This window comes from Streptococcus sp. k-628, assembly GCF_013277475.1.
GTDB lineage: Bacteria > Bacillota > Bacilli > Lactobacillales > Streptococcaceae > Streptococcus.
This window is the reverse complement of record NZ_VMMZ01000039.1, coordinates 1-56,531: the sequence shown is the minus strand read 5'-3', so window position 1 is coordinate 56,531 and position 56,531 is coordinate 1. Positions and strand designations below refer to the sequence as shown.

The window sequence follows — 56,531 nt, the reverse complement described above, 5'->3', positions numbered from 1 at the left end:
TGAACCACAAATTCCACAAAATACAGGCAATATCGCGCGTACTTGTGCTGCGACCAATTCTCCCCTCCACATCATCAAGCCAATGGGCTTTCCTATTGACGACCGCAAGATGAAGCGAGCTGGGTTGGATTATTGGGATAAGCTAGAGATTTATTTTTACGAGAGTTTGGAGGATTTCATGTCTCAGATGAAGGGCAAACTCTATCTGATTTCGAAATTCGCGGAAAAAGTCTATTCTGAGGTGGATTTATCGACTGATGAAGACCATTATTTTCTATTTGGACGTGAAGACAAGGGCTTGCCGGAGGACTTTATGCGCGAACATCCTGAGAAAGCTCTCCGTATTCCTATGAATGATGAACATGTCCGCAGTCTCAATGTGTCTAATACCGTCTGTATGATTGTCTATGAGGCTCTTCGCCAGCAGAACTTTGCAGGTCTTGAGCTTGTTCATACCTATGAAGTGGATAAATTGAAATAAAAAATGAAAATGAAAATGAACAAAATGCTTGCGCTTGCAAGCGTTTTTTGTTATGATAAAAGAGTCTTCAGGGCAGGGTGAAATTCCCGACCGGCGGTGACTTTAACTAGGAAATGATCTTTTCCTTTTATACTTTGTTGACAAGCTTTGCCTAACCAGAAGTTATGCCTACAGCTTGTCGCCTAGTCTAAAAGAAAAATCTCTATTTCCTTCTCTTTAAATAAGTCCGCGAGCGCAAGCTGATGTGGTGAGATTCCACAACCGACAGTATAGTCTGGATGGGAGAAGACGAAAGAATAGCTTTGTCTGTTCTGATAGATTTATAGCTGAACTGTAACCGCTTGCTTGAATTTCCTTAATAGAGTGAGAGGGAACTTTTGGGATATAAAAAGTGAGAATAGATAGAGGAATCCTTTCTAACTTCTTCTGATTTTATAGAAAATTGGAGGAACCTGTTATGACAAACACACGTCGACTTTCGACCATTGCGATTCTATCAGCAATCTCATTTGTGCTGATGTACTTTGATTTTCCGCTTTTACCAGCGGCGTCCTTCCTCAAGATCGAATTTAGTATCTTGCCAGTCCTTGTGGGCTTGGTGGTCATGGATTTGCCTGCTGCTCTAGGAATTCTCTTGCTTCGCTCACTCTTGAAATTGCTTCTTAATAGTCAAGGAGTGAATACTTACATTGGTTTGCCGATGAATATCGTAGCTTTGGGAGTTTTTGTCATCGTCTTTGCATTGATTTGGAAAAAGGAACGGACAACCCTTCGTTTCCTACTAGGCTCTCTAGCTGGAACTATTGGTTTAACCGTGGCTATGTTGGTTCTCAACTATGTTTACGCTGTTCCTTTGTACGCTAAGTTTGCTAACTTTGATATTGGAAAAATTTTGGGACTTTCCAACTACCTAATGACCATGGTATTACCTTTTAACTTGATTGAGGGTGTAATCTTTTCCGTTTCATTCTGGTTGTTGTATGTCCTTTTGAAACCAACCTTAAAACATTATGAAAGATAAACAAATATTTTTAATGAAGGGCAGTTTTGCCCTTTTACTTTTCGTTATTCTTGGCTACATGGTCAAATTTTACCCTAAAACGCTGCTCGGTTTTGACCAACCGATACAGACTGCCGTTCGAGGAGACTTACCAGATTATTTGACTATTCTTTTCCGAGCCATTACACGCTTGATTGATATTCCAGTGATTATCACTTGGGTTGTCATTACAGCTTTTGTCTTTTATCGTAAGCGGTGGAAGATAGAAAGTTTCTTCATGCTGGGAAATCTGGCTTTAGCAGGTCTTTTAATCGTGATCTTTAAAAATATTTACCAGCGCCCACGACCAGCTATTTTACACTTGGTTGAGGAGAAGGGATTTTCCTTTCCAAGTGGCCATTCTCTGGCTGTAACCTTGATGGTCGGTTCTCTGATTGTCATTCTCAGTCAACGAATTAAAGATCCAGTCTGGAGAAGAATCGTGCAAATCGTGCTAGGTCTCTACCTAGTCAGTGTGTTGGTATCAAGGGTCTATCTGGGAGTTCATTACCCGTCAGATGTCCTTGCCAGTCTCTGTGTGGGCTTGGGAGTCTTGTTTATCGAATTTCCCTTCTATGACAAGCTACGCTTCCAATGGCGATTTAAAGGCAAGCAGAAGTGATGAAAAAGATAAAAGATTATATAAATACAAACAGAAGGACATAAAATATATACTTGAAACATGTTTTGGAACTTGATATACTTTAATACATAAAGCAAGGAGGAAGAAAGTGTGGATATGTTGTTAGCGACACGCTTAAAAAATAAGAGAAAGGAATTAAAATTATCTCAAAAGGAATTGGCTGAGGGGATTTGTGAGCAAGGACAGATTAGCCGTATGGAGCAAGGTAAATACTCACCCGGGTCAGAATTACTCTTTCAGCTATCTAAGCGATTGAAGGTGAGTATGAATTATTTCTTTGAAGAGACTGAGGTTTCTAGTTTAGAAAATATTGACAAGTTTAAAGAACTATCTAAGAAGTTTTTGGATGAGAGGGAATATGAATCTCTCAAATACATTTATGAACTTGAAAAATCTAAACGTGCTCGTTTATCTGCTAAAGACCAGATTTATTTAGACTGGATTGATACGTTAGTTCAATTCCGTTATCTAAATCATCAAACAGAGGCAGTTGCGAAATTGGAAAAAATACTGTTATCTCTGAAAAAATCTGATTTTTACTATCTACAACTGGGAAATACCTTGGCTAATTTTTATTTTGATATGGGGCAGGAAGACACATATCAGGAGCTCTATCAACTTTTAAAAGAGAACATCCAGTCATTATCTGTCCATCATTTGGAACAATTAGAACTGATGATTAAATTCCGATATAACTATTGTAGATATTTGTGGTTGAATGAACGAACATCTGAAGCTATAGAAGAGATTACAGCAACAATAGCTATTTGTAAAAGATATAATAGCAGTTATCGATTAGCAGATTTGTATTGTTTATTGGGAAATATAAGCGTGGGCTTTGCTGAAAAGGATAGGATACTAGGTTTTTATCAAGTATCTTACCAGCTTTACAAGCATGAAGACAACCAGAGAATGATGCTGGAAATTGAGAAGGAAATGAAATTATTGGAAAGTGAAGATTAAGAAAAAGATTTGTATTTTTAGATAACTTTAATCCATATTTCTCAAAAAATAAGAAAATTATATAAAACTATTGACAAACTAAAATTGATGTGTTAGAATACCATCAATAGTTAAGGAGGTTTAGAAGATGAAAAGATCCCAAGTTGTCAAGCGATGTATATTAATTGCTTTATTGCTTCTATTTCTATTTAATGTGTTAAGTGGTTCTTTATCTGTAACAACTAGAGGAGTTGATCCAGGACCAGCATATGGAATTTCACTTTAAAGATATCCAATATATCGCTTCATAAACAGGATTGAGTTTTACTTTCAAAAATAAATCAGATTCTGATGGAGGATTTAGCCCTTAAGTGTTGTATTAGTGTATTGAGACTTCATTTATCTGGATGTTGAAGTTTTGCTTGTGAGATTTATCTAAAAAACTTTTTAACTATATTTATAAAGGCTTTATAGAATTTTCCTTTCCGGAAAAAGAATTCTAAATAAAATTAGGAGAATTACCATGGAAACATTGTCAAATCTTGAGATGTTACCAGTTGCACCTCTTCCTACGCAAGTAGAAAGATTATGTGACTTTACATGCTCGGTTACAGTCGGTTAGTCTTAAATGCTTTTAGAACCTCTTCTTATTGAAATGTTGATGTCTGCATATAAAATATTTCATAATTCTTTATAGTTTGACAGTTCATTTTTAAGAAGTTCACGTTTAACAGGTGCTTTCATGTATTTAATCAATTGTAGATTATTTACGAAAGTTTAAGATAGTTTAAGATAGTTTAATTATATAGGAGAGGTGGGTTAGTCTACTTCTCCTTCTTTATATACGAGGAGTAATTAATGGATGTTCTTGAGAATTCAATACAACAATTTGATTCTAAAGTTAAGTATGTTTCTTCTGACTGGGTTTATTTTAGCTATAATAAGAATTTATCAGATTCGGGATGGAAAATTCACATAAGTTCACAAATGAAAGATGCGGTTAGTATCTTTACACTAGTAGCATCTTTTTTACGCGAAATTGAATGTTCATTTAAAGTTGTTAAGGATATTGAAAGTTTAAAAAAGATTAACTCTCCACGAGAAACGTCACCTATAGCCAATAAATTTATGGCAATTTATCCTGCAAATGACAAGCAAGCTCGTGAAATAATATTAGCGTTACGTGAGAAACTTGCTATATATTTTTCTCCAAGAATATTGTCTGATTTTCAATGTGGAAAATATTCACCACTGCACTATAGATTTGGTTCATTTAAAAAAATACAAGAATATGATGAAAAAAATCACAAAATTATTTATTTGTTGAAAAACGAGGAGGGGAATTGGGTAGAAGATGTTCGTAAAAATTTTCCTGTGATACCTGATTGGAAGGAGGATCTTTTTACTCCAGAAGAGAAGCAGGAGTTATTTGGAGAGATAGGGAAAATACCTGAGAATCATTTAATAAATAACTATAAATTTGAAATAATATTAAAAAAATCTAACAGAGGGAATGTATATAGAGCTAAAAAGAAAGATACTGGGGAAAAAGTTATTGTGAAACAAGTGCGCCCTTTTGTCAGCAACGATGTTGAGGGGAAGCATTTTGCTATCGATGAGATAAAAAATGAAGTTAATATGTTGAAGACATTAGATTCTCAGCTTTATACGGCAAACTTTATAGATGAGTTTGAAGTTGATGGAGACTATTTTGTTGTTCAAAGTTTTATTGAAGGATATAGTTATTTTGATTTAATTGGGGAAGAAAGGTTTTCTTATAGAACAAAATTAAAATTAATAGATAATTTAATATCAATTGTTAATTCTATTCATAGTTTAGGATATAAGATTGTAGACTTATCGCCTACAAATTTTATTTATAGAGAAGATGGTTCTATATTTTTAATAGATTTAGAGAATGTATCTCTGATAAAAGATGTACGACGATATGTAAAAACCCCTTTTATGGTAAATCCAGATAATGACCTATCTGAGAGTTCGATTAATCAAGATTATTTTGCTGTAGCCATGACTAGTTTTGCTATTTTGGTTGGTAGAACATTAGTTTTTTCGTCGGGAGACAATCTATACGATATTAGTTGTATTGATAAAATAAAACAAGCGTTACGAATCGCTAAAAATATGGAATATATATCAGAGAGTGTGTATTACTGGTTGATTTATCTGTTGAATTTAAGTGAAGCGAAAGAATCTACTAATATAATAAAGAAAATTAATGAAATTGAAATTTTGAATATTGATATGTCAGAGGTGGATTTTAATGTTAGTTGTTATGATTTTAAAAAGGAATCTGAGAAAGTAGCACATTTTATTTTATCACAAAATATTGATAGCACAGGTCGTCTTTTACCTTCAAATGAATTTGGAGAATTTGTTAACCCGATATCTTTTCAGCACGGACTGTCTGGTTATATAATATTTGTTACTCAATGTTTATCGTCTTCTGAACTGAAGTTAGTTAAGCAATGGGTTCAAAAGATAGAAATAACAAGAGGTAGCAAGAGTTATCTGTATCAAAATTCATTGTATTTTGGTGTGTCAGGATTTTTATGGGCTTTAATATTATTGTTTGAAAGAACAGGTGATATTTTTTATAAAAATAAAGCTACTAGTCTAGTAAATGAGATATTGTTAGATTATGACAACATTGGTAAGCAGGATTTTGTTTTAGGAAAGGCAGGTGTTTTGCTATCTCTTATGAGGTATTATGAGTTGGAAGAAACCGCCTATCTCGAAGAATTTATCCATACTGCAATTTCTGAACTTGAAGAGGAAATCGGTAAGGATTTTTCACAATATAATTCCTTGTTTGATTATAGTTTTGCTCATGGAAAAGCAGGAATAGCATATGTTTTGAATGAATATAAAATTTTATTTGATAGTAAGAAATATGATTCCATAATAAGTATTTTTACAGAAGAAATTGCAAAAATATTGTCACAAGAAATTTTGAAAAATAAAAATAGCTATAATAATTTAGAGCTATCTTGGTGTGATGGACTATCAGGATTGATTCTATATCTTTGTTTGGTCGAACCTCTAAAATACTCCAAGTTAATTTCGGAGGCTAGAGTGGTGATTCTTAACCACCACCTGAGTATGGAAACATGTTATTGCCATGGCATTGCTAGTCTGTTACAAACTTATGCGTATGTATTTGGATATAAAGATAAGAATGATATAGTTCAGTTGCTTCTTACTAAGTCTTTTAGAAAGTATGATGAACTTCTTGTTTTTCAAAGTGAGAATCGAAATTACGATTATTTTGATTTTGGTATTGGAACTTTGGGAATATATTGGGCACTGTTAGGATTTCAATTTCCTTTTGAACTGAAGAAGGAGGCAAACCAATGAATACTTTTTTGACCAATAAAAGTTATCGAATGTTGCTGATTAATCAATGGGTTTCGTCATTTGGTGATACGCTGTTTTATATTTCCTTTATTTCGTATGTATCGGAATATAAATTTGCTTCATTAGCTGTTCTTTGTATAACAGTTTCGGAGACTTTGCCACAGATTTCTCAGTTGTTCACAGGTGTTATTGCCGATTTTCAAAAAAATCGTGTTGCAAAATATATTGCTATATTGGCAAGTAAGTTTCTGCTTTATACTCTATTGACACTGTTTGTAGCGGATAAGAACTTCTCTATGGGGATGGTTCTCCTTATTTGCGGAATCAATCTTTTATCAGATACCATGAGTTATTTTGCAGGTGCTATGATTTCTCCTTTGTATGTGAGGATTATCGGAGATGATATGACAGATGCTATGGGGTTTAGACAGGCAACTGCTGGCGTAGTTAATATTCTCAGCAACCTTATAGGTGGAGTTTTGATTGGGGTTATCAGTCTTAAGATGTTTGTAGGTTTGAATGCTTTGACCTTTCTTTTTGCACTGTTGGGTGTGGTGTTTATTCGTACTTCTTTGAGAGATATTGAGGGACAGATGGAGGTTGGTAAAAGATTAACCGCAAAATCTTTTGGAGAGCATTTCCTCCATTCAATGAAGATATTGTCAAGTTTTCCAGCAATTATCAAATTAATATTCATTGCAGCTATGAACCAAGTGATTTTAAGCATTATTACCCCTTTAACGACCTTGATGTTAATCCATCATCCATTTATCTTCTTTGACACTGGGAAATCCATTGCAGCATTGTCAGTGGTTATTTTTTCAGGAACGATTGTGGGAAGTTTTTTGAGTGGAGGTATCCTAAAAAATATTCCCATAAAAATGATTGTCTACTTTGAAGAAATTATGCATCTCTGTATTCTCTTTTCTTGGTTGACCAATCATTTCCTCCTTTTATTGGTAGTTGTCTTCTTATGCGCAGTTGCAGTAGGAATGATGGGGCCTCGGATTTTCAACCTTGTATTCTCGATGGTTCCAGAAGAAGTCATGGGAACCATCCAGTCAGTGCTTGGAGTATTCAATGTTGTTGTACCAGGAATTCTTAGCATGATCATCGTTGCCTTAGCGAGTGCTACAAACCTAAAAATCACAGTGCTTCCACTTTTTATTTTTGTATTGACTGCCTTAGCGATTGTGAGAGCAATGAAAATAGAGTAAAAATAGAGTAATAGTAGTATGAACTATTGTCTCTTTTTGGGTGGGAGTTCACTACCCATCAGATGTCCTTGCCAGTCTCTGTGTGGGCTTGGGAGTCTTGTTTATCGAATTTCCCTTCTATGACAAGCTACGCTTCCAATGGCGATTTAAAGGCAAGCAGAAGTGAGTATCAAATTCCTTTGAGGAGAAAGAAATGAAAGTCAATATAGCAGATCTTCATCCGACTCAACTATACTTATCAGAAAAGAAACTAGCAGGCATCCAGACACTTTATCAGTCTGTAGAATTAAACAATGTTGATCCAATTAGTATTCTTGCGTTCGGAGATTGCTTGTTGATTACAGATGGACATCACAGGGCTTATCAGGCTTTATTGGCAGGTCAGGATACGATTTCTGCTGAGTGGGATAGAGATGGTGGTGATGAACTATATCATCTCTATGCGCAAGCCTGCGAAGAAAGAAAAATCTACTCTGTTCTGGATTTAAAAAATCATATCTTAGCTCAAGATGAGTATGAAGCAAAATGGTATAACTGGTGTGATGGTTTTAATCAAGCAGCAACTCTTTTGTTGAAAAGGAAAGCAGATGAAACGGATTTTACAAATAGATAATGCACTGCGTCTTGTTCCTTATTATAAGGTCAATCATTGTGAAGAAGCTTTTGCTTGGTATCAGGATGTGAACTTGGTTCACCTCGTAGATGGTGTGAAGAGACCTTATAGTCAAGAAACTTTGGAAGCTATGTATTCCCATTTGGATCAGCATGGTGAACTTTTTTGGATTGAAGTCAAGGAGAAGGGAGAATGGTTTCCAATTGGGGATGTTACACTATCTCAGGATAATCTCCCCATTGTGATTGGGAATTCCGCTTACCAACATCGAGGACTTGGAAAAAAGATTCTAAGTGCTTTGATTGAATTGGCTCGAGTAAAAGGATGGAAAGAATTGAGAGTCAAGGAAATCTACACCTACAATCATGCTTCTAGGAGGTGTTTCAAGTTGCTTGGATTTGTGGAATATGGAACAACAGAAAAAGGAATGAGTTTTGTACTGAAATTAGTCTAATCCTGTCACTTTCTCCCCCTTAACCTTTGACTATTCTGCAAAATTATCGTAAAATAAAGAGTAAATGATAAAATGAGGTCAGAGTCTGTTTGCTCTGGCGATAGTAGTATAAATGAGGAGAAACGCTTTGGAATTAGAAGTATTTGCTGGGCAAGAAAAAAGTGAACTATCTATGATTGAGGTAGCGCGTGCTATCTTGGAACTTCGTGGTCGCGATCATGAGATGCATTTTAGCGATCTTGTAAACGAAATTCAAAACTACCTTGGAACATCAAACAGCGATATCCGTGAAGCTTTGCCTTTGTTCTACACAGAGTTGAACTTTGACGGTAGCTTCATCTCACTTGGGGACAACAAATGGGGTCTTCGTTCATGGTATGGTGTGGACGAAATTGACGAAGAAATCATCGCTCTTGAAGAAAATGACGATGATGAAGTAGCACCAAAAACTAAGAAAAAACGTGTCAATGCCTTCATGGATGGCGATTCAGATGCTATTGACTACAATGCAGATGATCCAGAGGATGAAGACGCATATGAAGCAGATCCAGCTCTTTCATACGATGATGAAAATCCAGATGATGAGAAAAACGAAGTGGAAGCTTATGATGCAGAAATCAACGAAATCGCTCCTGATGACTTGGGTGAAGACGTGGATCTCAACGAAGAAGATGACGAGTTCTCAGAAGATGATGCTGAAACCAGCGAGGAATAAAAGTTAGCTATTGACAATTATCCTATTTTTAGGTATCATATTGTTCGGGCACCTCTTTTAGAGGTCGGGGCTCCCTAGTTCTTAGGGAGCTATTTTTGTTTTTTCAAGAAGTTATCTTCTTGTATTTTAGTTGTGAATCTGGTGCAGTAGTCCCAGTTTATTCTTATTAGTAGGGTCTTGTTTTCTATGTCCCCTCGTAGTTAACAAGACCTTGAGCATTTTAGAAAGAGGAATCTATGTCTACGAAATATATTTTTGTAACTGGTGGTGTCGTATCGTCTATTGGGAAAGGGATTGTGGCAGCGAGTCTGGGCCGTCTCTTGAAAAATCGTGGTCTCAAAGTAACCATTCAAAAGTTTGACCCTTATATCAATATTGATCCGGGAACTATGAGTCCTTACCAGCACGGGGAAGTTTTTGTGACAGATGACGGAGCTGAGACAGATTTGGACTTGGGTCACTATGAACGTTTCATCGATATCAATCTTAACAAATATTCCAACGTGACAACTGGTAAAATTTACAGTGAAGTGCTTCGTAAGGAACGCCGTGGAGAATACCTTGGTGCAACTGTTCAGGTTATTCCTCATATCACAGATGCTTTGAAAGAAAAAATTAAGCGTGCCGCTCTAACGACCGACTCTGATGTCATTATCACAGAGGTTGGTGGAACAGTAGGAGATATCGAGTCCTTGCCATTCCTAGAGGCCCTTCGTCAGATGAAGGCAGATGTGGGGGCGGATAATGTTATGTACATCCATACAACCTTGCTTCCTTACCTCAAGGCTGCTGGTGAAATGAAAACCAAACCAACTCAGCATTCTGTCAAGGAATTACGCGGTTTGGGAATTCAACCAAATATGTTGGTTATTCGTACAGAAGAGCCAGCTGGTCAAGGAATTAAAAACAAACTGGCCCAGTTCTGTGATGTGGCACCAGAAGCCGTTATCGAATCGTTGGATGTCGAACATCTTTACCAAATTCCACTGAACTTGCAGGCTCAAGGTATGGATCAAATTGTCTGTGACCATTTGAAATTAGACGCACCGGTAGCTGATATGACAGAGTGGTCAGCAATGGTGGACAAGGTCATGAATCTCAAGAAACAAGTTAAAATTTCCCTTGTCGGTAAGTATGTTGAGTTGCAAGATGCCTACATCTCTGTGGTTGAAGCTTTGAAACACTCTGGTTATGCCAATGACGCAGAAGTTAAAATCAATTGGATCAATGCCAATGATGTGACAGCAGAGAATGTGGTAGAGCTTTTGTCTGATGCGGACGGAATCATCGTGCCAGGTGGTTTCGGTCAACGTGGTACGGAAGGGAAAATCCAAGCTATCCGCTATGCGCGTGAGAATGATGTTCCAATGTTGGGAGTCTGCTTGGGAATGCAGTTGACTTGTATCGAGTTTGCTCGTCACGTTTTGGGTCTTGAAGGTGCCAATTCTGCAGAGCTTGCACCAGAAACAAAATACCCTATCATTGATATCATGCGTGATCAGATTGATGTTGAGGATATGGGGGGAACCCTTCGTTTGGGACTTTATCCGTCTAAACTAAAACGTGGCTCTAAGGCAGCAGCTGCTTATCACAATCAAGAAGTGGTGCAACGCCGTCACCGTCACCGCTATGAGTTTAACAACGCTTTCCGTGAGCAGTTTGAGGCAGCAGGTTTTGTCTTCTCAGGAGTTTCTCCAGACAATCGTTTGGTAGAAATCGTGGAAATTCCAGAAAATAAATTCTTTGTGGCTTGTCAGTATCACCCTGAACTGTCAAGCCGTCCAAATCGCCCAGAAGAGCTCTACACTGCCTTTGTCACTGCAGCAGTTGAGAACAGCAATTAGCAAAATCAGAACCTTTGAGAAGAATCTCAGAGGTTTTTTGCATACGATGGATATTGCAGTATATCTGAGGTAGGAGTCCTTTGTATGTGCCTGCTACCCTTGAAATCAATAGCGACTCCCTCTTGCCCTGTGCTAGTGAATGGATTTATCAGTATATTGAAATAAGATGTGAACATCTCTATCAGGAAAGCCAAATCAATTTCTAGAAATATTTTAGCAGTCAAGGTGTACTGTTATAGATTCAATACACTATACTTTTTTAATTTAATCCACTATATCTGCAGAATACTCTCTCAGTTTCATTCAGCCTAGTCTTGCTTAGGAAAAAAGTAAAAAGCCATCCCATTCAGGATAGCTTTTTGGTTCTTAGATTTGTTCTGCAAAAACCTTTTCGGCAAGGTTCATAGCGTGGTCTGATACACGAGTGTAGTGTGAGATGATGTCGATAAAGTTGACCCCAGCTTGTGTTGAACATTCGCCCTTGTTGAGGCGTTTGATGTGGGTTTTTCTGAGAACACGCTCTATCTTATTGATTGCTTCATGACGTTCTACAAGACTGCGTGCTTTTTCAATATCATTGTTTTCCACACTATACAGAGCATCTTTGATAAAGTCACTAGTTTGACGATAAACTTCCTCTAATTCTTTCAAGGCGGCATCAGAAAATTCAACATTTTTACGTTGAAGATAGTCAGTCAGATTGAGTAGAGCCTCCGCGTGGTCTCCAATCCGTTCCAAATCACGGGAGGAATCAAGAATATTGGTGAGCACTTCGCTTTCTTTTTGACTGAGAGCTTCGCTTGAAAGGGCAATGAGATAACGTGTTAATTGCTCATCGATGGTGTTAATGGCTTCTTCGGTTTTATGCCCTTTTTCAGCAACTTTTTCATCCAAGTCAATGATATACTTATAGGAAAGGTCAAAGGCTTTAGCAGCGTAGTTTCCTAAATGCAAGAGCTCTTTCTTAGCATTTCCGAGAGCGATAGATGGGGCTTGTTTGATGAAATGTTCATCAAGATATAAGGGTTCGTATTTGACAACCTCGTCCTCTCCAGGAATAATCTTGGTTACAAAGTAAGCCAGAGCTCCGATAAATGGAAATTGGACAATGGTATTGGTAATATTAAAGGTTCCGTGAGCAAAGGCGATGGTCATTTCCGGTGCTAGATTTAGCGTAGATTCAAACCAATGAATCAGGGCTGTAAAAGGAACTAGAAAAATAACGCAGACGACTGTTCCTATAACGTTGAAGGCAACATGAGCTCCTGCTACCCGTTTAGCTGCAATATTAGCACCTAAAGAGGCAATGATGGCTGTAATGGTTGTCCCGATATTGTCACCAAATAGAACTGGCAAAGCTCCTTGCAGATCAATGAGATTGCTGGCGTAGAGGTTTTGTAAAATCCCGATGGTAGCCGAGGAAGCTTGAATCAGTAAGGTCAAGCCGGTACCGACAAAGACACCCAAAACAGGATTTTTACTTAGCTCAATCATATAGTCTTTAAAGACCTGTAAATCTTTGAGTGGAGCCATTGCACCGCTCATGAGATTGAGGGCAAAAAAGATACCACCGACACCAAAGAGGATGCGTCCGATATTATTGACTGTCCGATTTTTCGTAAAAAAGAGACAGACAGCACCGATAAAGAGCATAGGCAGGGCATAGTCACCTAGTTTAAATCCAATAAGAAAGGATGTGACTGTTGTCCCAATATTAGCCCCCATGACAATTCCGATAGCCTGACGTAAGGTTAGGAGACCGGCACTGACCAGGCCGACTGTGATAACTGTTACACCAGAACTAGACTGAATTAGAGCAGTCATCCCAATACCAACCAGAACTCCAAAGAAAGGATTACTAGTATATTTGTCAATGTAAAAACGAAGGCGATCTCCAGCAGCTTGTTGTAAACCGTCTCCCATGGTCTTGATACTATATAAGAATAGTCCCAGACCACCTAAAAAGTGAAATAAAATTTCCTGCCAATTAATGGACATTTCTTTTTCCTCCGAAAAATAATCGCGGAATATCTCCTATTCTATTTTAAAGGATAAAAGTAAATCTAACAAGTGTTAAGCTAAGATTTTAGAAAGAAAATTCGTTAGAAAAAGCAAAAATAATAGACTCTAGCATGTTACAAAGATTAAATATCGAAAAATCTTGTGAAATCTTTCCTTATATTTCCAAAGTGTGATATAATAGTTTCGAATAAAATAAATAAAGGGGTTTTTGTAACATGGCAAAACTTACTGTTAAAGACGTTGACTTGAAAGGTAAAAAAGTCCTCGTTCGTGTTGACTTCAACGTACCATTGAAAGATGGTGTAATCACTAACGACAACCGTATCACAGCAGCTCTTCCAACTATTAAGTACATCATCGAACAAGGTGGACGTGCAATTCTTTTCTCTCACCTTGGACGTGTGAAAGAAGAAGCTGATAAAGCTGGTAAATCACTTGCTCCTGTAGCAGCAGACTTGGCAGCAAAACTTGGTCAAGATGTTGTGTTCCCTGGTGTCACTCGTGGTGCTGAATTGGAAGCGGCAATCAACGCTCTTGAAGATGGACAAGTTCTATTGGTTGAAAACACTCGTTACGAAGATGTTGACGGCAAAAAAGAATCTAAAAACGATCCTGAACTTGGTAAATACTGGGCATCGCTTGGAGATGGTATCTTCGTAAACGATGCATTCGGTACAGCTCACCGTGCACACGCATCTAACGTTGGTATCTCAGCAAACGTTGAAAAAGCAGTTGCTGGTTTCCTTCTTGAAAACGAAATTGCCTACATCCAAGAAGCAGTTGAAACTCCAGAACGTCCATTCGTGGCTATCCTTGGTGGTTCAAAAGTTTCAGACAAGATCGGTGTTATCGAAAACTTGCTTGAAAAAGCTGATAAAGTCCTTATCGGTGGTGGTATGACTTACACATTCTACAAAGCACAAGGTATCGAAATCGGTAACTCACTTGTAGAAGAAGACAAATTGGATGTTGCGAAAGCTCTTCTTGAAAAAGCAAACGGTAAATTGATCTTGCCAGTTGACTCAAAAGAAGCAAACGCATTTGCTGGTTACACTGAAGTGCGTGACACTGAAGGTGAAGCAGTTTCTGAAGGCTTCCTTGGTCTTGACATCGGTCCAAAATCTATCGCTAAATTTGACGAAGCTTTGACTGGCGCTAAAACAGTTGTATGGAATGGACCTATGGGTGTATTTGAAAACCCAGACTTCCAAGCAGGTACAATCGGTGTGATGGACGCTATCGTGAAACAACCAGGCGTTAAATCAATCATCGGTGGTGGTGACTCAGCTGCCGCAGCAATCAACCTTGGTCGTGCAGACAAGTTCTCATGGATTAGTACGGGCGGAGGTGCTTCAATGGAACTTCTTGAAGGTAAAGTATTGCCAGGACTTGCAGCCTTGACAGAAAAATAAGATTAACTAAATGAATCAAAGAAGAGAGGGATGAAAGTTCCTCTTTTCTTTTGCTCAAAATAAAAACGCTTCCTCTCAACTATTCCTCATAAAATCACCCAAATTATGATAAAATGGAAATAGAAAGTTGAGATTATGAGTTATTTTAAAAAATATAAATTCGATAAATCCCAGTTTAAACTTGGTATGCGAACTTTTAAAACAGGTATTGCTGTTTTCCTAGTTCTCTTGATTTTTGGCTTTTTTGGTTGGAAAGGTCTTCAAATTGGTGCTTTGACAGCTGTTTTTAGCTTGAGGGAGAGTTTTGATAAGAGTGTCCATTTTGGGACTTCGCGTATTCTAGGAAATAGTATTGGTGGCCTCTATGCCTTGGTTTTCTTCCTAATAAATAGTTTTTTCCACGAAGCCTTTTGGGTAACCTTGGTTGTTGTTCCGATTTGTACCATGTTAACCATTATGACAAATGTAGCCATGAATAACAAAGCAGGTGTTATTGGTGGTGTAGCGGCTATGTTAATCATTACCCTATCGATCCCGAGCGGAGAGACAATTTTGTACGTATTTGCGCGTGTATCAGAAACTTTCATGGGAGTTTTTGTCGCAATTCTCGTAAATTACGATATTGATCGTATTCGGCTCTTTTTAGAGAAAAAAGAAAAATAATGTTACATTTTATAACATTATCAATTGACGTTTGTCTTTTTTTAGACTATAATAGACAGAAAGAAGGAAATTGTAAATGAAGGAAAAAGAATTTCGCCGAAATATGGCTGTTTTTCCTATCGGCAGTGTTATGAAGTTGACCGATCTATCGGCGCGTCAGATTCGTTATTATGAAGATCAAGAGTTGATTAAGCCTGATCGAAACGAAGGGAACCGTCGCATGTATTCCTTGAATGACATGGATCGTCTACTTGAAATCAAAGATTATATCTCTGAAGGTTATAATATCGCTGCCATTAAGAAAAAATATGCTGAACGTGAAGCGAAATCCAAGAAAGCGGTGAGTCAGACTGAGGTGCGTCGTGCACTTCACAATGAACTCCTCCAACAGGGTCGCTTTGCTTCACTACAGTCACCTTTTGGTCGCGGTTAGGCAACCGCAAGTAGTCATACATTAAGGAGAAAACTCATGCCAATCACAGCTGCAGATATTCGTCGTGAAGTCAAGGAAAAAAATGTTACCTTTATCCGTCTCATGTTCTCAGATATTTTGGGAACCATGAAAAACGTCGAAATTCCTGCTACAGATGAACAATTAGATAAGGTCTTGTCAAATAAGGCTATGTTTGATGGATCTTCTATTGAAGGGTTTGTACGTATCAATGAGTCAGATATGTACTTGTACCCAGACTTGGATACATGGACAGTCTTCCCTTGGGGAGATGAAAATGGAAGTGTTGCAGGTTTGATCTGTGATGTCTATACAACAGAAGGTGAACCATTTGCGGGGGACCCTCGTGGTAATTTGAAACGAGCTCTTCGTCACATGGAAGAAGTAGGATTCAAATCTTTCAACCTTGGTCCAGAGCCAGAATTCTTCCTATTTAAGTTGGATGAAAATGGAGATCCAACACTTGAAGTGAATGACAAGGGTGGCTACTTTGATTTGGCGCCTACTGACCTTGCGGACAATACACGTCGTGAGATTGTAAATGTCTTGACCAAAATGGGATTTGAAGTAGAAGCCAGTCACCACGAGGTTGCTGTTGGACAGCATGAGATTGACTTTAAGTATGATGAAGTCCTCCGTGCTTGTGATAAGATTCAAATCTTTAAGCTCGTTGTTAAAACCATTGCTCGCAAACACGGACTTTACGCAACCTTTATGGCAAAACCAAAATTTGGTATTGCCGGATCAGGTATGCACTGTAATATGTCCTTGTTTGATGCAGAAGGAAACAATGCCTTCTTTGATCCAAATGATCCAAAAGGAATGCAGTTGTCAGAAACGGCCTACCATTTCCTTGGTGGTTTGATCAAACATGCCTACAACTATACTGCCATCATGAACCCAACGGTTAACTCATACAAACGTTTGGTTCCAGGTTATGAAGCGCCTGTTTACATTGCTTGGGCTGGTCGTAACCGTTCGCCACTTGTGCGCGTGCCTGCTTCACGTGGTATGGGAACTCGTCTTGAGTTACGTTCAGTGGATCCAATGGCGAACCCTTATATCGCTATGGCAGTTCTTTTGGAAGTTGGTTTGCATGGTATTGAAAACAAAATAGAAGCACCAGCTCCTATCGAAGAAAATATCTACATTATGACAGCAGAAGAGCGTAAGGAAGCTGGCATCACAGACCTTCCATCAACTCTTCACAACGCTTTGAAAGCTCTGACTGAAGATGAAGTTGTCAGAGCAGCTCTTGGAGAACATATCTATACTAGTTTTCTTGAAGCTAAACGAATTGAATGGGCTAGCTATGCAACCTTCGTTTCACAATGGGAAATTGATAATTATTTAGACCTTTACTAATATAGAAGAAAGATTGCCTGAGGGCGGTCTTTTTTCTTGCGTTTTATATCGAGGTGTGATATATTTTATATAACGAAGTGCGATATATCGAACTGAATAGGAGGTGCTTATAAATGGAATTAACGGATAAGATTCGTCGAGTTTATCTTCCCATGACGGAAACGGGTTTTTATATCTTGTTCTGTCTGCAAAAGGAAGGTCATGGTTATAGTATTACGCAAAAGGTCAAGGAGATGACAGATTTGCAAGTTTCGATTAGTCCTGGAACTATGTATGGAACCTTGTCAAAGATGGAAAAGGATGGTTTGATTTCCTTTGTCCGAGAAGAGGAGAAGCGTAAAATCTATCAGATAACAGACTTGGGACGCAAAGTCTTAGATATTGAATTGAAACGTATTGAACGGCTCTATAGAAACAGTCGGGAGGAAGGATGATGGAAAAGAAGGTTGTTTATAGAATTGCTACCATTGCGGACTATGATAGAGAGGCTTTATATCTTAGAGAAATGCATGCTAAGGGCTGGAAGCTTAGGAAAGTAAGCTATTCTATCTTATTGTTTGCAGTTAAGTATACCTTTGAAAAGTGTCACCCTGAGCAGGTGTCTTATCAGTTGGATTTTTACCCAATGGAAAAATCAGAGAGAGCCTCCTATTTACAACTGTTTAAAGACTGTGACTGGGAGCATATTACAGACTTTAATGGTTTTTCCTACTTTAGAAAACTTCATTCTGGAATTGAGTCGGATGCCGAGTTTGAAATTTATAATGACACGGCCGGGAAGCTGGTTATGGTCAAACGGATTTTAACGAGGAGGATGCTTCCTATTTCGATTCTCTTTTTAGCTCTACTACCGGTTTTCTCAAAGTTTGTCAGTGGAGGTAGTTCTTTCAGTTGGGAAGTATTTTTGATTTTCATAATAGATGGTGTTTTATTGATAGTTCATGCGATTCAGATTTCTTATATTTTTTGGAGATTGTTTCAAAAGTGGAAAGAATTATCTGATAAATAACGCCAGGCATGTTTTCTAATTTTGGGGTAAGACAATGAATAGAAGAGTAGAATTCCGGATTTTCACCATTGTTGATTTGGACAAGGAAGAAGAATATTTACATGAGATGCATTTGAAAGGTTGGAGGTATAGAACGAGTCGTTTTGGTTTGTTCTATTTTGACCAATGTCAACCAGACGATGTCATCTACTGTATCTATGATTCTAGATTTCTTAAAAAATATAAGTATGAACTGCAAGATTTTAGAAATAGAGGTTGGGAATTGATAGAAACAGGTTTTTGTTCAATTTTTCGTAAACCAGCTTCCGATTTACTTCCAGAGGATCAAGTCTATATGAGTAAGGGGCTCAGATGGGAAGTTATGCGATATAGACTTCGTTCATGTACAGTTGCTTTCTCAGGTGGTCTTGTTGTTTGTATAAGTTTATTTAAAGAAGAGCTTGCTATGTCTTTCTTCGTTATTTTTATTTTATATGCCTTTCTGATTTCTTATTTAATTCTTGGTTTTTTCAGACTTAAAAGGAAATACCAAGTAGATGGAAGGTGAGTTTCTCGGTCTGTAGACTGATTTTTAGCACTCTTGATAAAAGAGTGCTAATTTTTTGAGTTTTTATCTTGACATTCTCTTCTAAGGGTGTATAATAGAATCATAAGTTAGCACTTGAGCGTATCGAGTGCTAATAGATCAGACAGAGAGGAGTGATGAGATGGTTACAGAGCGTCAGCAGGATATTTTAAATCTGATTATTGACATCTTTACCAAAACGCACGAACCTGTCGGATCCAAAGCCTTGCAAGAGTCTATTAACTCTAGCAGTGCAACCATTCGTAATGACATGGCGGCTTTAGAAAAGCAAGGATTGCTTGAGAAGGCTCATACTTCAAGTGGTCGGATGCCAAGTGTTGCTGGTTTTCAGTACTATGTAAAACACTCACTGGATTTTGACCGACTAGCTGAAAATGAGGTTTATGAGATTGTCAAAGCCTTTGATCAGGAATTCTTCAAATTGGAGGATATTCTGCAAGAGGCTGCTAATCTGCTGACAGACTTGAGTGGCTGTACGGTAGTAGCATTGGATGTTGAGCCGAGCAAGCAACGGTTGACAGCCTTTGATATCGTTGTTTTGGGGCAACATACAGCCTTGGCAGTATTCACCCTAGACGAGTCTCGAACGGTTACCAGTCAGTTTCTGATTCCAAGGAACTTTTTGCAGGAGGACTTGCTGAAGCTGAAGAGCATCATTCAGGAACGTTTCCTCGGCCACACCGTTCTAGATATTCACTACAAGATTCGGACGGAGATTCCGCAGATTATCCAGCGTTACTTTACAACAACGGACAATGTCATCGATCTCTTTGAACATATCTTTAAGGAAATGTTCAACGAAAATATTGTGGTGGCGGGCAAGGTTAATCTCTTGAATTTTGCTAATCTAGCAGCCTATCAGTTCTTTGACCAACCGCAAAAGGTGGCTCTGGAGATTCGTGAGGGGTTGCGTGAAGATCAGATGCAAAACGTCCGTGTTGCAGACAGTCAAGAGTCCTGTCTAGCTGACCTAGCGGTGATTAGTAGCAAGTTCCTCATTCCTTATCGGGGAGTTGGAATTCTAGCCATTATCGGTCCAGTCAATCTGGATTACCAACAGCTAATCAACCAAGTCAATGTAGTCAATCGTGTTTTAACCATGAAGTTGACAGATTTTTACCGCTACCTCAGCAGTAATCATTACGAAGTACATTAAGATTGAAATCATTAAAGGAGGCGAAAATGGCCCAAGATATAAAAAATGAAGAAGTAGAAGAAGTTCAAGAAGAGGAAGTTGTGGAAACGGTAGAAGAAACAACTCCTGAGAAATCTGAGTTGGACTTGGCAAATGAACGTGCAGATGAGTTCGAAAACAAATACCTTCGCGCTCATGCAGAAATGCAAAATATCCAACGCCGTGCCAATGAAGAGCGTCAAAACTTGCAACGTTATCGTAGCCAAGACTTGGCAAAAGCAATCTTACCATCGCTCGACAACCTTGAGCGTGCACTCGCAGTTGAAGGTTTGACAGATGATGTGAAGAAGGGCTTGGAAATGGTGCAAGAAAGCTTGATTCACGCTTTGAAAGAAGAAGGAATCGAAGAAATCGCAGCTGATGGTGAATTTGACCATAACTACCATATGGCCATCCAAACTCTCCCAGCAGACGATGAACACCCAGCAGATAGCATCGCTCAAGTTTTCCAAAAAGGCTACAAACTCCATGACCGCATCCTACGCCCAGCCATGGTAGTGGTGTATAACTAAGATACAAAGCCCGTAAAAAGCTCGCAGTAAAAATAGGAGATTGACGAAGTGTTCGATGAACACAAGAAAATCTATCTTTTTTACTCAGAGCTTAGGGCGTGTTCAATTAGGCAATTCTGACGGTAACTAAAGCAATTCGTCAGAAAACGGCAATCGCTATGGCGTTTGCCTAGCCTCCTTACTAACTCGTCGTCGAAATAAAATCGATTTCGACTCCTCGTGTCGTAACATAATAGGAAACTTGTCCGAAACGACAATAAACTATGAAAGAAAGATAAGAGGCAAGCCGGAGGCTTGCAAGGAAGATATTTCCCACCGTGGTGAAAGTTTCAGTAGCAAAAGCTACTGAAACAGGGGATTTTTGAGACAATAGGCTCAAAAATAAGTGATGAAATCCCGAAGGGAGTTGCTCACGTCCCCACCACTTAAGGGAAATATCAAAAAATCAAAATTCGAATTAAAATTTAAGGAGAAAAACACATGTCTAAAATTATCGGTATTGACTTAGGTACAACAAACTCAGCAGTTGCAGTTCTTGAAGGAACTGAAAGCAAAATCATCGCAAACCCAGAAGGAAACCGCACAACTCCATCTGTAGTCTCATTCAAAAACGGCGAAATCATCGTTGGTGACGCTGCGAAACGTCAAGCAGTCACAAACCCAGATACAGTTATCTCTATTAAATCTAAAATGGGAACTTCTGAAAAAGTTTCTGCTAACGGAAAAGAATACACTCCACAAGAAATCTCAGCTATGATTCTTCAATATTTGAAAGGCTACGCTGAAGACTACCTTGGTGAAAAAGTAACCAAGGCAGTTATCACAGTTCCAGCTTACTTCAACGATGCTCAACGTCAAGCAACAAAAGACGCTGGTAAAATCGCTGGTCTTGAAGTAGAACGTATCGTCAACGAACCAACTGCAGCAGCTCTTGCTTACGGTTTGGATAAGACTGACAAAGAAGAAAAAATCTTGGTATTTGACCTTGGTGGTGGTACATTCGACGTCTCTATCCTTGAATTGGGTGACGGTGTCTTCGACGTATTGTCAACTGCAGGGGACAACAAACTTGGTGGTGATGACTTTGACCAAAAAATCATCGATCACTTGGTAGCAGAATTCAAGAAAGAAAACGGTATTGACTTGTCTACTGACAAGATGGCGATGCAACGTTTGAAAGATGCGGCTGAAAAAGCGAAGAAAGATCTTTCTGGTGTAACTTCAACACAAATCAGCTTGCCATTCATCACTGCAGGTGAGGCTGGACCTCTTCACTTGGAAATGACTTTGACTCGTGCGAAATTTGACGATTTGACTCGTGACCTTGTTGAACGTACAAAAGTTCCAGTTCGTCAAGCCCTTTCAGATGCAGGTTTGAGCTTGTCAGAAATCGACGAAGTTATCCTTGTTGGTGGTTCAACTCGTATCCCAGCCGTTGTCGAAGCTGTTAAGGCTGAAACTGGTAAAGAACCAAACAAATCAGTAAACCCTGATGAAGTAGTTGCTATGGGTGCGGCAATCCAAGGTGGTGTCATCACTGGTGATGTCAAAGACGTTGTCCTTCTTGACGTAACACCATTGTCACTTGGTATTGAAACAATGGGTGGTGTCTTCACAAAACTCATCGACCGCAACACAACAATTCCAACATCTAAATCACAAGTCTTCTCAACTGCGGCAGACAACCAACCAGCCGTTGATATCCACGTTCTTCAAGGTGAACGCCCAATGGCAGCAGATAACAAGACTCTTGGACGTTTCCAATTGACTGATATCCCAGCTGCACCTCGTGGAATTCCTCAAATCGAAGTAACATTTGACATCGATAAGAATGGTATCGTGTCTGTTAAAGCTAAAGACCTTGGAACTCAAAAAGAACAAACAATTGTGATCCAATCGAACTCAGGTTTGACTGACGAAGAAATTGACCGCATGATGAAAGATGCAGAAGCTAACGCTGAAGCAGATAAGAAACGTAAAGAAGAAGTTGACCTTCGTAACGAAGTAGATCAAGCTATCTTTGCGACTGAAAAGACAATCAAGGAAACTGAAGGCAAAGGATTCGACGCAGAACGTGACGCTGCCCAAGCTGCCCTTGATGACCTTAAGAAAGCTCAAGAAGACAACAACTTGGACGACATGAAAGCAAAACTTGAAGCATTGAACGAAAAAGCTCAAGGACTTGCTGTTAAACTCTACGAACAAGCCGCAGCAGCGCAACAAGCTCAAGCAGGAGCAGAAGGCGCACAAGCAACAGGAAACGCAGGTGATGACGTCGTAGACGGAGAGTTTACGGAAAAGTAATGAGTAGTAATATTAATCTTTTTGAAGTAGTTGATTCTAAGGAACAGTACGAAAAATTCACTGCTTTGGCACGTGAAAGCTATACTGAGTTACAGAGTCAGATAAAAAATAAATTCCAATCTGGTCAAAAAGAAGAACTATTAGAATACAAAGTAAATATTTTAGCAGAGCATGCGAATAAGGAAAATGATATAAGTATTATTAGTAATTTGATTTTTGGTATTTTTCTACCAGCAATTGTAACGTATGTGACAGCGCTTATTCTTAATAATTTTGATAAAGATATTAGTTCTAACTCATTTCTTATCTCTCTAATTCAAATGATTTTATCAACTTTTGTTATTTTTTCAGCTATCTTTAATCTAAATAGATATAACAAGACTCTTATGAAGAGGAGAGCTAATATTTCTTTGAAAAGAGCTATAGTGTTTTTAGAAAATTATGAAGTTGATTAATAGCTTAAAGAAATCCAGAGGTTGCAACCCAGCCTCTGTTTTTCGGTAAAAAGGAACGACACTAATATTTTGATTCGTTTCGCAATACTAACAGAAAGGAACAAGGGTGTTCGTAACTGAACACGGGTTTCCAAATTTCTTACTCAATATAAAAGAAAGGAATTGAACCCGACCTAAATTCTCGGAAAAAAGATAAATCTGTCTAGGAGCATCGCTCCAGCGTCAGATTTCCTATTTTTCAGTCGAATTTTACGGTCTTGGTATCTTGTATGAACAATACTGAATTTTATGATCGTCTGGGGGTGTCAAAAAACGCTTCGGCAGACGAAATCAAAAAAGCTTATCGTAAGCTTTCGAAAAAATATCACCCAGATATCAATAAGGAGCCTGGTGCTGAGGAAAAGTACAAGGAAGTTCAGGAAGCCTATGAGACTTTGAGTGACGACCAAAAACGTGCTGCCTATGACCAATACGGTGCTGCTGGAGCCAACGGTGGTTTTGGTGGAGCTGGTGGTTTCGGCGGTTTCGATGGGGCAGGAGGCTTCGGTGGTTTTGAAGATATCTTCTCAAGTTTCTTCGGCGGAGGCGGTGCTTCACGCAATCCAAATGCTCCTCGTCAAGGGGATGACCTCCAGTATCGTGTGAACTTGACCTTTGAAGAAGCTATTTTTGGAGCTGAAAAAGAAGTTAAATACAATCGTGAAGCAAGCTGTAGTACATGTAATGGTTCTGGTGCTAAGCCAGGAACAAGTCCAGTCACTTGTGGACGCTGTCATGGCGCTGGTGTTATTAACGTCGATACGCAGACTCCGCTTGGTATGATGCGTCGCCAAGTAACCTGTGATGTCTGTCATGGTCGCGGAAAAGAAATTAAAGATCCATGTACAACCTGTCACGGTACTGGTCATGAAAAACAAGCTCATAGCGTACATGTGAAAATCCCTGCTGGTGTGGAAACTGGTCAACAAATTCGCTTAGCTGGTCAGGGTGAAGCAGGATTTAACGGTGGACCTTATGGTGACTTGTATGTAGTAGTTTCTGTGGAAGCCAGCGACAAGTTTGAACGTGAAGGAACTACTATTTTCTACAATCTCAACCTCAACTTTGTTCAAGCGGCTCTTGGTGATACAGTAGATATTCCAACTGTTCACGGTGATGTTGAATTGGTTATCCCAGAGGGAACTCAGACTGGTAAGAAATTCCGCCTACGTGGCAAGGGAGCTCCAAGCCTTCGTGGCGGTGCAGTTGGTGACCAATACGTTACCGTTAATGTCGTAACACCGACAGGCTTGAACGAACGCCAAAAAGCAGCCTTGAAAGAATTCGCAGCTGCAGGTGATTTAAAAGTCAATCCAAAGAAAAAAGGCTTCTTTGACCATATTAAAGATGCCTTTGAAGGAGAATAAAGCAAAAAGAGCCGTTGGGCTCTTTTTTTATAGATTTTTTAAAACTTTCCTTAAGTAATGACGGACGGTAGCGACCTTCTTCGAAGTTCCATACCTAAACTTTGAGCCTAGGTCTCAAAGTTTCCGGACACCTGAAACCAAACTGTTTCAGGTGTTTTCATTATGGCGGAAAGTCTGGGGAAGTATTCGATTTAGTTATGAAACGGTGAATAATACTCTTCCAAAATCTCTTCAAACCACGTCAGCGTCGGCTTGTCTACAACCTCAAAACGGTGTTTTGAGCAGCCTGCGCCTAGCTTTCTAGTTTGCTCTTTGATTTTTATTGAGTATGAGTTGCCTAAATTATGATGTATAGTTGATGGGATATAACTTGTTTACCTTTTAAAAAAGAGCCGTTGGGCTCTTTTACTTATCTTCGATTTCCTGTGTTTCTTTAATCACAGCTAGTCTAGTCTGGATATCTTTTTCCAAGACCTTAAACTTGTAAGTCAGGTCTTCTTGGTATTCCTTGATGAGTTCTTTTTGTTGGTCGATGATTTGTAGGCTGTTTTGGATAATATCCACATCATCCTTGATAGCTTGAACGCGGTCAGTGGTATTCAAGACTTCATCTGTGATGGTTTGGCGATTTTTTGTAACCAGATAACTTCCAGCTGCAGCTCCTGCAAATAGCAGTAGATTGGATAATTTCATGGCAACTCCTTAGGCATTTTTGATGGTTTCAGCGACTTGAGCAAGTTTGTCAAAGTCTGGTTCGTGGACGATAAAATCAATCTTGAGGTCATCGTCCGCACTGTAGCGAGGCACGAGGTGAACGTGGGTATGAAAGACGGTTTGACCTGCGATTTCTTCACAGTTAGCAATGATATTCATACCAGCAGCCTTGGTAGCTTTCATGACTTTTTGAGCTACTTTTGGTACTTGGGCAAAGAGTTGGCTAGCGCTGGTAGCGTCCATTTCCAAAAGATTGCGATAGTGTTCTTTTGGCACGACTAAGGTGTGTCCTGGTGTCACTTGAGAAATATCCAGAAAGGCAAGAACCTGCTCATCTTCATATACTTTTGAAGCAGGAATTTCCCCTGCGATGATTTTACAAAAAATGCAATCTGACATAAAATCTACCTCTACTGTATTGAATTTTGATATAATATAGCTACATTATACCAGATTTGGAGAAAATATGTTAGAAATTAAAAACCTGACAGGTGGCTATGTTCATGTCCCTGTCTTGAAAGATGTGTCCTTTACTGTTGAAAGTGGGCAGCTGGTCGGTCTGATTGGTCTCAATGGTGCTGGAAAATCGACGACAATCAATGAGATTATCGGTCTGTTGACACCTTATAGTGGTTCTATCAATATCAATGGCTTGACCCTGCAAGAAGATGCGACTAGCTACCGCAAGCAAATTGGCTACATTCCTGAGACACCTAGTCTGTATGAGGAATTGACCCTCAGAGAGCATATCGAAACGGTTGCCATGGCTTATGGTATTGAGCAGAAAGTGGCTTTTGATCGAGTAGAACCTTTGTTAAAAATGTTCCGTCTGGATCAGAAATTGGACTGGTTCCCTGTTCATTTTTCCAAAGGGATGAAGCAAAAGGTCATGATTATCTGTGCTTTTGTGGTGGATCCGAGTCTTTTCATCGTGGATGAGCCTTTCCTTGGTCTGGATCCGCTGGCTATTTCTGACTTGATTCAGCTGTTGGAAGTGGAAAAGCAAAAAGGCAAGTCTATTCTCATGAGTACCCACGTGCTGGATTCGGCGGAGAAGATGTGTGATGCCTTTGTCATTCTTCACAAGGGAGAGGTGCGTGCTAAGGGGAATCTCCTGCAACTGCGCGAAGCCTTTGATATGCCTGAGGCTAGTTTGAATGATATTTACTTGGCTCTGACCAAAGAGGAGGAGCTATGAAAGACTTGTTTTTAAAGAGAAAGCAGGCTTTTCGTAAGGAGTGTGTCGGTTATCTGCGCTATGTTCTCAATGACCACTTTGTCTTGTTCCTGCTTGTTCTGCTGGGCTTTCTAGCCTACCAGTACAGTCAACTCTTGCAACATTTTCCTGAAAATCATTGGCCCATCCTTTTATTTGTAGGAATTACGTCTGTTTTACTTTTGCTTTGGGGTGGAATTGCCACCTATATGGAGGCTCCGGACAAGCTCTTTCTCTTAGTCGGAGAAGAGGAAATCAAACTCCATCTCAAGCGTCAAACTGGCATTTCCCTAGTATTTTGGCTCTTTGTCCAAACCCTTTTCTTGCTGTTATTTGCGCCCTTATTTTTAGCAATGGGCTATGGCTTGCCTGTTTTTCTGGTCTATGTGCTTTTATTGGGAGTAGGTAAATATTTCCTCTTTCGTCAAAAGGCTAGCAAATTTTTCACGGAAACTGGACTGAACTGGGACTATGTTATTTCCCAAGAAAGCAAGCGTAAGCAAGTCTTGCTTCGTTTCTTTGCCCTTTTTACGCAGGTCAAGGGAATTTCAAACAGCGTCAAGCGTCGTGTCTATCTGGACTTTATCCTAAAGGCCGTTCAGAAGGCGCCTGGGAAGATTTGGCAAAATCTCTATCTGCGTTCTTATCTGCGAAATGGAGACCTCTTTGCCCTCAGTCTTCGTCTTCTCTTGCTTTCCATACTGGCACAGGTCTTTATCGAGCAAGCTTGGATTGCGACAGCAGTGGTGGTTCTCTTTAACTACCTCTTGCTCTTCCAGTTGCTGGCCCTCTATCACGCCTTTGACTACCAGTATTTGACCCAACTCTTTCCGCTGGACAAGGGGCAAAAGGAAAAAGGCTTGCAGGCTGTAGTCAGAGGATTGACCAGTTTGGTCTTAGTAGTGGAATTAGTTGTTGGGTTGATTACCTTCCAAGAAAAACTAGCCCTTCTAGCCTTACTGGGAGCTGGTTTGGTTTTACTAGTCTTGTACTTACCTTATCAAGTAAAACGTCAGATGCAGGACTAACATTGCTTATATGATATTAAAAAAGAAGTTGAGTTCAGTTTGTCTCAGCTTCTTTTTAGTTGCTACAGGATAATGGTTGGCCCGTAGAGACTCAACTTGGTCTTGACTTGGTCAAAGTGAAAGCGATCATAGGCCCGCCAAGCGGCGCGAGTGGGAGCATCTGGATCAAGAGCGCTGAGTCCCATGAGAAGACTGGAAGTCTGGTAAAATTTTTCCAGTTCAATCAAGACTCGATTATCCACTGTCTCAGCCTTTGCTAGAAAGCCAAGAATAGAGTTTAATTGCTCCTGAAAGCGGACGTCGTCAGCGGTTGCCTGTCTGCATGCTTGGTAGGCTTTGTTTAAGTCAGTTATCAGTGCCTGAGCAGTTTTAATTGGGTCTGTCATTTACGTGACCTCCTATATAATTTATGTTTTAAGGTAAGGGATTGTGTAAATCTCCTAGTGAGGCACCTATATTATTAGCAACATTGCCAACTATGTTGCCCCAATCAATGATACATTTACCATTATCAAGATTAGCTTTATTATATGAATATCCATTTCTACATAGTACATTATCGCTAATCATATGAAACGGAGAATACCATCCATATGGAATACTACCGCCATTTATATGAGAAAGTTCGATTGATGTTAATTGTTTTGTTTTATTTGACTTGGCCATAATTTTCTCCTTGTTATATTTACGTCAATTGCAATAGAGTATATTTATAGGGTGTTAATCATGGTGGATGTGAATAAATCATATGCACCCCTCCTTTTTTGATGATTTTTAAAGTTGTTGCAAACATAGTCTTTCTATAATCATAGTCTATCACTTTTATCTCCTTTTTCGCCTTCAAATCTTTAATTGTCCTTGAAATTTCCTGAATGGTCCTGTTAAGATTTTATGATAAAATAGTTGTAACCTCATCATGATGTTATGGAAAAATAATCCTTTTAGGAGCTTTCAAAGACTGTTTAGGATTGGGTGCGCTTGTGTGAGAACTTTTCTGTTATTCTTTTCTTAGGAGGAGAATCCAATGAAACATATGATTATTCAGACACAGAAAACAGTTTATAAAGTAAACATCGACGATGTCTACTATATCCAAACACATCCAACTAAAGCCCATACCGTACAGATTGTTACAGAAGAGGCTAGTTTTAATATGGTTCAAAATTTAAGTAATCTTGAGAACCAATATGGGGAAAACTTGATGAGGTGTCATAGAAATTGTTTGGTCAATCTTGATAAAGTAAAATCGATTGATTTTCAAGAAAGAATCCTTTTTCTTGGAGAAGAAGGTCAATACGCTGTCAAGTATGCCAGACGTCGCTATAGAGAAATTCGCCAAAAATGGTTGAAACAAGGAGAGTAAGAAGATGAGAATATTTGTTTTAGAAGATGATTTTTCCCAACAGACTAGGATTGAAACGACGATTGAGAAACTTTTGAAAGAACATCATATCGTTCCCAGCTCCTTTGAGGTCTTTGGTAAGCCAGACCAACTGCTGGCAGAGGTGCATGAGAAGGGAGCCCATCAGCTATTCTTTTTGGATATTGAGATTCGAAATGAAGAGATGAAGGGGCTGGAAGTGGCTAGAAAGATTCGGGATCGGGATCCTTATGCCCTGATTGTCTTTGTGACGACTCACTCGGAGTTTATGCCCCTGTCCTTTCGCTATCAGGTGTCTGCTTTGGACTACATTGATAAGGCCCTTTCAGCAGAGGAGTTTGAATCTCGTATCGAGACAGCCCTTCTCTATGCCAATAGTCAAGACAGTAAAAGTCTGGCGGAAGATTGCTTTTACTTTAAATCAAAATTTGCCCAATTCCAGTATCCTTTTAAAGAGGTTTACTATCTCGAAACGTCTCCCAGAGCCCATCGTGTTATTCTCTATACCAAGACAGACAGGCTGGAATTTACAGCGAGTTTAGAGGAGGTTTTCAAGCAGGAGCCTCGTCTCTTGCAGTGCCATCGCTCTTTTCTCATCAATCCAGCCAATGTGGTTCGTTTGGATAAGAAAGAGAAACTCCTTTTCTTTCCTAATGGCGGAAGCTGTATGATAGCGCGTTATAAGGTCAGGGAAGTGTCTGAGGCTATTAATAACTTACACTGAGCTAGGAGAGTTTATGAATATTGCTTGGATATTATTGTATACACTTATTACTCATGGACTAGAAATTGTCATTTTCTTTAAGGTGGATGGAATTGGTATCACTTTTGAGAGGATTTTTAAGGCTTTTCTTTTTAAGATACTGTTGGCCTTTGTTTTTTTAATGATTGAATATATGGTGGGAGATAATTACCTATTTTATTTTATGGAACCCTTGTACGGCATAGGCTTATCTTTCTTATTGTTAAGAGGACTTCCTAAAAAACTCCTTCTCTTTTATGGTCTCTTTCCAATGATATTAGTGAATCTCTTTCATAGAGGTGTTTCCTATTTTGTGCTTCCATTTTTGGGACAAGGGCAAGTATATGATGACTACTCATTTGCTTGGTTATGTATAATAATTTTCAATTTCTTCATTTCCCTAGTCTTTTTGAAATGGTTGGACTATGATTTCACTAACTTGAGAAGGGAGATTCTAGATAAAACTTTTCAAAAGTCCCTGACTACGATTAACTGGATAATGGGGGCGTACTATTTGGTGATGCAAAGTCTGTCTTTCTTTGAATATGAACAAGGTATTCAATCAAAGACTGTTCGCCATCTGATTCTGGTGTTTTACTTTCTCTTTTTTATGGGGATTATCAAGAAACTGGATACCTATTTGAAGGACAAACTCCATGAGAGATTGGACCAAGAGCAGACCTTGCGCTACAGAGATATGGAACGCTATAGTCGGCATATAGAGGAACTTTACAAGGAAGTACGGAGTTTTCGCCATGACTACACCAACCTTTTGACCAGCTTACGTCTGGGCATTGAAGAGGAGGATATGGAGCAGATAAAAGAGGTCTACGACTCGGTCTTAAAGGATTCTAGTGAAAAATTGCAGGACAACAAATATGACCTGGGCCGATTGGTGAATGTTCGTGATAAAGCCCTCAAAAGTCTCCTAGCAGGGAAATTTCTAAAAGCCAGAGAAAAGGATATTGTCTTTAATGTCGAAGTTCCAGAGGAGATTCAGGTCGAGGGGATGAGCTTGCTTGATTTTCTAACCATTGTGTCTATCCTTTGTGACAATGCTATTGAAGCTAGTGTAGAAGCCTGTCAACCTCATGTTTCAATCGCCTTTTTAAAAAATGGGGCACAGGAGACCTTTATCATCGAAAACTCCATCAAAGAAGAGGGCATCGATATTTCTGAAATCTTCTCCTTTGGAGCAAGCTCTAAGGGGGAGGAGAGAGGAGTTGGTCTCTATACCGTCATGAAAATTGTGGAAAGCCATCCCAATACCAGTCTAAATACCACCTGTCAAAATCAAGTCTTTCGTCAGGTTTTAACAGTTCACTCGATGTCAGTTGATGATTAGAAGATCTGTGGAAAGAAGTACCGCCTGTAGTCATCAATTAAAATGCCATAGTATATGAGGTACCCTATATGAATAAGAAATCCTTTTTTATCATCTGTTCTACGTTAATCATAGCATCGAATCTTCTCATGATTTCCGTGGTGAACAAGGGAGAAGAAACAGGGAGCAACCTGTTTGTGATTGCTATAGCCTGTGTTTTGCTACCAGCCTTTTTATATGCGGTTGAGAACCGACTGACTTCTTTAATTCGGACAGGGTCAATAGCTTTACTCTTATTGACAGTATTGTCTTTAGTCCGTCTTGTCAACAGAATAGAGAGGACGCCTGAAATTCTCAACATTATCATTACCCTCCTGGTTTTGGCAGGTGGGACAGCCTGTATCCTGGTTGCAATCATGAGAATCTATCAGAACAGACGGAAGTAAGGGTGAATAGTTTTCTATTTTGTATTTTCACATTGTTAAGTTTCCATAGGGCAAGTATGTTTTTCATGCTTGCTTTTTAAATTTTTTACAATTCAAGATGTTTTGATGACCATTTATGATTTGGATGGAAAATTTTAAAAAATAGTAGTATACTAACCTTATTAAGGTTGTAATAGGACGAAAGTAAAAAGAGGTATTCCTCGTGAATGCAAAAACAATGTTACAATTGGCTATTATGGTTGCTTAAAGACTTGAGCTTGTGTATTTGGAGGTAATTATGGATTTCAAAAGTTTTCTTATTGCTTTTGTTGTTGGTATGTTTGTTTCTTTTATTACTTCTGTAATTAGGGAAAAATTTTTAAAATCTCCAAAGAAGAATAAAGATAGATCTAATTAGATAAAAAATCTACAAATTAAGTTGGTATCAATATGGTGTAAAGGGCAAGTATGTTTTTCATGCTTGCTTTTTAAATTTTTTACAATTCAAGATGTTTTGATGACCATTCGTGATTTGAGTGATCTAAGGTCAAAATAAGTGCTATACTAATAGTGTAAAGGTTGTAGCTCAACAAACATTTAGGAGGAAATTTTATGAAGACAAAAATACTGATTATTTTCGTTCTATATCTAATCATGTCCATCTTTCTTTATCCGCTTAGGGAGAGTACTTGGTATCAGCTATTTTATACCATAGCCTATGTGATTGCGGTTATGATTTATCTTGCTTTAACTAAAAAGAAAGGAGCAAAGAAATGAAAACTTTTCTTGCTAAAAAACGGAACATCTTCCTTGCGAGATTGTTCTTAGGTCAGTTGCCCTTGCTTGTCTCTACTTATCTATTTCTATCTCGTCAGTTTTTAAATTTTTCCTTAGTTTTCCAATTTCTTTTGGTGGTTATTAACTTGGCTTCTATTTTAGTCACTGTTTATCTCACTAGGGAAATGAGGATAAGAGAGTTTGAAGACGATGATTTGGTTAGTCCTAGAACCAATCAACTGATGTTCATCGGCTTGACAGGCTTTATGTCTATTATTTGTTTGTATAGAGGTATCACAGCAGGAGAATCTTATCAACAACTAATCGCTTATATTGGTGCTATTCTTTGCTTGATTATCATGCTTTTACTCATTTGGGGCTTGAAGTATTATAAAAAGTAGGGGCTAATGAAGTTTTTACAATTCAAGATGTCTCGATGACAATTCAAGATTTGGATGAAAAACTTTAACAAATAGTGCTATACTGAAATTGTCAAAGTTGCAACGGGTGCTGCTACATTATGTTAAAAATCGCTCTTGATTGATAAGCTGGATTTGTTAGGAAAGGAGTAAATAATTATGGATAAGAAAAAGATAGTTTCGACTATAATATGTATAGTATTTCTTGTAGTGTCAGTAGATAATTTTTTTAGAGACTTAACCCCGTTATTGTTCATTTTAAATATTATTGGCCTAACTTGTTTTTTAGTGTTAACATACACTAACATAAAAGAGATAGTCTTAAATATAAGTAAATGATGATTTGGTTAGTCCTAGAACCAATCAACTTATGTTTATCGGTTTGACAGGTTTTATGTCTATTATCTGTTTGTATAGAGGTATCACAGCAGGAGAATTCTATCAACAACTAATTGCCTATATTGGCGTTATTCTCTGCTTGATTATCATGCTTTTACTCATTTGGGGCTTGAAGTATTATAAAAAGTAGCTTTCTATCCTTTTCTGACAGGATATTTGAGTAGAAGGCTCTATTAAATTGTTAGTGAAATAAATGAATGGAGGTGTTTAATATGAAATACAGATTATTTTTTGTTATTTTCTTGAGTAGTATGTTGGATATTCTTTTAGGGACATTTTTACAAATCTCTAATGTATCGATTGGGTGGCTTGTTCTCTACAGTGGATTATTTGAAGCAGGAGTTTTCCTTCTTGCCAATAAAGGGTTGGCGATAAAAATCAAGGAGGCAGACATTCAAAACCGTTTTAAATTTATTTTTGGAAAAACGCTATGGTTTCAAATTCTTTTGCTCATCTTTTTGATGGTCAAACTGTATCTTGGTTTGGATGCGAGATTGATTTTATTCTATGGACATATTTTCATTGTCTTTAATGCCTTAATGTATCTATTATCTAGTAGTCAGGTTAGCCTTAAAAAGAACAAACTGCCTTCTTAATCTTGCAGTAGTAGACCCTGACAAGGGGATGTCATAGTGGGGAGGATTTCTATGAAAAAGTATCAACTTCTATTCAAAATAAGTGCAGTCTTCTCTTACTTATTTTTCGTATTTGGTCTTTCTCAGCTGACGCTTATCGTCCAAAATTATTGGCAATTTTCTTCCCAGATTGGCAATTTCGTCTGGATTCAAAATATCTTGAGTTTACTATTTAGCGGAGTCATGATTTGGATTCTGGTTAAGACAGGTCATGGTTATCTCTTTCACATTCCAAGAAAAAAATGGCTTTGGTATTCGATTTTGACAGTATTAGTGCTAGTGCTCCAGATCTCTTTTAACGTTCAGATAGCTAAACATGTTCAGTCAACTGCTGAAGGTTGGGCCGTATTGATCGGTTATAGTGGGACCAACTTTGCTGAGCTAGGTATCTATGTAACCCTGTTTTTCCTGACTCCACTAATGGAAGAGTTGATTTATAGGGGATTACTTCAACACGCCTTCTTTAAGCATTCGCGATTTGGCCTTGATTTGCTTCTTCCTTCCATTTTGTTTGCTCTTCCTCATTTTTCAAACTTACCTAGTCTGTTAGATATTTTCGTCTTTGCGACATTTGGCATCATCTTTGCCGGTTTGACCCGCTATACCAAGAGTATTTATCCATCCTATGCGGTGCATGTGATCAATAATATTGTAGCGACCTTCCCGTTTTTGCTCACTTTTTTACATAGGGTCTTGGGGTAAAAAAACAAAAGTCTTGCTTTTCAGCCATAGAGGAGGTTACCATGTATAAACACTTATTTTTCCTAGATTCCAAAACCTTAGACTGGTTGACTCCTTATATTCTGGTCTTGGCTTCTGACACCATTACCTTTAATGTTTTTGTGCTAACCTTTGTATCTGTTATGGCCTTTTATTTCCTAAACCCCATGCTATCTTTAATGGCTATCTTTTTAGGGGGTGGTTATGTGGTCGGATTTTGGTTACTCAAATGGTTTGTTTTGGAAAGGCTAGAACTAAAGAATGACGCGTAGGAAGTCTGTTTGGTGAGGAGGATAGTTTTATGGAGTTTTTTGATAAATTTCATGCCTTGTGCTTTGGATTTTTAGTACTACTAATCGTCATTACAGTTCCTTATACGATTAACCATGGAGATTTTTTTCAAAATGAATCTGCATTGATTATTGTAAGTCTTCTTGTAACCTCGCTGAGTGTTGCTTATGCTAGAAAGTTTGAAATGATTTCTTTTGGGATGTTAAGCAAGAAAGACCTTTTGCTTTTCATTGCAATCTTTCTTCTAAGTGTGCTTGAGACGCTGGTTTATATTCATTTCTTCGCTATTTCTTCTGGCGCAGGAGTTCAACACTTGGCGGAAGTCAGCAGAGGAATTTCTCTGTCTTTGATTTTGACTACCTCAGTTTTTGGCCCCATCCAGGAGGAACTCATTTTCAGAGGACTTCTTCAAGGTGCGGTTTTTGACAATTCTTGGTTAGGGATTGTACTGACTTCCTCTCTCTTTTCTTTTATGCATGGACCTTCTAATGTCCCTTCGTTTATTTTTTATCTACTTGGGGGCTTGTTGCTGGGCTTTGCTTATAAAAAGAGCCAAAACTTATGGGTTTCTACTCTAGTCCACATGTTTTACAACAGTTGGCCACTCTTATATTATTTATAAAAATTATGAAAAGGTAAGCAGAAGACGGTGCTTGCCTTTTTCAAGCTATAATGATAGCCCGAGCCAATTGAGATGCTTTTCTTTGAGAATCGGGCGTGGAGCGGTTGACGAATAGGCCAAAAACTAGTAGAATAGTAAGGAAACTTTATACGGAGGAAAGAAATGGATTTGGGTGATAATGAGCTAACACTGACTCCCATACCTGGGAAAAGTGGCAAGGCTTATATGGGTAGCTATCCTGATGGGAAGCGTATCTTTGTAAAAATGAACACCTCTCCAATCCTACCTGGTCTAGCTAGAGAACAAATTGCTCCACAATTATTATGGAGTCGCCGTTTGGCAGATGGGCGTGATATGTGTGCTCAAGAATGGTTGACAGGCAAAATATTGACCCCCTATGATATGAATCGTAAGCAAATCGTCAATATTTTAACCCGTCTTCATCGCTCACGTCCGTTGATGACACAGTTGAGTCGTTTGGGATATGCCATGGAAACACCTGTAGATTTACTACAGTCTTGGCAGGAAACTGCTCCAGATGCTTTGCGTAAAAATCATTTTATCAGTGAAGTGATGGCTGATTTACGTCAGACTATTCCAGGATTTAGAGAGGACTATGCGACCATTGTCCATGGAGATGTACGACATAGTAATTGGATTGAGACAGATAGTGGCTTGATTTATTTGGTAGATTGGGATTCGGTTCGCTTGACCGACCGCATGTTTGATGTGGCCCATATGCTCTGCCATTATATTCCAGAACATCAGTGGAAGGAATGGTTGACCTACTACGGTTACAAGTACAATCAAACAGTATTAAGTAAATTGTATTGGTATGGTCAATTGTCTTACTTGAGCCAGATTTCCAAGTATTATATGAACCAAGATTTAGAAAATGTCAATCGGGAGATCCATGGCTTGCGTCACTTCCGAGACAAGTATGGAAAGAGAAGATGAGAGTTAGAAATCGTAAAGGGGCGACAGAATTACTAGAGGCAAATCCCCAGTATGTGGTCCTCAATCCCTTGGAAGCCAAGGGAAAATGGCGGGACTTGTTTGGCAATGACAATCCCATTCATGTGGAAGTTGGAAGTGGAAAGGGTGCCTTTGTTTCAGGTATGGCCAAGCAGAACCCTGACATCAACTATATCGGGATTGATATTCAAAAGTCTGTTTTGAGCTACGCTTTGGACAAGGTGCTTGAAGTTGGAGTGCCTAATATCAAGCTTCTGTGGGTGGATGGTTCTGATTTGACTGACTACTTTGAAGACGGTGAGATTGATCGTTTGTATCTGAACTTTTCAGATCCTTGGCCTAAAAAACGCCATGAAAAGCGTCGGTTGACTTACAAGACCTTCTTGGATACCTTCAAACGTATCTTGCCTGAAAATGGAGAAATTCATTTCAAGACGGATAACCGTGGCTTGTTTGAGTACAGTTTAGTGAGCTTTTCTCAGTATGGCATGAAGCTCAATGGTGTCTGGCTTGATTTACATGCCAGTGATTTTGAAGGCAATGTCATGACAGAATACGAGCAAAAATTCTCCAACAAGGGGCAAGTTATCTACCGAGTTGAGGCAGAATTTTAAGAAATAGCCTGAAATCAGGCTGTATAAGTGCTTTTGCTTTACATAAGTTGGGAAACGTGCTATACTAAGAGTAAGAATATGAAAAGTGAGGCGGGGAAATATCTTCGCCTCTTGCTTATGAGGAGGTGGACGCAATCGCAACAATCGTAGAATTAGTCAGAGAAGTTGTAGAACCTGTCATAGAAGCACCTTTCGAACTCGTGGATATCGAGTATGGAAAGATTGGCAGTGACATGATTCTCAGTATTTTTGTAGATAAACCTGAAGGAATTACCTTGAACGACACGGCAGACTTGACAGAAATGATCAGTCCTGTCCTAGACACCATCAAGCCAGATCCCTTCCCAGAACAATATTTCCTAGAAATTACCAGTCCAGGCTTGGAACGTCCTTTGAAAACCAAGGATGCCGTCGCTGGAGCGGTTGGGAAATACATCCATGTCGGGCTCTACCAAGCCATCGATAAGCAAAAGGTCTTTGAAGGAACCTTGTTGGCCTTTGAAGAGGACGAGTTGACCATGGAATATATGGACAAGACGCGTAAGAAAACTGTCCAAATTCCATACAGTTTAGTATCAAAAGCACGTTTAGCAGTTAAATTATAGAAAAAGAAAGGATAGCTTTTGAGGATTCAAAAGTGAAGAAAACATGAGTAAAGAAATGCTAGAGGCCTTCCGCATTTTGGAAGAAGACAAGGGAATCAAAAAAGAAGATATCATCGACGCAGTAGTAGAGTCGCTTCGTTCCGCTTATCGCAGACGCTATGGTCAATCAGACAGTGTAGCTATTGACTTCAACGAAAAAACAGGTGACTTTACAGTTTATACTGTCCGTGAAGTTGTTGATGAAGTATTTGATAGCCGTTTGGAAATCAGCTTGAAAGATGCTCTTGCCATTAATTCAGCCTATGAGCTTGGTGACAAAATCAAGTTTGAAGAAGCACCTGCTGAGTTTGGTCGTGTAGCAGCCCAATCTGCCAAACAAACCATCATGGAAAAAATGCGCAAGCAAACACGTGCCATCACTTACAATACTTATAAAGAACATGAGCAAGAAATCATGTCTGGTACTGTAGAACGCTTTGACAACCGCTTTATCTATGTCAACCTTGGTAGTATCGAAGCCCAATTGTCAAAACAAGACCAAATTCCTGGAGAAGTTTTTGCTTCTCATGATCGTATCGAAGTTTATGTTTACAAGGTTGAAGACAACCCTCGCGGTGTCAACGTCTTTGTTAGCCGTAGCCATCCAGAAATGATCAAACGCTTGATGGAGCAAGAAATTCCAGAAGTTTATGACGGAACTGTTGAAATCATGAGCGTGGCTCGCGAAGCTGGTGACCGTACTAAGGTTGCAGTTCGTAGCCACAATCCAAACGTGGACGCTATTGGTACAATCGTTGGACGTGGTGGAGCGAATATCAAGAAGATTACCAGCAAATTCCACCCAGCTCGTTACGATGCTAAAAATGACCGCATGGTACCAATCGAAGAAAATATCGATGTTATCGAGTGGGTAGCAGATCCAGCTGAATTTATCTACAATGCCATCGCTCCTGCTGAGGTTGACCAAGTTATATTTGATGAAAACGACAGCAAACGTGCCTTGGTGGTTGTTCCAGATAACAAGCTTTCCCTTGCAATTGGTCGTCGTGGACAAAACGTTCGCTTGGCAGCTCACTTGACTGGTTACCGTATCGATATCAAGTCTGCTAGTGAATTTGAAGCCATGGAAGAAGCTGCTTCAGTAGATTTGGAAGCAGAAAACGATCCTGTAGAAGAATAAAAGCTGCTAGAGGAGGGAAAGATGAAAACGAGAAAAATCCCTTTGCGCAAGTCTGTCGTGTCCAATGAAGTGATTGATAAGCGGGATTTGCTCCGCATTGTCAAAAACAAAGAAGGGCAAGTCTTTATCGATCCGACAGGCAAGGCCAATGGCCGTGGCGCTTATATCAAGCTAGACAATGCAGAAGCCCTAGAGGCGAAAAAGAAGAAGGTCTTTAACCGTAGCTTTAACATGGAAGTGGATGAAAGCTTTTATGACGAGTTGATCGCTTATGTGGATCACAAAGTGAAAAGAAGAGAGTTAGGACTTGAATAAGCAAAAGATAAGCAATCTCTTGGGACTTGCTCAACGAGCAGGGCGGATTATATCGGGTGAAGAATTGGTGGTCAAGGCCATTCAAGACGGCAAGGCCAAGTTGGTCTTTCTAGCCCATGATGCTGGACCCAATCTGACCAAGAAGATTCAAGATAAAAGTCATTATTATCAAGTAGAAATTGTAACCGTGTTTTCAACACTGGAATTAAGCATAGCAGTCGGAAAATCAAGAAAGGTTTTGGCTGTAACAGATGCTGGATTTACAAAGAAAATGAGGTCTCTTATGGAATAGAAGAGGAGGACATGATTTGTCTAAGAAAAGATTGTACGAAATCGCAAAAGAACTTGGAAAAGAAAGTAAAGAAGTTGTAGCGCGTGCAAAAGAGTTGGGCTTAGATGTGAAAAGCCACTCATCAAGTGTGGAAGAAGCTGTCGCTGCAAAAATCGCTGCCAGCTTTAAGCCTGCAGCTGCTCCGAAAGTAGAAGCAAAACCTGCAGCCCCAAAAGCAAGTGCAGAAAAGAAAGCCGAAAAGTCTGAACCAGCTAAACCAGCTGTAGCTAAGGAAGAGGCAAAACCTGCAGCCCCAAAAGCAAGTGCAGAAAAGAAAGCCGAAAAGTCTGAACCAGTAAAACCAGCTGTAGCCAAGGAAGAGGCAAAACCAGCTGAGCCAGTCGCTCCGAAGGCAGAAAAAGTAGCAGCTAAACCGCAAAGCCGTAATTTCAAGGCTGAGCGTGAAGCCCGTGCCAAAGAGCAGGCAGAACGACGCAAGCAAAATAAGGGCAATAACCGTGACCAACAACAAAACGGAAACCGTCAGAAAAACGACGGCCGCAATGGTGGAAAACAAGGTCAAGGAAACCGCGATAATCGCCGCTTTAATGACCAAGCTAAGAAACAGAAAGGTCAGCAAAATCGTGGAAACGATCGTCGTCAGCAAGAGGACAAGCGTCCAAATCAAGCGGCTCCACGTGTTGACTTTAAAGCCCGTGCAGCAGCCCTAAAAGCAGAACAAAATGCAGAGTACGCACGTTCAAGTGAGGAACGCTTCAAGCAGTATCAGGCTGCTAAAGAAGCCTTGGCTCAAGCTAACAAACGCAAGGAACCAGAGGAAATCTTTGAAGAAGCGGCTAAGTTAGCTGAACAAGCGCAACAAGCACAGCAAGTTCAAGCAGTGGTTGAAGTCGTCCCTGAGAAAAAAGAACCTGCAGTGGATACACGTCGTAAAAAACAAGCTCGACCAGACAAAAATCGTGACGATTATGATCACGAAGAAGATGGTCCTAGAAAACAACAAAAGAATCGAAGTAGTCAAAATCAAGTGAGAAATCAAAAGAATAGTAACTGGAATAACAACAAAAAGAACAAAAAAGGCAATAACAAGAACAACCGTAATCAGACTCCAAAACCTGTTACAGAGCGTAAATTCCATGAATTGCCAACAGAATTTGAGTATACAGATGGTATGACCGTTGCGGAAATCGCAAAACGTATCAAACGTGAACCAGCTGAAATCGTTAAGAAACTCTTTATGATGGGTGTCATGGCCACACAGAACCAATCCTTGGATGGGGAAACAATCGAACTCCTCATGGTGGATTACGGTATCGAAGCCAAACAAAAGGTTGAAGTGGATAATGCCGACATCGAACGTTTCTTTGTCGAAGATGGTTATCTCAATGAAGATGAATTGGTTGAGCGTCCACCGGTTGTAACTATCATGGGACACGTTGACCACGGTAAAACAACACTCCTAGATACCCTTCGTAACTCTCGTGTTGCGACAGGTGAAGCGGGTGGTATCACTCAGCATATCGGTGCCTACCAAATCGTGGAAAACGGTAAGAAGATTACCTTCCTTGATACACCAGGACACGCGGCCTTTACATCTATGCGTGCGCGTGGTGCTTCTGTTACCGATATTACGATCTTGGTTGTAGCGGCAGATGACGGGGTTATGCCTCAGACTATCGAAGCCATCAACCACTCAAAAGCGGCCAACGTTCCAATTATCGTAGCCATTAACAAGATTGATAAACCAGGTGCTAACCCAGAACGCGTTATCGGTGAATTGGCAGAGCATGGTGTGATGTCAACCGCTTGGGGTGGAGATTCTGAATTTGTTGAAATCTCAGCTAAATTCAACCAAAATATCGAAGAATTGTTGGAAACAGTCCTTCTTGTAGCTGAAATCCAAGAACTCAAGGCAGACCCAACAGTGCGTGCAATCGGTACGGTTATCGAAGCTCGCTTGGATAAAGGAAAAGGTGCGGTCGCAACCCTTCTTGTTCAACAAGGTACCTTGAATGTCCAAGACCCAATCGTTGTCGGAAATACCTTCGGTCGTGTCCGTGCTATGACCAACGACCTTGGTCGTCGTGTTAAGGTTGCTGGACCATCAACACCAGTCTCTATCACAGGTTTGAACGAAGCGCCAATGGCGGGTGACCACTTTGCTGTTTATGAGGATGAAAAATCTGCGCGTGCAGCAGGTGAAGAGCGTGCCAAACGTGCCCTTATGAAACAACGTCAAGCTACCCAACGTGTCAGCCTTGAAAACCTCTTTGATACCCTCAAAGCTGGTGAACTTAAGTCTGTTAACGTTATCATCAAGGCCGATGTACAAGGTTCTGTTGAAGCCCTTTCTGCCTCACTTCAAAAAATCGATGTGGAAGGTGTCAAAGTGACCATCGTTCACTCAGCGGTCGGTGCGATCAACGAATCAGACGTGACCCTTGCAGAAGCTTCAAATGCCTTTATCGTTGGTTTCAACGTACGCCCTACACCACAAGCTCGTCAACAAGCAGAAGCTGACGATGTTGAAATACGTCTCCACAGCATTATCTACAAGGTTATCGAAGAGATGGAAGAAGCTATGAAAGGGATGCTTGATCCAGAATTTGAAGAAAAAGTTATCGGTGAAGCAGTTATTCGTGAAACCTTCAAGGTATCTAAAGTGGGAACTATCGGTGGATTCATGGTTATCAACGGTAAGGTTACCCGTGACTCTAAAGTCCGTGTTATCCGTGACGGTGTTGTTATCTATGATGGCGAACTCGCAAGCTTGAAACACTACAAAGACGACGTCAAAGAAGTTACAAACGGTCGTGAAGGTGGATTGATGATTGACGGCTACAATGATATCAAGACTGATGATGTGATTGAGGCTTATGTCATGGAAGAAATCAAGAGATAATAGAGAAACGATAGCTCATTTGACTCGTCGTCAACAGCGCCTTGATGAACTTCAGTTCTATCTAAGGCTTGTTTCCTAGATTCAAATGGCTCTAGTTCCTCTATCTAATAGAAATAGCTAGGTCTGCTGGCCTAGCTTTTGATTCAAAGTAGAGAAAGGAATATCATGGCAAATCATTTCCGTACGGATCGTGTGGGCATGGAAATCAAGCGTGAAGTCAATGAGATTTTGCAAAAGAAAGTCCGTGATCCGCGTGTCCAAGGCGTGACCATCACAGATGTTCAGATGCTAGGTGACTTGTCTGTTGCCAAGGTTTACTACACCATTTTGAGTAACCTTGCTTCAGATAATCAAAAAGCCCAAATCGGGCTTGAAAAAGCAACTGGTACTATCAAACGTGAACTTGGTCGCAATTTGAAATTGTACAAAATCCCAGATTTGACCTTCGTCAAAGACGAATCCATCGAATATGGGAACAAGATTGACGAAATGCTACGCAATCTGGATAAGAACTAAGAAGAGGGGCAACCCTCTTTTTTAGTGGGGAAATGACTACAAAGCATGCTAGGGAATCTTTCTAGAGTTAAAGATTATTAAAAAGCTTTATAAAATTCAGATAGTGTGATATTATGAAATAAAGATATAAGAGAAAGAGGTATTTATATGGCTGAACAAGAGTTGGCTATGCAAGTATTGCAACAAGTGGTGAAACTACCTGTTGTTAAGGTTGATCGTTCGAAATTTTTAGTAGATAAGTTTTCCAAAGAATTGGATCCAAAAGATATTCCTACCTTATTGGAACAAGGTCCAACGACTCTTCTATCTCAAGAAATCTTAGATCGTGTAGCTAATGCTTGTATTCGGGACAATGTATTATTGGCGAGTGGAACGTCTGTTGTTGCAGGATTACCAGGAGGGATTGCTATGGCAATTACCATTCCAGCTGATGTGGCTCAATTTTATGGTTTCTCTCTGAAATTGGCTCAAGAATTAGGTTATATTTATGGATATGAGGATCTTTGGGCTTCACGCGATGAGTTGAGTGAAGATGCTCAAAATACCCTCTTGCTTTATCTAGGCGTCATGTTGGGGGTGAATGGAACCGCTGCTTTGCTACGTGCAGGTGGTATAACAATTGCCAAACAGGTAATGAAAACAGTACCTAATAAAGCGTTAACAAAGACGCTTTGGTACCCTATTTTGAAAAAAGTCCTAAAAATATTTGGTGTGAATCTGACCAAGGGAGGGTTGGCCAAAGGAATGGGAAAATTCATTCCTATCTTGGGTGGTATCATTTCAGGTGGTTTAACCTTTGCAACTATGAAACCGATGGGTGAAAGCTTGCAGAAAGAATTATCCAAGCTAGTCAACTATAGTGAAGTTCAATATCAAGAAGATGTTGAAACAATCCGAAAAGAGGCTGAAATCATCGAAGGAGAGTAATATGGGACTCATAAAAATTCTAGCTAAAACTTATGGGAATTACTTTTTGACCGTGCAAGGTGTAAAAGTCATGAAAACGATAAAGAAAGATGACCACGCCGTTGTCGGTCTGGGAAAACTTTTTATTGCAGACAAGTTAATGGATACGGCTCGGTAGCTCATCAAGCCAGAGGAGAGAGAATGAAATTTTTTTGGGTCTTCTTGCTATTCTTTTTATCAAACCGATTATTGGGATTTTGAAATTCTTTTGGATGATCATCTCTTTTGCAGTCCAATTGCTGTTTTACAAGCTATTATTTAAAATATTGGATTGGCTCTTTAAGCTTATTTAGATGCTAATCCAAGTCGCAGAGAACTAGCAAGTCTTGTACTGCTAGTTTTTTAATCTCTTTCCTTGTGGTATAATATAAGCAGTAAAATCATTTTAGAACATACAATGGAGGTCGTCATGGACAATATCATCGATGTGTCAATTCCCGTTGCAGAAGTGGTGGACAAGAATCCAGAAGTCTTGGAAATCCTAGTTGAGCTGGGATTTAAACCCCTTGCTAATCCCTTGATGCGCAATACTGTTGGGCGTAAAGTATCGCTCAAACAGGGTTCTAAGTTGGAAGGAACTCCTATGGACAAGATAGTCCGTACGCTGGAAGCGAATGGCTACGAAGTGATTGGATTAGACTAATGGCAGATGAACGGATTCATGTCCTACGGGATATTTTGTTAGAATTGCATAATGGCGCCTCTCCTGAGTCGGTTCAGGAGCGTTTTGATGCGACCTTTGCGGGTGTCTCAGCCATAGAGATTTCCCTCATGGAGCACGAGCTGATGAACTCAGACTCAGGTGTCACCTTTGAAGATGTCATGGAACTCTGTGATGTCCATGCTAATCTTTTTAAAAATGCTGTTAAGGATGTCGAAGTTTCAGATACCGAGCACCCAGGTCACCCAGTTCGTGTCTTCAAGGATGAAAATCTGGCCCTCCGTGCTGCCTTGATTCGTATTCGGAGATTGTTAGATACCTATGAGACCATGGAAGACGAGGAAATGCTTGCGGAGATGCGTAAGGGCTTGGTTCGACAGATGGGCCTTGTCGGTCAATTTGACATCCACTACCAGCGTAAGGAAGAGCTATTTTTCCCCATCATGGAGCGCTATGGTCACGATTCACCTCCTAAGGTCATGTGGGGAGTGGATGACCAGATCAGGGAACTTTTTCAAACAGCTTTAGCGACAGCCAAGTCACTACCAGAAGTGTCAATTAGCAGCGTAAAAGAAGCTTTTGAAGCCTTTGCGACAGAGTTTGAAAGTATGATTTTCAAGGAAGAGTCCATCCTTCTCATGATTCTCCTCGAGTCCTTTACTCAAGATGACTGGCTTCAGATTGCGGAGGAGAGCGATGCCTATGGTTATGCTATCATCCGTCCGTCTGAGAAATGGGTGCCAGAACGCCAGAGTTTTGTTGAGGAAAAGAGTGAAGAGGAGCCTGTACAGCTAGATACGGCAGAGGGTCAAGTTCAGCAGGTTATTGATACGCCAGAAGGTCAGTTTACCATTACCTTTACCCCTAAGGAAAAGGAAGCAGTGCTGGACCGCCGTAGTCAACAGGTTTTTGGGAATGGCTATCTCTCAGTCGAGCAGGCCAACCTCATCCTCAATCATCTTCCTATGGAGATTACCTTTGTCAATAAAGATGATATTTTCCAGTATTACAATGACAATACGCCAGCTGATGAGATGATTTTCAAACGGACGCCGTCCCAAGTCGGACGCAATGTTGAACTCTGCCATCCGCCTAAGTACTTGGACAAGGTCAAGACTATCATGAAGGGGCTTCGTGAGGGAAGCAAAGACAAGTATGAAATGTGGTTCAAGTCTGAGTCGCGAGGTAAGTTTGTCCACATCACCTACGCTGCAGTGCACGATGAAGATGGGGAATTCCAAGGTGTGTTGGAGTACGTTCAGGATATTCAACCCTACCGTGAGATTGACACGGACTATTTCCGTGGATTAGAATAAGGAGAAGCAATGAGTTACGAACAAGAATTTATGAAGGAATTTGAAGCCTGGGTCAATACCCAAATCATGATCAACGACATGGCGCACAAGGAAAGTCAAAAAGTTTACGAAGAAGACCAGGACGAGCGTGCCAAAGATGCCATGATTCGTTATGAGAGCCGCTTGGATGCTTATCAGTTCTTGCTTGGTAAGTTTGAAAACTTCAAGGCAGGCAAGGGATTCCATGATTTACCAGAAGGCTTGTTTGGTGAGCGGAATTATTAAACGAGAAAGATTCTTGATTTTTTACTAAAATCTTGATAGAATATTTATATTAAATCCTTGTCAGAGCAGGGATTTTTTATTGAAAGGATTTTATCATGTCAAAGAAACTCAATCGTAAAAAACAATTACGAAATAGCCTCCGTCGTGCAGGTGCTTTTTCAAGTACTGTGACTAAGGTTGTAGAAGAGACAAAAAAAGTCGTAAAACGTGCTGAGCAGTCAGCGAGCCAAGCTGGTAAGGCTGTTTCTAAAAAAGTTGAACAAGCAGTAGAAGCTACCAAAGAGCAAGCTCAAAAAGTAGCCAATTCTGTAGAAGATTTTGCAGCAAACTTGGGTGGACTTCCACTTGACCGTGCCAAAACTTTCTATGATGAAGGCATCAAGTCTGCGTCAGATTTTAAAAACTGGACTGAAAAAGAACTCCTTGCCTTGAAAGGAATCGGCCCAGCTACAATCAAGAAATTGAAAGAAAATGGCATCAAGTTCAAGTAATTTTTCTTGTGCCTTGCATTTCCGAAAAAATCTTGCTACAATAGAGCCATTAGAGGTGTTTTGAATCCCACATTTTACAGAAAGTGGCGGCGCTGAGAAGTCCACAAATGTGTCAAAACTGGTTGCTGATGGATGAAAAATTGAAATAAAAGTGTCTTTTTGTTTTAAAGACGAGAGTTGCGGGCAACTGCCCGAAATTGGGTGGTACCGCGGATAAATACATTCGTCCCTGTCATGTAGATGGCAGGGCTTTTCTTTTGCGCCTTAGTCAAAGGAGGTTGTTATGAAGCAATCTTTTAAAACAAGTAAACTCTATTATGGTTTTCCTATCTTCATTTTGGGGTATCAGGATCAGAATTTTGGACACAATATTACGACCTGTAGCTCTTCTTATAGCTTGGGAGATTGGCTAGTCATCGGTGTTGGTGCTAAAGAAAATGCGACTGAGCAAATCAAGCATTACCAGAAGTTTACTGTGAATATTCCTGATGAAAATCTCATGCTCGAGATGGAGCAGGCTGGTTTTATCAGTCATCGAGAGAAATTGGAACGTTTGGGAGTGCATTATGAAATTTCTGAACGAACTCAGGCACCGATTTTAGAGGATTGTCCAGTCGTTTTGGATTGTCAGGTAGATAGGATTGTTGAGAAAGAGGGAATTTGTCATATTTTCGCTAAGATTGTTGAGCGACTTGTTGACCCAGAACTTTTGGATGAAAAGGGACATTTTAAAAATGACCGTTTTGCGCCGATTTACTTTATGGGGGATGGTCACCAGCGCGTCTATCGTTATCTGGACAAGCGTGTAGATATTAAGGGGAGCTTCATTAAGAAAGCGAGGAAAAAGGATGGCAAGAACTGAACTGCCAGAACGCTTGGAAACAGAACGTCTCGTTTTACGAGTCCGTACTGTGGCGGATGCTGAGGATATCTTTGACTATGCTAGTCGTCCGGAAGTCTCTTACCCAGCAGGCTTTCTACCCGTCAAGACCTTGGAAGATGAGATTTATTATCTGGAGCACATTCTTCCGGAGCGCAATGAAAAGGATAATCTCCCAGCAGGCTATGGAATTGTCGTCAAAGGGACTGATAAAGTTATCGGCTCTGTTGATTTCAACCATCGTCATGAAGATGATGTACTGGAAATTGGCTATACCTTACACCCAGACGATTGGGGACGCGGTTATGTGCCAGAAGCAGCGCGTGCCTTGATTGACTTAGGTTTTAAAGATTTGGGTCTTCACAAGATTGAACTAACTTGTTTTGGTTATAATGTCCAAAGTCAACGAGTCGCGGAAAAGCTTGGCTTTACCCTCGAAGCTTGTATCCGAGACCGTAAAGATGTTCAAGAAAACCGCTGTGACAGTCTGATATATGGTTTGCTGAGAAGTGAGTGGGAGGTGATTTGATGCATCTTTTCATCATTGGGGCTCCGGCTTCTGGGAAAATGACGATTGGTCAAGAGTTATCTCGACTGACAGATGCTACCCTCTTTTATAACCATCAAGCCATCGATTTTGCATTAGAAATCTATCAGGACTTTACAGAGGAAATGTGGGAATTTGTTCGTGGAATCACCTTTTCTTTCCTTGGAGCAAGTGCAAGAAATCAGCGATCAGTAATTTTAACTGACGTAATTGATTTTTCAAATCAGTACCAGCTGCTGTATTTGCAGCAAATTCAGGATTTGTTGAATGACTATCATCAAGAGATTCTGTTTGTGGAGTTGGAAACAAGTCTTGAGGAGCGCTTACATCGAAATCGAACGGAGAATCGATTAAAGCACAAACCCTTAAAACGACATATTGAGGTATCTGAAAGAGAAATTTTAGAAATCACTGAAACACTTCAATTAAATTCCCAACATCAACCGAATGAGCTACACCACTACTTTAAAATAAATAATACGAATTTATCAGCAGAAGAAGCTGCTAAACAAATTCAAAATAAAATGAACAAAATAGAGAAAGGACAAACACATGTCTAAAGAACTTTCACCTAAATACAATCCAGCCGAGGTTGAGGCTGGTCGTTACCAAAAATGGCTTGATGCCGATGTTTTCAAGCCTTCAGGCGATCAAAAGGCTAAGCCTTATTCTATCGTTATTCCGCCACCAAACGTAACTGGGAAACTTCACCTTGGTCACGCTTGGGATACGACTTTGCAAGATATCATCATCCGTCAAAAACGCATGCAAGGTTTTGATACCCTTTGGCTTCCGGGGATGGACCACGCTGGGATTGCCACTCAGGCTAAGGTTGAGGAGCGCTTGCGTGGAGAGGGCATTACACGTTATGACCTAGGTCGTGAATCTTTCTTGACGAAGGTCTGGGAATGGAAAGACGAATATGCCACTACTATTAAGGAACAATGGGGCAAGATGGGGCTCTCTGTAGACTACTCTCGTGAGCGTTTCACTCTTGACGAAGGTTTGTCAAAAGCTGTTCGTAAGGTCTTTGTGGACCTTTACAAGAAAGGCTGGATCTACCGTGGTGAGTTTATCATCAACTGGGACCCAGCTGCTCGCACAGCCCTTTCTGATATCGAGGTGATTCACAAGGATGTCGAAGGTGCCTTCTACCACATGAACTACATGCTAGAAGACGGCTCACGCGCCCTTGAAGTGGCAACAACTCGTCCTGAGACTATGTTTGGGGACGTTGCCGTTGCGGTCAACCCAGAAGACCCACGCTACAAGGATTTGATCGGTAAAAATGTCATCCTTCCAATCGCTAATAAACTCATCCCAATCGTTGGGGATGAGCACGCAGACCCTGAATTTGGTACGGGTGTTGTAAAAATTACGCCTGCCCACGATCCAAACGACTTCTTGGTTGGTCAACGTCATAACTTGCCGCAAGTCAACGTCATGAACGATGATGGAACTATGAATGAATTGGCCTTTGAATTTGCAGGTATGGATCGTTTTGAAGCTCGTAAGGCAGTCGTTGCTAAGTTGGAAGAAATCGGTGCCCTCGTTAAAATCGAAAAACGTGTCCACAGTGTTGGTCACTCAGAGCGTACAGGTGTTGTGGTTGAACCACGCTTGTCTACTCAATGGTTCGTTAAGATGGACCAATTGGCGAAAAATGCTATTGCCAACCAAGATACAGAAGACAAGGTAGAATTCTACCCGCCACGTTTCAACGATACCTTCCTTCAATGGATGGAAAATGTCCACGACTGGGTAATCTCTCGTCAGCTCTGGTGGGGTCACCAAATCCCTGCTTGGTACAATGCTGAGGGTGAAATGTATGTCGGTGAAGAAGCTCCAGAAGGTGACGGATGGACACAAGATGAAGACGTCTTGGATACTTGGTTCAGTTCTGCTCTCTGGCCATTCTCAACCATGGGCTGGCCTGATGTCGACTCAGAAGACTTCAAACGTTACTTCCCAACTTCAACCTTGGTAACAGGTTACGACATCATCTTCTTCTGGGTGTCTCGTATGATCTTCCAATCCTTGGAATTCACTGGTCGTCAGCCATTCCAAAACGTTCTGATTCACGGTCTCATTCGTGATGAGCAAGGACGCAAGATGTCTAAATCTCTCGGTAACGGGATTGACCCAATGGATGTCATCGAGAAATACGGTGCCGATGCCCTTCGTTGGTTCCTTTCAAACGGTTCTGCACCAGGACAAGACGTCCGCTTCTCTTACGAGAAAATGGATGCTTCATGGAACTTCATTAACAAGATTTGGAACATCTCTCGTTATATCCTCATGAACAATGAAGGTTTGACCCTCGAGCAAGCAACTGCCAATGTTGAAAAAGTTGTCAACAAGGAAGCTGGTAATGTCACAGACCACTGGATTCTCCACAACCTCAATGAAACCATCGGAAAAGCTACTGCCAACTTTGACAAGTTTGAGTTTGGTGTGGCTGGACACATACTCTACAACTTCATCTGGGATGAGTTTGCGGACTGGTACGTTGAGTTGACCAAGGAAGTCCTTTATAGCGACAATGAAGAAGAGAAAGTCATCACACGTTCTGTTCTCCTTTATACTTTGGACAAGATCCTTCGTCTCCTTCACCCAATCATGCCATTTGTGACAGAGGAAATCTTTGGACAAATCTCAGAAGGCTCTATTGTTACAGCTGCATACCCAACTGTCAACCCAGCCTTTGAAGACCTTGTAGCCCACACTGGTGTGGAAAGCCTCAAAGACTTGATCCGTGCCGTTCGTAATGCGCGTGCGGAAGTAAACGTTGCTCCAAGCAAGCCGATTACAATCCTTGTTAAGACAAGCGATAGCGACTTGGAAGCCTTCTTTAACAGCAATGTCAACTACATCAAACGCTTCACAAATCCAGAACACCTGGAAATTGCATCAAATATCCTTGCACCTGAACTCGCTATGTCAAGTGTCATCACAGGAGCAGAAATCTACCTGCCACTCGCAGATCTCCTAAATGTCGAAGAAGAACTAGCTCGTCTCGACAAGGAACTGGCTAAATGGCAAAAAGAACTGGACATGGTAGGCAAGAAGCTCTCTAACGAACGCTTCGTAGCCAATGCCAAACCAGAAGTCGTCCAAAAAGAACGCGACAAACAAGCTGACTACCAAGCGAAATATGATGCGACCGTAGCACGTATTGATGAGATGAAGAAGTTGGTGAAATAAACACAGAAACACGGTGATGAGCCGTGTTTTTTGGTATAATGAAATCAATATCTATTGATGGAGAAAGTGATGTCCAAACACCCTCATTATGAATTGTTAAATTTAATTGGCTACGGTCTTGCCAAGTTTGACAAGCTTTTTATAAAAGAGTTTCAATGTTCTAGCAAGTCGGAGTTTTATCGCTATGTGGTTTCTCTGGGAATTGCTGAAACAACTGGAGTTGTAAAAAATAGAATGGATTTGTTTGATCCTTATTTTGACAATAATCGAAAAGGTTGGTGGCAGAAAGCTGAAGTTTACCGTTTTCGTAAAGATTTAATTGATATGATGTTTGGGAATGAAGATGTTCAGAGTTATGCTGAAATCGTTAAAATGTTACTTGCCAGTGAAGGGAAGCAAATGGGTATTACAACTATTGAAAAGCCAATCATTCGAACCAAATTCAAACGTCTACAGGAAACGGGAATGGAGGCAGAGAATTATTTTATCCTTCATTTTGATAAAGAAGAAAAATTCCAAGGTGGACAGTTAACCGATGCCCGTCTTTATGGTGATGGATATGATTTCCAAGTAGATGTTCAAGAGCATTCTTACCTTGCCGAAGTAAAAGGTATCCGAAAATCTAAGGGGCGTGTGCGTTTGACTGCGAAAGAATTCGAAAAAGCCAAAGAGTTTCAATCGGATTTTATTTTATCCTTGGTCACCAACCTAGACGATATTCCGAAGTTAGTGTTAATCGATAATCCTTTAAAACATTTTGAGTTTAAAAAGAATATTATAAAAAATGAAATTATTGAATACAGAAGCTTAGAAGATTTGTATTAGTTCCCCTTAAGTTTTCCAGTTGAAAGAACGAGAAGTCTTGACAGGTCAACGACTCAATGAACTGGAAATCAACGGTATTCGTTTGACTAAGTTTAAAGATGGGGAAATCGGTATTGAATTTATCTGGATTGATATTGAAAATCCACCTAGCGATGCCATCGGCTGGGTAGCAAAGAAATAAAAGTTTTCAAAGCTATTGTAACAAGTAAGGGATTTTATTTTCGTGTACAATTTCAGCTATTCTTGTTATAATCAGCCTATAGGAATCAAGGAGGTGACTCTTATGGCTGTTTTTGTGTCTTTGGATGGAATTGTGGTAGAAGTACTTGATGTCTTTTCTTCTTTTAATGGGGATAGTGAGTTTTTCTTGTGTAAACGTCTTAAAGACAAGAGTCAGTTTGTGATGGAACGCTCTCAGTTCGAGGAGATGTTCCAACTTCAAAGTAGTCACTTGACGACGCAAGAAAAATTACAATTGTTTACCTCTGTGTTTGCTGGCCGTTATGATGTTTATGCTAAGAGTTTTATCAATGATCAAGGGAAAATTCAGTATTTTCCATCCTATGATTATGGTTGGAAGCAGTTGCCGCCTGAAAAACGGAGTTTCCAGACATTAACGGATTCCGTTTTGAAATCTCATTTTCGTGGGGAGACAGCTATCGGTATCTTTCCTATGCACTTAGATGATAGCTGTTATTTTTTGGTACTGGATTTGGATGAAAGTGATTGGAAAGAAGCCGGTTTAGCCATTCGAAGAATAGCCAGGGAACGCCAGATGGAAGCCCATTTAGAGATTTCTCGTTCGGGTCACGGACTCCATATTTGGTTCTTCTTTGAGGAAGCGATTCCGAGTCGAGAAGCTCGCTTGTTTGGAAAGAAACTATTAGAATTGGCTATGCAGGAAAGTATGCAACTGTCCTTTGATTCTTTTGATCGCATGTTTCCAAATCAGGATGTTCTTCCTAAGGGGGGATTTGGTAATTTGATTGCCTTGCCTTTTCAAGGAGAAGCTTATCATCAAGGGCGAACGGTCTTTGTGGATGAACAGTTTCAGCCTTATGAAGACCAATGGAGGTATTTACAAGAAATTCAGAGGGTTTCAACTGCTAAAGTGGCACTGTTAATCCAAGAGGAGTTAGGGAAGCAAGAATTGGATAAGGAGTTGAAGGTCATCTTATCCAATATGATCCAACTTGAAAAATCGTCTGTGACACCCAAGACACTTTTTTTCTTGAAAAATATGGCTTCATTTTCTAATCCCGAATTTTATTTAAAGCAGGCTATGCGACAACCAACCTATCAAATTTCTGAGCGAATGTATTTATTTGGAGAATCCGATCATTATTTATGGCTACCAAGAGGTTTACTGTATCCATTGCAAGATAAATTTAAGCAGGTATCTGTGGAAGATAGGAGAAAGGTACAGAGGTCTATTAGAGTGGAATTTAAGGGAGAACTCACTTTTGAGCAAGAGTTAGCCCTGTCAGATATGATTTCCAAAGAAAATGGTTTACTCCATGCGGAGACTGGTTTTGGGAAGACCGTTTTAGGTGCTGCTCTCATCTCTGAACGGAAGACAAAAACAATTATTCTAGTTCATAATAAGCAACTCTTAGACCAATGGCTGGATCGTTTAAACCGTTTTCTGACTTTCGAAGAGGCAGAAGCTACCCGTTATACACCATCAGGTCGTGAAAAGGTAATCGGCTATGTTGGGCAGTACGGTGGGACTAAGAAATGGCTGAGTAAACTGGTTGATGTTGTTATGATTCAATCTCTATTTAAGTTGGAAAATAGTCAAAGTCTTTTGGATGAGTATGAGATGATGATTGTGGATGAGTGTCATCATGTCTCTGCCTTGATGTTTGAAAAAGTTGTTGCTCAGTTTAGAGGGAAGTATCTTTACGGTTTAACGGCTACGCCTGAGCGTAAGAATGGTCATGAGCCTATTGTTTTTCAGAGAGTTGGTGAGATACTCCATACTGCTGATAAGAGGGAAACGGATTTTAAACGGCAATTGCAATTAAGATTCACTTCTTTTGGTCATTTGGAGATTGAAAAGACCAAAGCAAGTAATTTTATACAGCTTAGTGATTGGATTGCTACTGACTCAGTGAGGAATCAGTTGATTCTCAAGGATATTCTAGCCCAAGTGGCAGAAGGACGAAATATCTTGGTTTTAGTTAATCGAATTCAACAGATAGATGTCTTTGAAAAGTTATTGAAAGAGAAAGAGGTTGATGACTGTTACATTATTAGCGGAAAAACCAAAGTCCGAGAGAGAACAAGTTTACTGAAGAGATTAGAACAGCTAGATAAAGGGTTTGTTTTGTTGTCTACTGGAAAATACATTGGCGAAGGTTTTGACTTACCTCAGTTGGACACGCTTATCTTGGCAGCACCTTTTTCTTGGAAAAATAATTTAATTCAGTATGCAGGTCGGATTCATAGAAACTACAAGGATAAGTCTTTGGTACGGATTTTCGATTATGTGGATATTCATGTTCCTTATTTAGAAAAGATGTTTCAGAAACGACAAGTAGCTTATCGAAAGATGGATTATCGTGCCATCGAGGGTGAGGAGAAACAATTCGTTTATGTTGATAGTAGATATGAGAAGGTGTTGAGAGAGGACTTAGCAGGGGAAAGACAGGAATGTATGCTTATTTTACCTTATGTGCACCAGACAAAACTGATGAAATTTCTAAAAGAATTTAGGATTAGTAAAATTGAGATATGTATACCAGAGACTGTTGCAAATAAAGCATGGCTAGACCAGTTGAAGAGCCAGAAAATTAAAGTATCTTTTACTCAATCGAAAATAGTAACGCCTATTCTTTTGGTAAACAAGACCATTGTTTGGTATGGTGCAATGCCATTATTAGGGAAGGTAGATGAAAAGACCATATTACGTTTGGAATCAGCTAGTATAGCTTCTGAACTAGTGGCAGGTTTACGATAGAGAAAATTTTTAAAAATTTCTATGTATGATTTTCATTTCTTTAGTGAGAGTGATGACATTTTCACATTCGAATCACACAAAATAAAAAAATGGTAAATTCCCAAACTAACTTCCACCGCTAATCCAAGTGGAAGTTAGTGTGATAAAAATCGTAAAAACCAGTGAGAATCCGTGTCAGGGTAAGTTCCACTGGTTTTACTCATGCTTGATTTCATCGCTTTTGTAACCAAAATGAATCGAAAAAAAGAGCGCACAAAATCCCCTCATCTGAAAGCGTTTCAGATTAAGTTCCGCTATGGTGGAAGTTAGTGTGAGACGTTTGAATGGGGTTGAAGATTAGTTTTTAGAACTTATGTTGGAGTAATGTAGACGACTGGCAGACGTCTTCTGCAGGTATTTTAGAAATACCTAGAAGTTTAGGAATCTCTTCTCCATAGGTAAAGGCAAAGAGTTCATAAGCTGACTTTCCATTTAAAGCAGCGCGTTTGACGCTGTTGACATGAGAACAAACGAGATTGATGCTCTCTTGAGTTAAGTTGTCAAAAGAAGTTCCTTTAGGTAGAATGTCGCGAATCAGCGTGTGATTTTTCTCAATTCTGCCTTTCTGGTCAGAGCGATTAGGGTCACAAAAGAAGAGTTTACTCTCTCCTCGCACATCCATTTCGATATCATCGACCCTGGCAAACTCTCCACCATTATCTGTCAGGATGACAGGGAAGAGTTGGAAGAAATCTTTGTCAGCTTGGTGAAGAGTGTTCTTGATGTCATAGAGGTGTTTGGTAACCTCAAGAGCAGTTTTATTATCCAGCAGTCTAGCGAAGATAAAGTTACAGAAAGATAGATTGAAGGTGAGTAGGACTTTACCTCCCATCCTCCCCATAACCGTATCCATTTCCAGCCAAGAGTCTAGTTGATTCAGTGCTAAATAGTTTTGGAAATCCTCATAGGAGCGACCTTTTTTAGCTTCTTTAGGAATGGAGGGGAGATTACGTTTCCGTCTTTCTTTGAATTTAACGGCTCTGGCTAGGTCAATAGGAGCGATAGATAGGTATCCTTTTCGGATATGTCGATATACAGTTGAGGAGCTGACATCAAGGTTATGAGTTTTGAGGATATGATAGATGTGTTGTCCCTTTTTAACCCCATCAGAAATGACTTTGTCCATTTCCCAGAAGGTCTTGGAATTGAGGGGAGTTCCTTCACGTGCTTCGACAAGAGTTTGTTCGTATTGTTTTTGAGCTTGCTTAGTGAGGTATAAAATCTTCTTATAACCACAATTCTGTCTTCTTTTAGGGCAGCCATTACAGACAAAGGGAGCTTTGTCGAGTAGAGGGCAAGGAAGGTTATGGCATGTAGATTCTCTAACTTGTCTGTTTCGTTTGACTTCTTTGGAAACAGTAGTTGGGTCTTTTAGAATGGATTGTCCAATAGCTTTGAAGGTTTCACCGCGCTCTAAGCCTAGTTGGATATCATTACGGTCTGAAAGGGTAAGGTGTTTATGTTTTGTCATAGTAGATCTCATTTCTAACTCAAACGTCTCATACTTAATTCCACCATAAAAATCCGTTTTAGACTAATTTCCACTTCGGTTAGGTAAGTGGAAGTTACTTTGAGAAGTTA

General features: G+C 39.8%; 64 protein-coding genes, 1 pseudogene and 1 riboswitch (1 of these 66 running past the window's edge). Of the genes and pseudogenes, 59 read left to right on the top strand and 6 right to left on the bottom strand.

What is annotated here, in order from left to right; genetic code table 11:
- From HT730_RS06120 to HT730_RS06065, 12 genes and pseudogenes are all read left to right on the top strand, one after another.
- A protein-coding gene (locus HT730_RS06120) for a tRNA (cytidine(34)-2'-O)-methyltransferase (RefSeq protein ID WP_000181388.1) crosses the window boundary here: on the top strand, nt 1–481 show its 3' portion. 23 nt of this gene lie to the left of the window's left edge; the window shows 481 of its 504 coding nt (coding positions 24–504); its start codon lies beyond the left edge, outside the window; it ends in the stop codon at nt 479–481.
- 59 nt (nt 482–540) lie between these two features.
- A riboswitch (FMN riboswitch) is annotated at nt 541–775 on the top strand.
- Between the two features lie 163 nt (nt 776–938).
- Nucleotides 939–1,502, top strand: a complete 564-nt coding sequence (locus tag HT730_RS06115; protein WP_000185823.1) for an ECF transporter S component — start codon at nt 939–941, stop codon at nt 1,500–1,502.
- The gene (locus tag HT730_RS06110) at nt 1,492–2,142 is read left to right on the top strand and encodes a phosphatase PAP2 family protein (protein ID WP_240151470.1); all 651 of its coding nucleotides are present in this window, start codon (nt 1,492–1,494) and stop codon (nt 2,140–2,142) included. The genes HT730_RS06115 and HT730_RS06110 overlap by 11 nt, the downstream gene beginning before the upstream one ends.
- 111 nt (nt 2,143–2,253) lie before the next feature.
- Nucleotides 2,254–3,126 carry a helix-turn-helix transcriptional regulator gene (locus HT730_RS06105; protein ID WP_078748231.1) on the top strand — a complete coding sequence of 291 codons (873 nt, stop codon included), beginning with the start codon at nt 2,254–2,256 and terminating at the stop codon, nt 3,124–3,126.
- A gap of 127 nt (nt 3,127–3,253) precedes the next feature.
- Entirely contained in the window at nt 3,254–3,391 is a 138-nt protein-coding gene (locus HT730_RS06100) for a hypothetical protein (RefSeq protein ID WP_173307092.1), read from the top strand.
- A gap of 572 nt (nt 3,392–3,963) precedes the next feature.
- Nucleotides 3,964–6,480, top strand: coding sequence for a lanthionine synthetase LanC family protein (locus HT730_RS06095; RefSeq protein ID WP_078726115.1), 2,517 nt, complete (start codon nt 3,964–3,966; stop codon nt 6,478–6,480).
- Entirely contained in the window at nt 6,477–7,697 is a 1,221-nt protein-coding gene (locus HT730_RS06090) for an MFS transporter (RefSeq protein WP_050975255.1), read from the top strand. Before HT730_RS06095 ends, HT730_RS06090 begins: the two co-directional genes overlap by 4 nt.
- Nucleotides 7,698–7,734: 37 nt before the next feature.
- Nucleotides 7,735–7,863, top strand: a pseudogene (locus tag HT730_RS06085) (phosphatase PAP2 family protein); the annotation flags it as partial.
- Between the two features lie 27 nt (nt 7,864–7,890).
- Nucleotides 7,891–8,310: a chromosome partitioning protein ParB gene (locus tag HT730_RS06080; RefSeq protein ID WP_173307091.1), complete on the top strand. Its 420-nt coding sequence runs from the start codon at nt 7,891–7,893 to the stop codon at nt 8,308–8,310.
- A 4-nt stretch (nt 8,311–8,314) separates the two neighbouring features.
- Nucleotides 8,315–8,764: a GNAT family N-acetyltransferase gene (locus HT730_RS06075; RefSeq protein WP_173307104.1), complete on the top strand. Its 450-nt coding sequence runs from the start codon at nt 8,315–8,317 to the stop codon at nt 8,762–8,764.
- Nucleotides 8,765–8,891: 127 nt separating this feature from the next.
- Nucleotides 8,892–9,479, top strand: coding sequence for a DNA-directed RNA polymerase subunit delta (gene rpoE, locus HT730_RS06070; RefSeq protein ID WP_173307090.1), 588 nt, complete (start codon nt 8,892–8,894; stop codon nt 9,477–9,479).
- 236 nt (nt 9,480–9,715) lie between these two features.
- The gene (locus HT730_RS06065) at nt 9,716–11,323 is read left to right on the top strand and encodes a CTP synthase (protein ID WP_024477731.1); all 1,608 of its coding nucleotides are present in this window, start codon (nt 9,716–9,718) and stop codon (nt 11,321–11,323) included.
- 366 nt (nt 11,324–11,689) lie between these two features.
- On the opposite strand, the gene HT730_RS06060 is transcribed toward HT730_RS06065, so the two are convergent.
- Nucleotides 11,690–13,321 (bottom strand): Na/Pi cotransporter family protein, encoded by a 1,632-nt coding sequence (locus tag HT730_RS06060; protein ID WP_173307089.1) that lies wholly within the window; start codon nt 13,319–13,321, stop codon nt 11,690–11,692.
- Nucleotides 13,322–13,560: 239 nt separating this feature from the next.
- Between HT730_RS06060 and HT730_RS06055 the strand changes: the two genes are divergently transcribed.
- The 12 genes from HT730_RS06055 (at nt 13,561) to dnaJ (ending at nt 24,703) form a co-directional block, all read left to right on the top strand.
- Entirely contained in the window at nt 13,561–14,757 is a 1,197-nt protein-coding gene (locus tag HT730_RS06055; RefSeq protein WP_001096743.1) for a phosphoglycerate kinase, read from the top strand.
- 135 nt (nt 14,758–14,892) lie between these two features.
- The gene (locus tag HT730_RS06050) at nt 14,893–15,420 is read left to right on the top strand and encodes an aromatic acid exporter family protein (RefSeq protein ID WP_000119914.1); all 528 of its coding nucleotides are present in this window, start codon (nt 14,893–14,895) and stop codon (nt 15,418–15,420) included.
- Between the two features lie 76 nt (nt 15,421–15,496).
- On the top strand, nt 15,497–15,853 hold the full coding sequence (glnR, locus tag HT730_RS06045; RefSeq protein ID WP_173262073.1) for a transcriptional repressor GlnR: 357 nt from the start codon (nt 15,497–15,499) through the stop codon (nt 15,851–15,853).
- Between the two features lie 36 nt (nt 15,854–15,889).
- Nucleotides 15,890–17,236, top strand: a complete 1,347-nt coding sequence (glnA, locus tag HT730_RS06040) for a type I glutamate--ammonia ligase (RefSeq protein WP_001122886.1) — start codon at nt 15,890–15,892, stop codon at nt 17,234–17,236.
- 113 nt (nt 17,237–17,349) lie between these two features.
- Nucleotides 17,350–17,670: a PadR family transcriptional regulator gene (locus tag HT730_RS06035; RefSeq protein ID WP_031233152.1), complete on the top strand. Its 321-nt coding sequence runs from the start codon at nt 17,350–17,352 to the stop codon at nt 17,668–17,670.
- The gene (locus HT730_RS10665; RefSeq protein WP_173307088.1) at nt 17,670–18,245 is read left to right on the top strand and encodes a DUF2812 domain-containing protein; all 576 of its coding nucleotides are present in this window, start codon (nt 17,670–17,672) and stop codon (nt 18,243–18,245) included. Before HT730_RS06035 ends, HT730_RS10665 begins: the two co-directional genes overlap by 1 nt.
- A gap of 34 nt (nt 18,246–18,279) precedes the next feature.
- Nucleotides 18,280–18,792: a DUF2812 domain-containing protein gene (locus tag HT730_RS06025; protein ID WP_173307087.1), complete on the top strand. Its 513-nt coding sequence runs from the start codon at nt 18,280–18,282 to the stop codon at nt 18,790–18,792.
- A gap of 160 nt (nt 18,793–18,952) precedes the next feature.
- Nucleotides 18,953–19,987, top strand: coding sequence for a heat-inducible transcriptional repressor HrcA (gene hrcA / locus HT730_RS06020; RefSeq protein ID WP_173307086.1), 1,035 nt, complete (start codon nt 18,953–18,955; stop codon nt 19,985–19,987).
- A gap of 26 nt (nt 19,988–20,013) precedes the next feature.
- Nucleotides 20,014–20,538: a nucleotide exchange factor GrpE gene (gene grpE / locus HT730_RS06015; protein WP_173307085.1), complete on the top strand. Its 525-nt coding sequence runs from the start codon at nt 20,014–20,016 to the stop codon at nt 20,536–20,538.
- A gap of 480 nt (nt 20,539–21,018) precedes the next feature.
- Nucleotides 21,019–22,842 carry a molecular chaperone DnaK gene (gene dnaK, locus HT730_RS06010; protein ID WP_000034661.1) on the top strand — a complete coding sequence of 608 codons (1,824 nt, stop codon included), beginning with the start codon at nt 21,019–21,021 and terminating at the stop codon, nt 22,840–22,842.
- On the top strand, nt 22,842–23,297 hold the full coding sequence (locus HT730_RS06005) for a hypothetical protein (protein ID WP_050242236.1): 456 nt from the start codon (nt 22,842–22,844) through the stop codon (nt 23,295–23,297). The genes dnaK and HT730_RS06005 overlap by 1 nt, the downstream gene beginning before the upstream one ends.
- A 269-nt stretch (nt 23,298–23,566) precedes the next feature.
- Nucleotides 23,567–24,703: a molecular chaperone DnaJ gene (gene dnaJ, locus HT730_RS06000; RefSeq protein ID WP_001066310.1), complete on the top strand. Its 1,137-nt coding sequence runs from the start codon at nt 23,567–23,569 to the stop codon at nt 24,701–24,703.
- A gap of 405 nt (nt 24,704–25,108) precedes the next feature.
- On the opposite strand, the gene HT730_RS05995 is transcribed toward dnaJ, so the two are convergent.
- Both HT730_RS05995 and HT730_RS05990 read right to left on the bottom strand, forming a co-directional pair.
- Nucleotides 25,109–25,396 carry a hypothetical protein gene (locus tag HT730_RS05995; protein WP_000777754.1) on the bottom strand — a complete coding sequence of 96 codons (288 nt, stop codon included), beginning with the start codon at nt 25,394–25,396 and terminating at the stop codon, nt 25,109–25,111.
- Nucleotides 25,397–25,405: 9 nt separating this feature from the next.
- Nucleotides 25,406–25,816, bottom strand: coding sequence for an HIT family protein (locus HT730_RS05990; protein ID WP_173307084.1), 411 nt, complete (start codon nt 25,814–25,816; stop codon nt 25,406–25,408).
- Nucleotides 25,817–25,883: 67 nt separating this feature from the next.
- On the opposite strand from HT730_RS05990, the gene HT730_RS05985 reads away from it, so the two are divergent.
- Both HT730_RS05985 and HT730_RS05980 read left to right on the top strand, forming a co-directional pair.
- Complete coding sequence (locus HT730_RS05985; protein ID WP_049538864.1) at nt 25,884–26,615, top strand: ABC transporter ATP-binding protein; 732 nt, start codon at nt 25,884–25,886, stop codon at nt 26,613–26,615.
- Nucleotides 26,612–27,661 carry an ABC transporter permease gene (locus HT730_RS05980; RefSeq protein ID WP_173307083.1) on the top strand — a complete coding sequence of 350 codons (1,050 nt, stop codon included), beginning with the start codon at nt 26,612–26,614 and terminating at the stop codon, nt 27,659–27,661. Before HT730_RS05985 ends, HT730_RS05980 begins: the two co-directional genes overlap by 4 nt.
- A gap of 62 nt (nt 27,662–27,723) precedes the next feature.
- On the opposite strand, the gene HT730_RS05975 is transcribed toward HT730_RS05980, so the two are convergent.
- Both HT730_RS05975 and HT730_RS05970 read right to left on the bottom strand, forming a co-directional pair.
- A complete protein-coding gene (locus tag HT730_RS05975; protein ID WP_000131861.1) occupies nt 27,724–28,047 on the bottom strand; it encodes a hypothetical protein in 324 nt (107 codons plus the stop codon).
- 28 nt (nt 28,048–28,075) lie between these two features.
- Nucleotides 28,076–28,327, bottom strand: a complete 252-nt coding sequence (locus HT730_RS05970; RefSeq protein WP_001130045.1) for a hypothetical protein — start codon at nt 28,325–28,327, stop codon at nt 28,076–28,078.
- A gap of 358 nt (nt 28,328–28,685) precedes the next feature.
- Here HT730_RS05970 and HT730_RS05965 point away from each other — a divergent pair, with 358 nt between their 5' ends.
- The 33 genes from HT730_RS05965 to HT730_RS05810 all read left to right on the top strand — a co-directional run bounded on the left by HT730_RS05965 (nt 28,686) and on the right by HT730_RS05810 (nt 54,911).
- On the top strand, nt 28,686–29,024 hold the full coding sequence (locus HT730_RS05965; RefSeq protein WP_173307082.1) for a LytTR family DNA-binding domain-containing protein: 339 nt from the start codon (nt 28,686–28,688) through the stop codon (nt 29,022–29,024).
- A 4-nt stretch (nt 29,025–29,028) separates the two neighbouring features.
- Complete coding sequence (locus HT730_RS05960) at nt 29,029–29,766, top strand: LytTR family DNA-binding domain-containing protein (RefSeq protein WP_173307081.1); 738 nt, start codon at nt 29,029–29,031, stop codon at nt 29,764–29,766.
- 13 nt (nt 29,767–29,779) lie between these two features.
- Complete coding sequence (locus HT730_RS05955) at nt 29,780–31,129, top strand: sensor histidine kinase (protein ID WP_173307080.1); 1,350 nt, start codon at nt 29,780–29,782, stop codon at nt 31,127–31,129.
- Between the two features lie 68 nt (nt 31,130–31,197).
- Nucleotides 31,198–31,554 carry a hypothetical protein gene (locus HT730_RS10505; protein WP_240151469.1) on the top strand — a complete coding sequence of 119 codons (357 nt, stop codon included), beginning with the start codon at nt 31,198–31,200 and terminating at the stop codon, nt 31,552–31,554.
- Between the two features lie 277 nt (nt 31,555–31,831).
- Nucleotides 31,832–31,951 (top strand): PncF family bacteriocin immunity protein, encoded by a 120-nt coding sequence (locus HT730_RS10500; protein WP_240151468.1) that lies wholly within the window; start codon nt 31,832–31,834, stop codon nt 31,949–31,951.
- 194 nt (nt 31,952–32,145) lie between these two features.
- Nucleotides 32,146–32,310 (top strand): hypothetical protein, encoded by a 165-nt coding sequence (locus HT730_RS05945; protein ID WP_173307078.1) that lies wholly within the window; start codon nt 32,146–32,148, stop codon nt 32,308–32,310.
- Nucleotides 32,307–32,711, top strand: coding sequence for an immunity protein (locus HT730_RS05940; protein ID WP_138704684.1), 405 nt, complete (start codon nt 32,307–32,309; stop codon nt 32,709–32,711). The genes HT730_RS05945 and HT730_RS05940 overlap by 4 nt, the downstream gene beginning before the upstream one ends.
- 361 nt (nt 32,712–33,072) lie before the next feature.
- The gene (locus tag HT730_RS05935) at nt 33,073–33,258 is read left to right on the top strand and encodes a hypothetical protein (RefSeq protein WP_173307062.1); all 186 of its coding nucleotides are present in this window, start codon (nt 33,073–33,075) and stop codon (nt 33,256–33,258) included.
- 82 nt (nt 33,259–33,340) lie between these two features.
- Nucleotides 33,341–33,724: an immunity protein gene (locus HT730_RS05930; RefSeq protein ID WP_173307077.1), complete on the top strand. Its 384-nt coding sequence runs from the start codon at nt 33,341–33,343 to the stop codon at nt 33,722–33,724.
- A 51-nt stretch (nt 33,725–33,775) separates the two neighbouring features.
- Nucleotides 33,776–34,465 (top strand): CPBP family intramembrane glutamic endopeptidase, encoded by a 690-nt coding sequence (locus HT730_RS05925; RefSeq protein ID WP_000760519.1) that lies wholly within the window; start codon nt 33,776–33,778, stop codon nt 34,463–34,465.
- 41 nt (nt 34,466–34,506) lie between these two features.
- The gene (gene blpZ, locus HT730_RS05920) at nt 34,507–34,755 is read left to right on the top strand and encodes an immunity protein BlpZ (RefSeq protein ID WP_173307076.1); all 249 of its coding nucleotides are present in this window, start codon (nt 34,507–34,509) and stop codon (nt 34,753–34,755) included.
- 29 nt (nt 34,756–34,784) lie between these two features.
- A complete protein-coding gene (locus tag HT730_RS05915; RefSeq protein WP_173307075.1) occupies nt 34,785–35,396 on the top strand; it encodes a type II CAAX endopeptidase family protein in 612 nt (203 codons plus the stop codon).
- A 162-nt stretch (nt 35,397–35,558) separates the two neighbouring features.
- Nucleotides 35,559–36,353, top strand: a complete 795-nt coding sequence (locus tag HT730_RS05910; protein WP_000363006.1) for a phosphotransferase family protein — start codon at nt 35,559–35,561, stop codon at nt 36,351–36,353.
- The gene (gene trmB, locus HT730_RS05905; protein ID WP_001266094.1) at nt 36,350–36,985 is read left to right on the top strand and encodes a tRNA (guanosine(46)-N7)-methyltransferase TrmB; all 636 of its coding nucleotides are present in this window, start codon (nt 36,350–36,352) and stop codon (nt 36,983–36,985) included. Before HT730_RS05910 ends, trmB begins: the two co-directional genes overlap by 4 nt.
- A 125-nt stretch (nt 36,986–37,110) precedes the next feature.
- Nucleotides 37,111–37,590, top strand: coding sequence for a ribosome maturation factor RimP (gene rimP, locus HT730_RS05900; RefSeq protein WP_001808916.1), 480 nt, complete (start codon nt 37,111–37,113; stop codon nt 37,588–37,590).
- A gap of 43 nt (nt 37,591–37,633) precedes the next feature.
- Nucleotides 37,634–38,770 (top strand): transcription termination factor NusA, encoded by a 1,137-nt coding sequence (gene nusA / locus HT730_RS05895; RefSeq protein WP_057487486.1) that lies wholly within the window; start codon nt 37,634–37,636, stop codon nt 38,768–38,770.
- 21 nt (nt 38,771–38,791) lie between these two features.
- Nucleotides 38,792–39,085: a YlxR family protein gene (locus HT730_RS05890; RefSeq protein ID WP_057487485.1), complete on the top strand. Its 294-nt coding sequence runs from the start codon at nt 38,792–38,794 to the stop codon at nt 39,083–39,085.
- Nucleotides 39,078–39,377 (top strand): YlxQ-related RNA-binding protein, encoded by a 300-nt coding sequence (locus tag HT730_RS05885; RefSeq protein WP_001041390.1) that lies wholly within the window; start codon nt 39,078–39,080, stop codon nt 39,375–39,377. The genes HT730_RS05890 and HT730_RS05885 overlap by 8 nt, the downstream gene beginning before the upstream one ends.
- A 16-nt stretch (nt 39,378–39,393) precedes the next feature.
- Nucleotides 39,394–42,279: a translation initiation factor IF-2 gene (gene infB, locus HT730_RS05880; RefSeq protein WP_173307074.1), complete on the top strand. Its 2,886-nt coding sequence runs from the start codon at nt 39,394–39,396 to the stop codon at nt 42,277–42,279.
- A gap of 165 nt (nt 42,280–42,444) precedes the next feature.
- On the top strand, nt 42,445–42,795 hold the full coding sequence (gene rbfA, locus HT730_RS05875) for a 30S ribosome-binding factor RbfA (protein WP_001273601.1): 351 nt from the start codon (nt 42,445–42,447) through the stop codon (nt 42,793–42,795).
- A gap of 147 nt (nt 42,796–42,942) precedes the next feature.
- A complete protein-coding gene (locus HT730_RS05870) occupies nt 42,943–43,722 on the top strand; it encodes a hypothetical protein (RefSeq protein WP_173307073.1) in 780 nt (259 codons plus the stop codon).
- 1 nt (nt 43,723) lies between these two features.
- Nucleotides 43,724–43,879, top strand: coding sequence for a hypothetical protein (locus HT730_RS05865; RefSeq protein ID WP_173307072.1), 156 nt, complete (start codon nt 43,724–43,726; stop codon nt 43,877–43,879).
- A gap of 291 nt (nt 43,880–44,170) precedes the next feature.
- Nucleotides 44,171–44,404 carry a DUF1858 domain-containing protein gene (locus tag HT730_RS05860; protein WP_173307071.1) on the top strand — a complete coding sequence of 78 codons (234 nt, stop codon included), beginning with the start codon at nt 44,171–44,173 and terminating at the stop codon, nt 44,402–44,404.
- Nucleotides 44,404–45,738 carry a DUF438 domain-containing protein gene (locus HT730_RS05855; protein WP_173307070.1) on the top strand — a complete coding sequence of 445 codons (1,335 nt, stop codon included), beginning with the start codon at nt 44,404–44,406 and terminating at the stop codon, nt 45,736–45,738. Before HT730_RS05860 ends, HT730_RS05855 begins: the two co-directional genes overlap by 1 nt.
- Before the next feature lie 9 nt (nt 45,739–45,747).
- Nucleotides 45,748–46,002: a DUF1912 family protein gene (locus HT730_RS05850; protein ID WP_000119707.1), complete on the top strand. Its 255-nt coding sequence runs from the start codon at nt 45,748–45,750 to the stop codon at nt 46,000–46,002.
- A gap of 95 nt (nt 46,003–46,097) precedes the next feature.
- Nucleotides 46,098–46,493 carry a helix-hairpin-helix domain-containing protein gene (locus HT730_RS05845; RefSeq protein WP_000038635.1) on the top strand — a complete coding sequence of 132 codons (396 nt, stop codon included), beginning with the start codon at nt 46,098–46,100 and terminating at the stop codon, nt 46,491–46,493.
- Between the two features lie 283 nt (nt 46,494–46,776).
- On the top strand, nt 46,777–47,355 hold the full coding sequence (locus HT730_RS05840) for a flavin reductase family protein (protein WP_173307069.1): 579 nt from the start codon (nt 46,777–46,779) through the stop codon (nt 47,353–47,355).
- The gene (locus HT730_RS05835) at nt 47,342–47,902 is read left to right on the top strand and encodes a GNAT family protein (protein WP_173307068.1); all 561 of its coding nucleotides are present in this window, start codon (nt 47,342–47,344) and stop codon (nt 47,900–47,902) included. The genes HT730_RS05840 and HT730_RS05835 overlap by 14 nt, the downstream gene beginning before the upstream one ends.
- Entirely contained in the window at nt 47,902–48,480 is a 579-nt protein-coding gene (locus HT730_RS05830; RefSeq protein WP_173307067.1) for an AAA family ATPase, read from the top strand. The genes HT730_RS05835 and HT730_RS05830 overlap by 1 nt, the downstream gene beginning before the upstream one ends.
- Complete coding sequence (locus tag HT730_RS05825) at nt 48,473–51,124, top strand: valine--tRNA ligase (RefSeq protein WP_173307066.1); 2,652 nt, start codon at nt 48,473–48,475, stop codon at nt 51,122–51,124. The genes HT730_RS05830 and HT730_RS05825 overlap by 8 nt, the downstream gene beginning before the upstream one ends.
- A gap of 69 nt (nt 51,125–51,193) precedes the next feature.
- Nucleotides 51,194–51,949 carry a DUF3883 domain-containing protein gene (locus HT730_RS05820; RefSeq protein ID WP_164226412.1) on the top strand — a complete coding sequence of 252 codons (756 nt, stop codon included), beginning with the start codon at nt 51,194–51,196 and terminating at the stop codon, nt 51,947–51,949.
- 19 nt (nt 51,950–51,968) lie between these two features.
- On the top strand, nt 51,969–52,130 hold the full coding sequence (locus HT730_RS05815) for a hypothetical protein (protein WP_173307065.1): 162 nt from the start codon (nt 51,969–51,971) through the stop codon (nt 52,128–52,130).
- A 102-nt stretch (nt 52,131–52,232) separates the two neighbouring features.
- Nucleotides 52,233–54,911 carry a DEAD/DEAH box helicase family protein gene (locus HT730_RS05810; protein ID WP_173307064.1) on the top strand — a complete coding sequence of 893 codons (2,679 nt, stop codon included), beginning with the start codon at nt 52,233–52,235 and terminating at the stop codon, nt 54,909–54,911.
- Nucleotides 54,912–55,254: 343 nt separating this feature from the next.
- Here the strand turns inward: HT730_RS05810 and HT730_RS05805 are convergent, their stop codons facing one another.
- Complete coding sequence (locus HT730_RS05805) at nt 55,255–56,421, bottom strand: IS30-like element ISSmi3 family transposase (protein ID WP_173307063.1); 1,167 nt, start codon at nt 56,419–56,421, stop codon at nt 55,255–55,257.
- Nucleotides 56,422–56,531: the final 110 nt, after the last annotated feature.

Bases quoted from the DNA above. Each gene is read 5' to 3' on its own strand.
- HT730_RS06115 (WP_000185823.1), top strand. From the start codon at position 939: ATGACAAACACACGTCGACTTTCGACCATTGCGATTCTATCAGCAATC.
- HT730_RS06110 (WP_240151470.1), top strand. From the start codon at position 1,492: ATGAAAGATAAACAAATATTTTTAATGAAGGGCAGTTTTGCCCTTTTA.
- HT730_RS06100 (WP_173307092.1), top strand. From the start codon at position 3,254: ATGAAAAGATCCCAAGTTGTCAAGCGATGTATATTAATTGCTTTATTG.
- HT730_RS06095 (WP_078726115.1), top strand. From the start codon at position 3,964: ATGGATGTTCTTGAGAATTCAATACAACAATTTGATTCTAAAGTTAAG.
- HT730_RS06090 (WP_050975255.1), top strand. From the start codon at position 6,477: ATGAATACTTTTTTGACCAATAAAAGTTATCGAATGTTGCTGATTAAT.
- HT730_RS06080 (WP_173307091.1), top strand. From the start codon at position 7,891: ATGAAAGTCAATATAGCAGATCTTCATCCGACTCAACTATACTTATCA.
- HT730_RS06065 (WP_024477731.1), top strand. From the start codon at position 9,716: ATGTCTACGAAATATATTTTTGTAACTGGTGGTGTCGTATCGTCTATT.
- HT730_RS06060 (WP_173307089.1), bottom strand. From the start codon at position 13,321: ATGTCCATTAATTGGCAGGAAATTTTATTTCACTTTTTAGGTGGTCTG.
- HT730_RS06055 (WP_001096743.1), top strand. From the start codon at position 13,561: ATGGCAAAACTTACTGTTAAAGACGTTGACTTGAAAGGTAAAAAAGTC.
- HT730_RS06050 (WP_000119914.1), top strand. From the start codon at position 14,893: ATGAGTTATTTTAAAAAATATAAATTCGATAAATCCCAGTTTAAACTT.
- glnR (WP_173262073.1), top strand. From the start codon at position 15,497: ATGAAGGAAAAAGAATTTCGCCGAAATATGGCTGTTTTTCCTATCGGC.
- glnA (WP_001122886.1), top strand. From the start codon at position 15,890: ATGCCAATCACAGCTGCAGATATTCGTCGTGAAGTCAAGGAAAAAAAT.
- HT730_RS06035 (WP_031233152.1), top strand. From the start codon at position 17,350: ATGGAATTAACGGATAAGATTCGTCGAGTTTATCTTCCCATGACGGAA.
- HT730_RS10665 (WP_173307088.1), top strand. From the start codon at position 17,670: ATGGAAAAGAAGGTTGTTTATAGAATTGCTACCATTGCGGACTATGAT.
- HT730_RS06025 (WP_173307087.1), top strand. From the start codon at position 18,280: ATGAATAGAAGAGTAGAATTCCGGATTTTCACCATTGTTGATTTGGAC.
- hrcA (WP_173307086.1), top strand. From the start codon at position 18,953: ATGGTTACAGAGCGTCAGCAGGATATTTTAAATCTGATTATTGACATC.
- grpE (WP_173307085.1), top strand. From the start codon at position 20,014: ATGGCCCAAGATATAAAAAATGAAGAAGTAGAAGAAGTTCAAGAAGAG.
- dnaK (WP_000034661.1), top strand. From the start codon at position 21,019: ATGTCTAAAATTATCGGTATTGACTTAGGTACAACAAACTCAGCAGTT.
- HT730_RS06005 (WP_050242236.1), top strand. From the start codon at position 22,842: ATGAGTAGTAATATTAATCTTTTTGAAGTAGTTGATTCTAAGGAACAG.
- dnaJ (WP_001066310.1), top strand. From the start codon at position 23,567: ATGAACAATACTGAATTTTATGATCGTCTGGGGGTGTCAAAAAACGCT.
- HT730_RS05995 (WP_000777754.1), bottom strand. From the start codon at position 25,396: ATGAAATTATCCAATCTACTGCTATTTGCAGGAGCTGCAGCTGGAAGT.
- HT730_RS05990 (WP_173307084.1), bottom strand. From the start codon at position 25,816: ATGTCAGATTGCATTTTTTGTAAAATCATCGCAGGGGAAATTCCTGCT.
- HT730_RS05985 (WP_049538864.1), top strand. From the start codon at position 25,884: ATGTTAGAAATTAAAAACCTGACAGGTGGCTATGTTCATGTCCCTGTC.
- HT730_RS05980 (WP_173307083.1), top strand. From the start codon at position 26,612: ATGAAAGACTTGTTTTTAAAGAGAAAGCAGGCTTTTCGTAAGGAGTGT.
- HT730_RS05975 (WP_000131861.1), bottom strand. From the start codon at position 28,047: ATGACAGACCCAATTAAAACTGCTCAGGCACTGATAACTGACTTAAAC.
- HT730_RS05970 (WP_001130045.1), bottom strand. From the start codon at position 28,327: ATGGCCAAGTCAAATAAAACAAAACAATTAACATCAATCGAACTTTCT.
- HT730_RS05965 (WP_173307082.1), top strand. From the start codon at position 28,686: ATGAAACATATGATTATTCAGACACAGAAAACAGTTTATAAAGTAAAC.
- HT730_RS05960 (WP_173307081.1), top strand. From the start codon at position 29,029: ATGAGAATATTTGTTTTAGAAGATGATTTTTCCCAACAGACTAGGATT.
- HT730_RS05955 (WP_173307080.1), top strand. From the start codon at position 29,780: ATGAATATTGCTTGGATATTATTGTATACACTTATTACTCATGGACTA.
- HT730_RS10505 (WP_240151469.1), top strand. From the start codon at position 31,198: ATGAATAAGAAATCCTTTTTTATCATCTGTTCTACGTTAATCATAGCA.
- HT730_RS10500 (WP_240151468.1), top strand. From the start codon at position 31,832: ATGGATTTCAAAAGTTTTCTTATTGCTTTTGTTGTTGGTATGTTTGTT.
- HT730_RS05945 (WP_173307078.1), top strand. From the start codon at position 32,146: ATGAAGACAAAAATACTGATTATTTTCGTTCTATATCTAATCATGTCC.
- HT730_RS05940 (WP_138704684.1), top strand. From the start codon at position 32,307: ATGAAAACTTTTCTTGCTAAAAAACGGAACATCTTCCTTGCGAGATTG.
- HT730_RS05930 (WP_173307077.1), top strand. From the start codon at position 33,341: ATGAAATACAGATTATTTTTTGTTATTTTCTTGAGTAGTATGTTGGAT.
- HT730_RS05925 (WP_000760519.1), top strand. From the start codon at position 33,776: ATGAAAAAGTATCAACTTCTATTCAAAATAAGTGCAGTCTTCTCTTAC.
- blpZ (WP_173307076.1), top strand. From the start codon at position 34,507: ATGTATAAACACTTATTTTTCCTAGATTCCAAAACCTTAGACTGGTTG.
- HT730_RS05915 (WP_173307075.1), top strand. From the start codon at position 34,785: ATGGAGTTTTTTGATAAATTTCATGCCTTGTGCTTTGGATTTTTAGTA.
- HT730_RS05910 (WP_000363006.1), top strand. From the start codon at position 35,559: ATGGATTTGGGTGATAATGAGCTAACACTGACTCCCATACCTGGGAAA.
- trmB (WP_001266094.1), top strand. From the start codon at position 36,350: ATGAGAGTTAGAAATCGTAAAGGGGCGACAGAATTACTAGAGGCAAAT.
- nusA (WP_057487486.1), top strand. From the start codon at position 37,634: ATGAGTAAAGAAATGCTAGAGGCCTTCCGCATTTTGGAAGAAGACAAG.
- HT730_RS05890 (WP_057487485.1), top strand. From the start codon at position 38,792: ATGAAAACGAGAAAAATCCCTTTGCGCAAGTCTGTCGTGTCCAATGAA.
- rbfA (WP_001273601.1), top strand. From the start codon at position 42,445: ATGGCAAATCATTTCCGTACGGATCGTGTGGGCATGGAAATCAAGCGT.
- HT730_RS05870 (WP_173307073.1), top strand. From the start codon at position 42,943: ATGGCTGAACAAGAGTTGGCTATGCAAGTATTGCAACAAGTGGTGAAA.
- HT730_RS05865 (WP_173307072.1), top strand. From the start codon at position 43,724: ATGGGACTCATAAAAATTCTAGCTAAAACTTATGGGAATTACTTTTTG.
- HT730_RS05860 (WP_173307071.1), top strand. From the start codon at position 44,171: ATGGACAATATCATCGATGTGTCAATTCCCGTTGCAGAAGTGGTGGAC.
- HT730_RS05855 (WP_173307070.1), top strand. From the start codon at position 44,404: ATGGCAGATGAACGGATTCATGTCCTACGGGATATTTTGTTAGAATTG.
- HT730_RS05850 (WP_000119707.1), top strand. From the start codon at position 45,748: ATGAGTTACGAACAAGAATTTATGAAGGAATTTGAAGCCTGGGTCAAT.
- HT730_RS05845 (WP_000038635.1), top strand. From the start codon at position 46,098: ATGTCAAAGAAACTCAATCGTAAAAAACAATTACGAAATAGCCTCCGT.
- HT730_RS05840 (WP_173307069.1), top strand. From the start codon at position 46,777: ATGAAGCAATCTTTTAAAACAAGTAAACTCTATTATGGTTTTCCTATC.
- HT730_RS05835 (WP_173307068.1), top strand. From the start codon at position 47,342: ATGGCAAGAACTGAACTGCCAGAACGCTTGGAAACAGAACGTCTCGTT.
- HT730_RS05830 (WP_173307067.1), top strand. From the start codon at position 47,902: ATGCATCTTTTCATCATTGGGGCTCCGGCTTCTGGGAAAATGACGATT.
- HT730_RS05825 (WP_173307066.1), top strand. From the start codon at position 48,473: ATGTCTAAAGAACTTTCACCTAAATACAATCCAGCCGAGGTTGAGGCT.
- HT730_RS05820 (WP_164226412.1), top strand. From the start codon at position 51,194: ATGTCCAAACACCCTCATTATGAATTGTTAAATTTAATTGGCTACGGT.
- HT730_RS05810 (WP_173307064.1), top strand. From the start codon at position 52,233: ATGGCTGTTTTTGTGTCTTTGGATGGAATTGTGGTAGAAGTACTTGAT.
- HT730_RS05805 (WP_173307063.1), bottom strand. From the start codon at position 56,421: ATGACAAAACATAAACACCTTACCCTTTCAGACCGTAATGATATCCAA.